The following is a 57,671-nucleotide window of genomic DNA, read 5'->3' on the forward strand; positions in this document are numbered from 1 at the left end:
GTTCCTCCTTGGTTAAACTTAAGCAACAATCGCAAAATTTACCAATCAAACCAGACAATAGTTGCAACACTTCGTTGAAGCACATAATTTTATCTTAGCTGAAAAGGGCAATGAGTAGCGCTAGCAACGCTGAGTTGCAGATACAAAAATGCCGCTAAAAAAGCGGCATTGCGATATTTAATTAGTGATGATGGCCATGCTCACCTTTTAGCTGATTACCTTGCGCATCATAAAATCCGCTTGCACCATGCTCAACAAACCCTAAGTTGATCATTTTAGCTAAAAACGGGTCGCTTTCATTATCACCGATATCTGCGTAATCGGTCGTTTGATAGTTATCCCATTTCGCAAATTCTACCTGCACTTTTTGCTGATTGTGATGGCTGGCTGTTAAAACAATTTCACGGCTATAGCTGGGTGTTGAAATACGAATTGCTTTGAGTAACTTTTGATTGGCAAGCCAGCTTAACTCTATTTTGCTATCACCCTGCTGTTGTGTGTAATATTCTGTTAGCTCACAGCCTTCACCCGTACTTTTCTGGTGCGTCATTGAAGCTAAAAACTTATCGCTTACTAGCTGATATTTGCTACTCCAATCTTGTTCACCTTGCACTTCCGATGGTTGATACTCAATACCACGCTGGGCATGCTGAAAATAACGAATTGGGCGAATTTGTTGATTGCGCAACTGTTGCCATAGCTCAATAAACTGTGAATTCTGCTTAGCCACCTGATGAGGCGTACGCCAAAGGGTAAAGGTGTTTTCAGTATGCTGCTTATTAGCAACTATATCTGTTGTGACTTTATAGTCTGCTTGCGTAAAACCGGTGTTCATATCGCATTGCCCTGCAACAGCAAGCGGGCTAAGTAATGAGGCAAGTAAGATGGCTGCTTTCACGGGATTCTCTTTTTATCTTGGTTTACTTTATAACTAATTGAGTAAGGGAGGCTTAGAGCCTCCCAAGCACTCATTATTGTGCTAATTTAGCATCGGCTTGTTTAACAAGGTCAGCGGCATAATCCATAACATGGAAAATAAGGCTTTGCTCATTAGTACCTGTTACTAAATGTGCACCTGGGCCTACTGCATACACACCAACATCTTCTGCTGCGTGTGTTTCTGAGCCTAGTGGTACAACAGCTTCTTGATGGAAGCCTGGTGTTGTTGTGTCAACATCAGTTAAATCAACACGCCCTGTTACTGGCGCAAAGTTATAACCTGCATCAGCATCAGTCTCATCGCCTAAATCTCGGAAGCCGCCACCATTGGTATAACCAACCGTTGTGTATGGCATATTGTCTGCTGCAAGTGATGGCTCATCACTACCCACTGGTACTACTTTACCTAAAATTGGGTTACCACGTTTTGGATAGCCTGCAATGGTAAATACGTGGCTGTGGTCAGCAGTTACGATGATTAGTGTGTCTTCAATGCTAGTCTTATCAAGGGCAACTTGTACAGCTTTTGACAACTCAACAGTGTCGCTCAATGCGTTATAGGCATTACCTGCGTGGTGGGCATGATCAATACGTCCCGCTTCAACTGTTAACATAAAGCCATTTGCATTGTTATCTAAAATATCAATTGCCTTTGCGGTCATTTCAGAAAGTGACGGCTCACCCGCTACGTCATTCGAGCGGTCTGCTTCGTATTGCATGTGTGATTCATTGAATAAACCAAATACACGCTCAGTTGTATCTGCATCGATTGCATCAAAACCAGCTTGGTCCATCACATATTGACCTGCAGGGTATTTGGCTTTCCACTCCGCAGTTAAGTCACGACCATCTGTACGGTCACCTTCTACTGAGCTCACAGCATCAGCAGAATTAAAAGCTGCGTCTTTCGGTAAGAAATGACGACGACCGCCGCCCATGACAACTTCTAAACCATCAACATCTAGCCCTTCGTAGCGTGCTTCTAGGTTCGCTTCAAAGTTAATTAATTGCGATGCAATATCTTCACAGCCAGCGGTGACTGCAGCTTCAGGCATATCTGATACGTCTTCCCAGTTACGGTCAGCCGATTTAGCATATGTTGCTGCAGGCGTTGCGTGAGTGATCCGCGCTGTAGAAACAATACCTGTCGACTTACCTGCAATCTCAGCAAGCTCAGTGGCTGTTACTAGCTCATTACCTGCAACCGTTGCACAGTTACCGCGCTCGATGTCTTCATCAACACCGATAACGCCAGCATCCGTTTTTACGCCCGATGCCATTGCTGTCATCGTACCCGCTGAATCAGGTGTTTGCGCATCTACGTTATAAGTTTTAGCAAAACCTGAGAATGGTAGTGTTTCAAAGCTAAGCTGATGCTCTTCACCTAGCTTACCTTCTAGCTGACCCGCCATGATACGTGCAGCAGTGACCGTTGAAATACCCATGCCGTCACCCACGAATAGGATCACGTTTTTCGCTTTACCTGACTCTTTTACAACTGCAGCAATGTTTTCTTCGCTGTTAGCGACTTTAACTTGTGCTGACTTAAACCACTCATTATCAGTCAACGGCGCTAATTGCGATGCTGTTAACGACGTTGCCGGTGCATTACATACAACGCTTGTATCCGTTACTTCTGCTGAGTCTAGCTCACCATTATCATTGCTATCTGCACCTGTTAGGGTTGCTGTACCACCGTTTACGCACTGCTCAGAACCAACAGCTAATGTATTTTCAACGGTTAATGTTTTTGGTGAGTTGTCATTGTCATCAGAACAACCCGATAATGCCACTACTACAGCAAGAGAAATTAAATTTAGTTTTTTCATCGTCGTCGCCATTATTCTTCAATTAGTTCTAGAGCTTGGTTAATGATGTGGAAAATTACGTTTTGCTCCACAACGCCTTGTGCTAATTGCGCACCTGGACCTTTTGCATGAAGTGAAATATCTTCACCCGCATGAGTTTCAGAACCTAATGGCACAGTGGCTTCTTGGTGATAACCAGGTGTCGTTGTATCAACCCCCGTTAAATCAACACGACCAGCCAATGCTGCTTCGTTATAAGATACATCTGCATCTGTCTCATCGCCTAAATCACGGAAACCTAAACCATTTGCATAACCCACTGTAGTGTAAGGCATACCATCAGCAGCAAGGCTTGGCTCTTCGCTACCTATTGCAACTACTTGGCCTAAGATAGGGTTACCGCGCTTTGGATAACCTGCGATAGTAAATACATGACTGTGGTCAGCGGTAACAAGGATAAGAGTTTCTTCTGGATTGGTATTCTCTACTGCTGTTTGCACTGCTTTGGCAAATTCAACGGTATCGTTTAACGCGTTATAAGCATTACCCGCATGGTGAGCATGATCAATACGCCCAGATTCAACGGTTAAGAAAAAGCCTTTTTCATTGCTCTTTAAGATATCAATCGCTTTACCCGTCATTTCAGATAATGACGGCTCACCCGCTACATCGTTAGCGCGGTCAGCTTCATATTGCATGTGTGACTCATTGAACAATGCGAATACACGTTTTGTATCGGCATTAAGCGTATCAAAGCCTGCTTGGTCCATCACGTACTTGCCATCAGGGTACATTTCTTGCCATTCAGCAGTTAGATCACGCTCATCCGTACGGTCACCTTCCACTTCACTGACTGCATCAGCTGAGTTGAATGCTGCGTCTTTCGGTAAAAAGTGACGACGACCACCGCCCATCACCACCTCAAGACCATCAACGTCGGTTCCTACGAAGCGTGCTTCAAGGTTCTTCTCGAAATTAACGAGTTGCGATGCAATGTCTTCACAGCCAGCTTCTACGGCATCAGCTGGCATGTCTGATACATCTTCCCAGTTACGATCGGCTGATTTTGCATACGTTGCTGCAGGTGTTGCGTGTGTAATGCGCGCTGTTGAAATAACGCCTGTTGCTAGACCTTTGATTTCCGCAAGCTCTGTAGCAGTAATTAATTCGTTACCCGCAACTGTTGCACACTTGCCACGCTCGATGTTTTCGTTTACACCAATTACACCAACATCAGTTTTAACGCCTGAAATAATTGCTGTCATTGTGCCTGCTGAGTCAGGTGTTTGCGCATCAACGTTATACGTTTTGATTTGCGCAGAGTAAGGAAACTCCTCAAAGCTTAATAAGCCTTCTTCGCCCGACTTACCTTCCATTTGACCCGCCATGATACGCGATGCAGTAAGCGTTGAAATACCCATACCATCACCAACAAATAGAATGACATTTTTAGCTTTAAACGTTTGCTCAACCTGGGCCGCCGCTTCTTTTTCTGTTAATTTTATTTCAGCAGCACTATACCAATCATTTTGTTTTTGACTGTCTGGTAACACACCTGCATTGGCCGTGGCTGACAATGCCAACGTTAAACCAATTGCAGTAGCAATTTTATTAATTTTCATCGTTACGTTCCGTTAGTACATTATTTTAAGAATTTGAGTGCTAACTAAGCTGCACTTGGATAATTAGCGCAGTAATACTAAGAACGCATTGTTACTAAAAAAGTGACTTTTCATGACGAAATGGTGAAACAGCACAAGCAATGCAAGAAGGTAAGTATTTAGTTTTAGGGGAAATAATAGGGCTAGTTGCTAGGTGTGAGTTAGCGAGGTTCTAGGTCAGCCTAATCTTGGGAGTGATTTATGGTGATTCGGGTTTATCAGAGAACAGGTTTACATGGATTGTGTTGGGCTTCGCTCCACTCAAACCAACCTGCCCTAAGAATGAACAGGGCAAATGCCGAGTGAGACACCACACTAAACAACCCTCTCAATCTAATCTGACGTCTGAAAGCTGACAGCTGATAGCTTTTCTACAGATATTAAAAAAGGCCGCCTAGGCGACCTTTTTATAAGCTGTGAAGCTCTATCTGTTGATATTACTCAACGATAGTTGCAACAACACCAGCACCAACTGTACGGCCACCTTCACGGATAGCGAAGCGTAAACCTTCGTCCATCGCGATTGGGCAGATTAGTTCTACAGTCATCTTGATGTTATCACCAGGCATTACCATTTCAACGCCGTCTGGTAACTGTACGTCACCTGTTACGTCAGTTGTACGGAAGTAGAACTGTGGACGGTAACCTTTGAAGAATGGAGTGTGACGACCACCTTCATCTTTAGAAAGTACGTATACTTCTGAAGTGAACTTCGTGTGTGGAGTGATTGAACCAGGCTTAGCTAGTACTTGACCACGTTCAACGTCTTCACGCTTAGTACCACGTAGAAGTGCACCGATGTTCTCACCCGCACGACCTTCGTCTAGAAGCTTACGGAACATCTCAACACCTGTACAAGTTGTCTTCGTAGTTTCTTTGATACCTACGATTTCAACTTCGTCATTCACGTTGATGATACCAGCTTCAACACGGCCAGTTACAACAGTACCACGACCTTGGATTGAGAATACGTCTTCGATAGGCATGATGAATGGCTTATCGATGTCACGCTCTGGCTCTGGGATGTAAGAATCTAGTGCTTCTGCAAGCTCAACGATTTTGTCTTCCCACTCTTTCTCGCCTTCTAACGCTTTAAGCGCTGAACCTTGGATTAGTGGTAAGTCATCACCTGGGAAGTCGTACTCTGAAAGAAGTTCACGAACTTCCATCTCAACTAGCTCAAGTAGCTCTTCGTCGTCAACCATGTCACATTTGTTCATGAATACGATGATGTAAGGTACACCAACCTGACGAGAAAGTAGGATGTGCTCACGAGTTTGTGGCATAGGACCGTCAGTCGCAGCAACTACTAGGATTGCGCCGTCCATTTGAGCAGCACCAGTGATCATGTTTTTAACATAATCGGCGTGTCCTGGACAGTCTACGTGTGCGTAGTGACGAGTAGGAGTATCGTACTCAACGTGTGAAGTTGAGATTGTGATACCACGCTCACGCTCTTCTGGAGCGTTATCGATTGATGCGAAGTCTTTAGCTACACCACCGTATACTTTTGCAAGTACGTTTGTGATTGCTGCTGTTAGAGTTGTTTTACCGTGGTCAACGTGGCCGATTGTACCAACGTTTACGTGCGGTTTTACGCGTTCAAACTTTTCTTTTGCCATCTTAAAAAATTCCTATAAAGAAATTAACGCCTGACCCACTATTGGGCCAGACAAGCTAAATCATATAACAGCGCGAGCTGCAATTATTGCATCTGCAACATTCTTAGAGGCTTCTGCATACTTCAAAAACTCCATAGAGTATGATGCACGGCCTTGTGTTGCAGATCGCAGATCAGTTGCATAACCAAACATTTCAGAAAGTGGTACTTGCGCATTAATTTGCTTAAGACCACCGAATGCTTCTTCCATGCCTTCGATCATGCCGCGGCGACGGTTTAAGTCACCAACTACATCACCCATGTTTTCTTCAGGAGTGATAACTTCAACCTTCATTACTGGTTCTAGAAGAGCTGGGTTTGCTTCAAGCGCACCTTTCTTCATCGCCATTGAACCTGCAATCTTAAATGCCATTTCATTCGAATCTACATCATGGAATGAACCATCAAACAGAGTCGCTTTAACGCCAAGTAATGGGTAGCCTGCCAGTACACCTTGAGTCATTTGCTCTTGGATACCTTTGTCTACCGCAGGGATGTATTCTTTAGGAACAGAACCACCAACGATTTCGTTAACGAACTCATAAATTGGCGCATCATCTTCCGAAATATCCATCGGTTCAAGTTTAAGCCAGACGTGACCATATTGACCACGACCACCTGATTGACGTACGAACTTCCCTTCAACTTCAACAGCTGAACGGATAGCTTCACGGTATGCTACCTGTGGCTTACCAACGTTACATTCAACACTGAATTCACGCTTCATACGGTCGACAATGATATCAAGGTGAAGTTCACCCATGCCAGAAATAATAGTCTGGCCTGATTCTTCGTCAGTTTGTACTCGGAAAGATGGATCTTCTGCCGCTAGTTTACCTAGCGCGATTCCCATCTTATCTTGGTCAGCTACTGTGCGAGGCTCTACCGCAACAGAGATAACTGGCTCAGGGAACTCCATACGCTCAAGCGTAATGACTGAGTTCGGATCACACAGTGTCTCACCTGTTGTTACGTCTTTAAGACCAATAGCCGCTGCGATGTCGCCTGCGTAGACTACTTTGATCTCTTCACGTGAGTTTGAATGCATCTGAACGATACGACCAAGTCGCTCACGCTTACTTTTAACTGGGTTGTATACCGCGTCACCCTGTTTAACAGTACCAGAGTAAACACGGAAGAAGGTCAAGGTGCCAACGAACGGGTCTGTCGCAATCTTAAAAGCAAGTGCGGCAAACGGTGCGTTGTCATCAGCAGGACGTTCTTCCTCAGTACCATCTTCAACGATACCTTGGATTTGTTTCACTTGTGTTGGAGCAGGCATATATTCGATAACAGCATCAAGCACAGCTTGAACGCCCTTATTTTTAAATGCACTACCACACGTCATTGGAACAATTTCGTTAGCTAATGTGCGCTGACGTAAAGCTGCTTTAATTTCAGCTTCAGTCAGGTCTTCACCTTCTAGATATTTGTCCATTAGTTCTTCTGATGCTTCAGCAGCGCTCTCAACCATGTGAGAACGCCATTCTTCTGCAAGTTCCAGAAGCTCTGCCGGAATGGCCTCATAAGAGAAAGTCATGCCTTGATCTTCGGCATTCCAGTTAATGGCTTTCATCTTAATAAGGTCAATAACACCTTTAAAGTCGTCTTCAGCACCAATTGGTAGCTGAATTGGAACAGGCGTTGCTCCAAGACGAGATTTCACCTGGTCCACAACAGTTAAGAAGTCAGCGCCAGTGCGATCCATTTTATTTACGAAGATCATGCGAGGAACTTCGTATTTGTTCGCTTGACGCCAAACTGTCTCAGTTTGCGGCTGTACACCAGATGAAGCACAAAGAACAACTACCGCACCATCTAGTACGCGTAAAGAACGCTCTACTTCGATAGTGAAATCTACGTGTCCTGGAGTATCAATGATATTGATGCGATGGTCGTCAAATTGAGCGTCCATCCCTTTCCAGAAACACGTTGTTGCAGCAGAAGTGATTGTGATACCACGCTCTTGTTCCTGCTCCATCCAATCCATAGTTGCAGCACCATCATGTACTTCACCGATCTTATGAGAAAGACCTGTGTAGAACAGAACACGTTCTGTTGTGGTGGTTTTACCTGCATCTACGTGAGCGCAAATACCGATATTGCGATAGCGCTCAAGTGGAGTTGTACGTGCCATATGATCCTCTTAAAGGTTAAGGGCAGATTACCAACGGTAATGAGCGAATGCTTTATTCGCTTCAGCCATACGGTGAACGTCTTCACGTTTCTTAACCGCAGTGCCTTTGTTGTCAGCAGCGTCAACGATTTCTTGAGCTAAACGTAAGCCCATAGATTTTTCGCCACGCTTACGTGCAGCGTCTACTAACCAACGCATACCTAATGCGTTGCGACGTACTGGACGTACTTCAACTGGTACTTGGTACGTTGAACCACCAACACGGCGAGATTTAACCTCTACCTGTGGGCGAACGTTTTCAAGTGCAGCTTCAAAGATTTCAAGGTGCGACTTGCCTGATTTCTCAGCAGCCACGTCTAACGCACCATAAACGATTTTTTCAGCAGTAGATTTCTTGCCGTCTAACATTACTACGTTAACGAATTTAGCAAGAAGTTCCGATCCGAACTTAGGATCTGGAAGAATTTTACGTTGACCTATTACGCGTCTTCTAGGCATTTTGTATCTCCGGTATCTTCAGGTTTGCTCTTTTAGAGTCAATACCCAAAACAATTAATTTAAAAATTTAGTGCTTGGCCTTACTAACGGAGAACCATTAGCCCTTAGGGCGTTTAGCACCGTATTTAGAACGAGCTTGACGACGGTCGCTAACGCCTGCACAGTCAAGTGCACCACGTACAGTGTGGAAACGCACACCTGGTAAGTCTTTAACACGACCACCACGGATAAGGATTACACTGTGCTCTTGTAAGTTGTGGCCTTCACCACCGATGTAAGATGTTACTTCGAAACCGTTAGTTAAACGAACACGCGCTACTTTACGTAATGCAGAGTTTGGTTTCTTAGGTGTAGTTGTATATACACGAGTACATACACCACGCTTTTGCGGACAAGCTTTAAGTGCAGCTGAGTTACTTTTAGTAACTTTGCTACGACGTGGCTTACGCACTAGCTGGTTAATAGTTGCCATTTAAATAGCTCCTGAAATTAAAATTACTACTGAAAAAATAAAAAAATCCGCCCTGTTTACATGCTCGTTACAAAACGTGCAGGCAAATGGGTGGCGGAATTTTAATGAGCAAAGTTTAACCTGTCAACCTTAACTCATCGTAAGGCAGAAGATAACTGCCTTACGATTTCTTAATCTATTGATTAAGCTGAGATTATTGGTTTCCAGAGATATCTGCGTTAAGTGCGTCAGTTAGTGCTTGAGTCGCCTCTTCAGCACTTACTGTTTGCTCTTCAACGATTTCACCTTGCTTGCGACGATTCAAACGGTCTTGGTGATACGCAAAGCCTGTACCAGCTGGGATCAGACGACCCACGATTACGTTCTCTTTCAGACCACGAAGTTCATCGCTCTTACCATTTACAGCTGCTTCAGTTAGGACACGAGTTGTCTCCTGGAATGATGCTGCAGAAATGAAAGATTCTGTTGCAAGTGACGCTTTAGTGATACCCATTAACTGGATTTCAAACTTCGCTGGGATCTTACCTTGTTTCTCAAGTTCACGGTTCGCGATGTTAACGCGTGCCACTTCAACTTGTTCACCGGCTAAGAACTCAGTGTCACCGCCGTCAAGGATGATACATTTACGTAGCATCTGACGAATAATTGTCTCAATGTGCTTGTCATTGATCTTAACGCCCTGCAAGCGGTAAACCTCTTGCACTTCGTTAACGATGTAGTTAGCTACATGAGTTACACCACGTAAGCGTAAGATGTCATGTGGTGACTCTGGACCATCGGCGATAACCTCACCTTTAGACACTTGCTCACCTTCGAACACGTTAAGTTGACGCCATTTAGGAATCATCTCTTCGTATGCGTCACCCTCAGCTGGAGTGATTACAAGACGCTTCTTACCTTTTGTTTCTTTACCGAAGCTGATAGTACCTGTGATTTCTGCAAGGATTGCAGGATCTTTCGGTTTACGTGCTTCGAATAAGTCAGCTACGCGAGGTAGACCACCCGTGATATCACGAGTCTTCGAACCTTCTTGCGGAATACGTGCAAGTACGTCACCTGGGTTTGCAGTTGCACCGTCGGTTACTTCAATCGTTGTGAATGAAGGTAGACGTGTTTCTTGCAGACCACGCTCATCGCTTTCGATGATTAGTTTAGGTTCTTTCGCATTTGCTTTACCTAAGTCTTTAACAACCACACGAGTTAAACCAGTTAACTCATCTGTTTGTGCTTCGGTATTTGAGTCATCAATGTCGCTGAACGAGATTTTTGACTTATGCTCAAGAACGATTGGGTGACTATGCGGATCCCAAGTTGCAACGATATCGTTACCTTGAACTTCTGCATTATCTTGTACAGATAACACCGCACCGTAAGGTACTTTATAACGCTCTTTCTCACGACCAAAGCTATCGATGATAGTGATCTCTGTTGAACGAGACGTGATAACAATCTTACCGTCTGTGTTTAATACGTACTTCGCGTTGTGTAACTTCAATGTACCGTTAGTTTTAACTTGTACACTGTTTTCAGCAGACGCTCGAGATGCTGCACCACCGATGTGGAAGGTACGCATCGTAAGCTGTGTACCCGGCTCACCGATTGATTGCGCCGCGATAACACCTACTGACTCACCTGGATTAATGATGTGGCCACGTGCAAGGTCACGACCGTAACACTTAGCACATACACCAAAGTCATTATCACAAGTGATTACTGAACGAACGCGTACTTCATCTACTGAATGCTCTTCTAGAAGGTCACACAGTTTTTCGTCAAGCATGATATTACGCTCAACAAGTACTTCGTTAGTATTTGGAATTAATACATCTTCAGCAACAACACGACCAAGAACACGTTCGCGAAGCGCTTCTACAACGTCACCACCCTCGATAAGCGGTTTCATTGTTAAGCCATCTTCTGTGCCACAATCGTCTTCATTGATTACTAAATCTTGTGCAACGTCTACTAGACGACGCGTTAAGTAACCCGAGTTTGCTGTTTTAAGTGCTGTATCGGCAAGACCTTTACGCGCACCGTGCGTTGAGATGAAGTACTGTAGTACGTTTAGACCTTCACGGAAGTTCGCCGTGATTGGTGTCTCGATGATTGAACCATCTGGACGTGCCATTAGACCACGCATACCCGCTAACTGACGGATCTGAGCGGCGCTACCACGTGCACCTGAGTCTGCCATCATAAACACTGAGTTGAATGAAGATTGCTCTTCTTCTTCGCCTTTAGCGTTGATTACAGTGTCTTTTGATAAGTTCGCCATCATCTCACGTGATAAGTTTTCATTTACACGTGACCAGATATCGATAACTTTATTGTACTTTTCACCAGCCGTTACAAGACCTGATTGGAATTGTTGGTTGATTTCAGTTACTTCAGCTTCCGCTGATTCAATGATTTCTGCTTTAACCGGTGGGATAACTAAGTCATCGATACCGATTGAAACACCTGACTTCATTGCGTAGTGGAAACCGGTGTACATTACTTGGTCAGCAAAGATAACTGTATCTTTAAGACCTAGACGACGGTAACACTCGTTTAATAAGCCAGAAATTTGTTTCTTACCTAGGGCTTGGTTGATTAACTCAAACGGCATGCCTTTAGGTAGGATTAGTGAAAGGATCGCACGACCTACTGTTGTTTCAACAATAGATACTTGCTCAACTGTTTCACCATCTTCATTACTGATTGTCTCGCTGATACGTACTTTTACGCGTGCATGTAACTCAGCGTTACCGCTGCGGTATGCTTTTTCAGCTTCTTTAGGATCTTTAAATACAATACCTTCGCCTTTCGCATTGATGCGATCACGAGTCATGTAGTAAAGACCTAATACAACGTCCTGTGAAGGAACGATGATTGGCTCACCATTCGCTGGAGATAGGATGTTGTTAGTAGACATCATTAGAGCACGTGCTTCTAATTGTGCTTCAAGCGTTAACGGTACGTGTACCGCCATTTGGTCACCATCGAAGTCAGCGTTGTATGCCGCACAAACTAATGGGTGTAAATGAATCGCTTTACCTTCGATAAGCACAGGTTCGAACGCTTGGATACCCAAACGGTGAAGTGTTGGTGCACGGTTCAGTAATACTGGATGCTCACGAATTACTTCGTCTAATACATCCCATACTTCTGCTACTTCACGCTCAACCATCTTCTTAGCAGCTTTGATAGTCGTAGCCATGCCACGACGCTCTAATTTACCGTAGATAAATGGTTTGAATAGCTCAAGTGCCATCTTCTTAGGAAGACCACACTGGTGTAGTTTAAGCGTAGGACCTACTGTGATTACAGAACGGCCAGAGTAATCTACACGTTTACCAAGTAAGTTCTGACGGAAACGACCTTGCTTACCTTTGATCATATCAGCAAGCGATTTCAGAGGACGTTTGTTAGAACCTGTAATCGCACGACCGCGACGACCGTTATCAAGTAGCGCATCTACCGCTTCTTGTAACATACGTTTTTCGTTGCGTACGATAATGTCTGGTGCTGCTAGATCTAATAGACGTTTAAGACGGTTATTACGGTTAATAACACGACGGTAAAGGTCATTCAGATCAGAAGTCGCAAAACGACCACCGTCTAGTGGTACTAATGGACGTAGATCAGGCGGAAGTACTGGAAGTACTGTCATGATCATCCACTCAGGGTTGTTACCTGATTGGTGGAAAGATTCCATTAATTTAAGACGTTTAGTGATCTTCTTACGCTTAGTTTCAGAGTTAATTGTTGGTAACTCTTCACGCATTTCAGCAATTAATTGGCCAAGATCAAGTTCACGAAGCAAGTCTAATACTGCTTCAGCACCCATCTTCGCTTCAAACTCATCACCGTGCTCTTCAAGTGCATCTAAGTACTCTTCTTCACCTAAAAGCTGACCACGCTCAAGCGTTGTCATACCAGGCTCAGTTACTACGAATGATTCGAAGTAAAGTACGCGCTCGATGTCACGAAGTGTCATGTCTAGCATTAAGCCGATACGTGACGGTAATGATTTTAAGAACCAAATGTGCGCAACTGGGCTCGCAAGCTCAATATGACCCATACGGTCACGACGCACTTTAGTTAGCGTTACTTCAACGCCACACTTTTCACAAATAACACCACGGTGCTTAAGGCGCTTATATTTACCACATAAACACTCATAATCTTTCACTGGGCCGAAAATACGGGCACAGAATAAGCCGTCGCGCTCAGGCTTGAAAGTACGGTAGTTGATTGTCTCAGGTTTCTTTACTTCACCGTATGACCATGAACGAACCATATCTGGCGAAGCAAGACCAATGCGAATTGCATCGAATTCTTCGGTCTTATTTTGTTGCTTCAGAAACTTAAGTAAGTCTTTCACCTTAGCTCTCCTGTCGGAGGTTAATCTTGAGGGCGAAACAATCGCCCCTACATTCTATTCGGCCTAACAGGTGCGGCTTACGCCGCACCTAAATGGCTTAATTTTCTTCCAACTCGATGTTGATACCCAGTGAGCGGATTTCTTTCAACAATACGTTGAACGATTCTGGCATACCTGGTTCCATCTTATGGTTACCATCTACGATGTTCTTATACATCTTAGTACGACCATTCACGTCATCCGATTTCACTGTTAGCATTTCTTGTAGAGTATATGCAGCACCGTAAGCTTCTAGTGCCCACACCTCCATCTCACCGAAACGCTGGCCACCGAACTGAGCTTTACCACCCAGCGGCTGCTGAGTAACAAGGCTGTAAGAACCAGTTGAACGTGCGTGCATCTTGTCATCAACCAAGTGGTTAAGTTTCAACATGTACATGTAACCAACAGTTACTTGACGTTCGAACTGATCGCCAGTACGGCCATCATAAAGTGTAACTTGACCGCTTCTTGGATAACCACCAAGCTCAAGTAAGTCTTTGATTTCGCTTTCACGAGCACCATCAAAGGCTGGAGTTGCGATCGGTAAACCACCTTTCAAGTTTTCAGCTAAGCGACGAACTTCATCATCAGAGAACGAGTCGATATCGACTTTCTGACGACAATCACCTAATTCGTAAACTTTCTTAACGAAGCTACGGATTTCGTGCAGTTCACGCTGCTCTTTCATCATTTCTTCTAAGCGCTCACCCACACCACGTGCAGCAAGACCCATATGAGTTTCTAGGATCTGACCGATGTTCATACGTGATGGTACACCTAGCGGGTTCAGAACGATGTCTACCGTACGACCTTTGTCATCGTATGGCATATCTTCTACTGGTACGATAGTCGAGATAACACCTTTGTTACCGTGACGACCCGCCATCTTATCACCCGGTTGGATACGACGTTTAACAGCTAGGTATACTTTAACAATCTTAAGTACGCCTGGTGCTAAGTCGTCACCTTGAGTGATCTTACGACGTTTGTTTTCAAACTTCTTATCGTATTCAGCTTTAAGCTCATCGTACTGAGCGGCTAGCTGCTCAAGTTCAGCTTGCTTATCTTCTTCAGCAAGGCTTTGAGTAAGCAGCTTTTCAGCATTTAGTGATGCAATTGAATCTGCGTTCAGACCAGCGTCAACAAGTAACTTACGAGCACGCTCTAATACGCCTGCTTCTAAGATACGGAACTCTTCGTTGAAGTCTTTCTTCGCTTCGCGAAGCTGCATGTCTTCAACTTCTAACGCACGCTTATCTTTTTCAACACCGTCACGGGTGAAAACTTGTACGTCGATTACAGTACCAGTTACAGAGTTTGGTACGCGTAAAGAGCTGTCTTTAACGTCTGACGCTTTCTCACCGAAGATAGCACGTAGTAGCTTTTCTTCTGGTGTTAATTGCGTTTCGCCTTTCGGAGTCACTTTACCTACTAGGATATCGCCGCCTTTAACTTCAGCACCGATATAAACAACGCCTGACTCATCAAGCTTGCCTAGTGCAGATTCACCTACGTTAGGAATATCTGCTGTGATCTCTTCTGGACCTAATTTAGTATCACGTGCGATACATTGTAGTTCTTGAATGTGGATAGTCGTTAGACGATCTTCTTGAACTACGCGCTCTGATAGTAGGATTGAATCCTCGAAGTTATAACCGTTCCATGGCATGAATGCCACGCGAAGGTTTTGACCAAGTGCTAAGTCACCAAGGTCAGTCGAAGGACCATCTGCTAATACGTCACCACGTGTTACCGGCTCACCAACCATACAAGTTGGTTTTTGGTTAATACATGTATTTTGGTTTGAGCGAGTGTATTTAGTAAGGTTGTAAATATCGATGCCCGCTTCACCAGGAACACGCTCATCTTCATGTACATTTACAACGATGCGGCTTGCATCCGCATACATTACTTCACCACCACGCTTAGCAACGATAGTTACACCAGAGTCTTTCGCTAGTGTAAGCTCGATACCTGTACCTACCAGCGGTTTGTCCGCGATAAGAGTTGGTACGGCTTGACGTTGCATGTTTGAACCCATCAATGCACGGTTAGCATCATCGTGTTCTAGGAACGGGATAAGTGCTGCCGCTACAGAGATCACCTGTTGTGGTGATACGTCCATATATTGTTGGTCCATTTTGCCCATAAAGGTTGATTCACCTTTGTGACGACATGGAATTAGTTCATCAACAAACTCATTGTTTTCGTTCAAGTTTGAGTTCGCCTGAGCGATAACAAACTGACCTTCTTCAATGGCTGATAAGTAATCTACTTCATCAGTAACTACACCGTTTACCACTTTACGGTAAGGTGTTTCTAAGAAACCATAGTCATTAGTACGTGCGTACGTAGACAGTGAGTTAATTAGACCGATGTTTGGACCCTCAGGCGTTTCGATTGGACATACACGACCATAGTGAGTTACGTGAACGTCTCGAACTTCGAAGCCAGCGCGTTCACGTGTTAAACCACCCGGACCTAATGCAGAAATACGACGCTTATGCGTTACTTCTGAAAGCGGGTTATTTTGGTCCATGAACTGTGATAACTGAGATGAACCAAAGAACTCTTTAACCGCTGCCGAAATAGGCTTAGCGTTAATAAGATCTTGTGGCATTACAGCGTCAAGGTCACCTAAGCTTAAACGCTCACGTACAGCACGCTCAACACGTACTAGACCAACGCGGAATTGGTTCTCAGCCATTTCGCCAACACTACGGATACGACGGTTGCCTAAGTGGTCGATATCATCAACATCGCCAACACCGTTACGAATAGCGATAAGCACTTTCATAACAGCTACGATGTCTTCTTTCGATAATGTGCCAGGGCCAGTATCTGAGTCATAACCTACACGGCTATTGAACTTCATACGACCAACTGTTGATAAATCGTAACGCTCGTCAGAGAAGAACAAGTTATCAAATAAGGCTTCAGCCGCGTCTTTCGTCGGTGGCTCGCCTGGGCGCATCATGCGATAAATTTCTACTAATGCTTCTAAACGGTTGCTTGTTGTGTCGATACGTAATGTATCTGACATGTAGGCGCCGCTGTCAACTTCGTTGATATATAGAGTATCAATCTTAGTGTGACCTGCTTTAACCAATTCAGCCATTAGCTCAAGTGATAGCTCGTCATTCGCGTTTGCGATGATCTCACCTGTTGACTCATCAACATAGTTTTTAGCTATAACACGACCAATGATGTACTCATGCGGTACTTCTAATTGGTTAATACCTTTTTTCTCGATGTTCTTGATGTGACGCGCAGTAATACGACGACCCGCTTCAACAAGGACTTCACCGTCTTCGCCTTTGATATCAAAAGCGGCAGTTTCACCACGTAAGCGCGAAGGAACAAGTTCCATAAGAACTTTACCGTCAGCAACTTCAAACGTAGTTGTATCGAAGAATATCTCTAGGATTTCATCCGTTGAGTACTCTAGTGCACGTAAGATGATTGACGCCGGTAATTTACGACGACGGTCAATACGTACATAAAGGTTATCTTTTGCATCAAACTCGAAGTCTAACCATGAACCACGGTAAGGAATTACACGCGCGTTATAAAGCACTTTACCTGACGAGTGAGTTTTACCGCGGTCGTTATCAAAGAATACACCAGGGCTACGGTGTAGCTGAGAAACGATAACACGCTCTGTACCATTGATAACAAAGGTACCGGTATCAGTCATGAGCGGAATTTCGCCCATGTAAACTTCTTGCTCTTTAATGTCTTTAACTGTGCCTGGTGCTTCTTTGTCCATCACCACAAGACGCAATTTTACGCGAAGTGGAGCAGAATAAGTCACACCGCGAATTTGACATTCTTTTACATCGAATACTGGCTCACCAATACGATAACTTACGTATTGAAGCTCAGAATTTCCCGAGTAGCTTTTGATAGGAAACACAGAACGGAATGCAGCTTCCAAACCGTGATCGCCATCAGCGTCAGGGACTAAGAATTTTTTAAACGATTCTAACTGCGTCGACAGTAAGAAAGGTATATCCAAAACTTGTGGACGTTTACCAAAATCCTTACGGATACGTTTCTTTTCAGAATAAGAGTAAGCCATGGGGTTCCTCAGCTTGCTGATCTTTGACCCGACCTGTTCTTGTAAGAACAGACTTAACTGGCATCTATGCCAAGATGTACAACATTAAATTGTTGTTCTATTTTGCTCTGCCACTTTCAACACCGATTAAGGTAACAACTTGAAAGTAAAGAGAAAATTAGATTTTATTTGCGTTACAGGATTGCATCGCTCCATAGCGCAAAAAGGCCGGTGATTAAATAATCACCAGCCCTTGCCTGATTACTCAGGCAGCGAACCTAGCGTAAGCTAGATTACTTAACCTCAACTTCAGCACCAGCTTCAGTAAGGTCTTTTGCAAGTGCTTCAGCTTCTTCTTTAGATACACCTTCTTTGATAGGTGCAGGAGCTGCTTCAACAAGTGCTTTAGCTTCTTTAAGGCCAAGACCAGTAGCACCACGTACAGCTTTGATAGCTGCAACCTTGTTAGCGCCAGCGCCAGTAAGGATTACGTCGAACTCAGTCTTTTCTTCAGCTGCTTCAGCAGCAGGACCAGCAACAACAGCAGCTGCTGCAGTTACGCCGAATTTTTCTTCCATTGCTTCAACTAGAGCAACAACGTCCATTACTGACATTTCAGCAATAGCATCAAGGATTTGGTCTTTAGTTACAGACATTACAAATTTCCTAATTATTACGGACTAAATATAGCCCAAAAAAAATATTACACCGAAAGTGAACAAAAAAACAGCTTAAAATTAAGCAGCTTGCTCTTCTTTCTGTACACGTACTGCTTCAATTGTTTTACACAATTTACCTGCAGACGCTTCTTTCATAGCGCTCATTAAGCGTGCAACAGCTTCGTCGTAAGTAGGTAGAGTTGCTAGCATAGCTGCGTCTACTACGTTACCTTCAAATGCAGCCGTCTTAACTTCGAATTTCTCGTTCTTCTTCGCGAAATCTTTGAAGATACGCGCAGCAGCACCTGGGTGCTCTGAAGAGAAAGCGATTAAGCTTGGACCAACAAGTGAGTCAGAAAGGCACTCAAAATCTGTACCTTCAATAGCACGTTTAGCTAAAGTGTTACGAACAACTTTCATCCATACACCAGCTTCACGAGCTTCTTTACGAAGGGCAGTGATAGCACCAACTGTTACACCACGAGAATCTGCAACAACTGCAGAAAGAGCACCAGTGGCTGCTTCGTTGACTTCAGCAACAATTGCTTTTTTGCCTTGAAGATTTAAAGCCATGGGTGTTACTCCTGGTTTAATGGGTTGCCGAAATTGGCTTCCCTGTTCTACTCTTCCCCATCTAAGATGGAGATGCTTTTTACGGCGAGAGCCAGAAGATTAGGAAAAATCTATCTGGGGATTCACACCGTCTACGTAGGTAAAATATTAAGGCAGAAGCCGCCTACGGTCTTGGACGGAAGCCCAATTTATCGTTTTTACCCGAGAGCATTACGAAATTATGGACTTCAACCCGAATTCTTTACTTGTTTTGAAATTAACTTTCTCAACAAAATGGCGCAAAATTATAGTTCAAATTTCGCGCCATGTAAACTCTTAATTAAGCAACAACTGTGCTTAGAGAGTTTTGGTCAACAGCAACACCTGCGCCCATTGTTGTAGAGATAGTTACTTTCTTCACGTAAGTACCTTTTGCTTGAGAAGGTTTAGCCTTCTTAAGCGCAACAATAAGAGCTTCAAGGTTTTGTTGAAGTTGCTCAGCAGTGAAATCAACCTTACCGATAGTAGTATGGATGATACCGTTCTTGTCGTTACGGTAACGAACTTGACCTGCTTTCGCATTTTTAACTGCTTCTGCAACGTTAGGCGTTACAGTACCAGTTTTAGGGTTTGGCATTAGACCACGTGGACCTAAGATTTGACCTAGTTGACCAACAACACGCATAGCGTCTGGAGATGCAACAACAACGTCAAAGTTCATCTCGCCTTTCTTAACTTGTTCAGCAAGATCTTCCATGCCCACTAATTCAGCACCAGCTTCTTTCGCAGCATCTGCGTTAGCGCCTTGTGTGAATACAGCAACACGAACTTCACGACCAGTACCGTTAGGTAGTACAGTTGCACCACGTACGTTTTGGTCAGATTTACGAGCATCGATACCAAGGTTAACAGCAACGTCAACACTTTCTACGAATTTAGCTGTCGCTAACTCTTTTAAAAGAGCAACTGCTTCGTTGATTTCGTAATCTTTAGTCGCATCCACTTTTTCGCGGATTGTACGCATACGTTTAGTTAATTTTGCCATTATCTTAGTCCTCTACGTTCAAGCCCATCGCACGCGCAGAACCTGCGATAGTGCGAACTGCAGCGTCCATATCAGCCGCTGTAAGGTCAGGTCGTTTTGTCTCAACGATTTCTTCAAGTTGAGCACGAGTTACTGTACCCACTTTTTCAGTGTTAGGACGGCCAGAACCTGATTTGATACCTGCAGCTTTCTTAAGTAAGTAAGCAGCCGGTGGAGTTTTCATGTCGAACGTGAAAGAACGGTCACCGTAAACAGAGATCACTACAGGAACTGGAGCGCCTTTTTCGATAGACTCTGTACGTGCGTTGAACGCTTTACAGAATTCCATGATGTTTACACCGTGTTGACCTAGTGCTGGACCTACTGGAGGACTAGGGTTAGCCATACCAGCGGCAACTTGTAGCTTGATAATAGCTTCAACTTTTTTAGCCATAATAAATACCTCATTTGGTGGGTCATAGCCTTGTGCGCGCGAGGACGCGTACTCTAACGGCTTCCCAGTTTAAAAATTGGTTCTCACTTTTTAGTGATAAAACAAGTTATAACTTGCCCTAACACAAAAAGGCCGCTGATTATAAGTTAATCAGCGGCCTTTTTCAAGCTTATTGCCAAAATATTAAACAATTTTGGCAGCTTTAATTTCTTACTTACTTGTCTTGCTCAACTTGACCGAATTCAAGGTCAACAGGTGTCGAACGACCGAAGATAAGAACAGACACTTTTACGCGGCTCTTCTCGTAATCAACTTCTTCCACAACACCGCTGAAGTCAGCAAATGGGCCATCGATAACACGAACAACTTCACCTGGTTCAAATAATGTTGCAGGCTTAGGCGCTTCAGAGTTCTCTTGCAGACGGTTCAAGATGCGATCAGCTTCTTTTTGGCTGATTGGAGCTGGACGATCAGACGTACCACCAATGAAGCCCATAACACGTGCTGTGCTGTTCACTAAGTGCCAGCTTGCATCGTTCATGTCCATTTGAACTAGTACATAACCTGGGAAGAATTTGCGCTCAGATTTACGCTTTTGACCAGCGCGCATCTCAACAACTTCTTCAGTTGGTACTAATACTTCACCAAAACTATCTTCCAAACCTTCAATCTTGATGTGCTCAAGAATAGTTTGTGCTACACGCTTCTCGTAACCAGAGAAAGCTTGCACTACGTACCAACGTAGTTTCTTTTCGTTCTTCTCATCCGACATGGGATTAGATCTCCAATCCAGTTAAAAAGCCTACTGCGCGGAACAAAATGCCATCTAATCCCCAAAGGATAAGTGCCATAATCACAGTTGCAACCATTACAATTAATGTCGTATGTGTTGTTTCTTGGCGAGTTGGCCACACAACTTTACGTACTTCGATACGTGACTCTTTTGCAAACGCAAGAAAAGTACGACCTTTTTCAGTTAGTGAGGCAATGCCTAAACCAGCTGCAACAGCAACCACTACACCAATAGCACGTAATAATACAGATTGGTCTGCAAACATGTGGTTACCAACGACTGCGCCTGCTAGTAGCGCAATTGCTACAATCCACTTTACTGAATCCATCGCACTTGATGGTGTTTCTACATTCGTGCTCATAATATTTTTACCTTAACTACAGACACAACAACCCTGCGCTCTGGCAGGGTTAATCCATTAAAATCTAAACTTAAAAACTGACTTGTTTAAACCGATTTTTAAATTCAGACTCAACACACATTGTTTAAAAAGTGGCAGGGGCGGAGAGATTCGAACTCCCAACCGTCGGTTTTGGAGACCGCTGTTCTACCAATTGGAACTACGCCCCTGCAAAGTGGATGCCTATTATACTTACGCAATTCATTAACACAAGAGTAAAAGATACCCATTAGTTAAAATCTCATCAGTTCGTTTAAAAATCAATATTAACATTGATTAAAAAGCAGTTTATTATAAACCCGATATAGGAACTAAAAAACTACATGGATCAGTGTGCTGCCATTTAAACTCTCTTTTAATATTGTACTGTTATGCCTCGTCACCTTGATATGTAAGCAGGCTAATGCTCGCTCGTTACACCTAGCTACTTTTAATAGCCAACAAGGTCTAAGTCAAAACTCTATCACTTGCAGCATAACTGATCAGCAAGGCTTTTTATGGTTTGCCACACAGGGAGGTTTGAACCGCTTTGATGGTTATGAATTTAAACGCTTCAAAGCTAACAGCAATAATAAAAGTATTTCTGGAAATTGGATCACAGGCTGTGCCAAGGACAGTAATAATCAGCTGTGGTTTTCGACCGCCAGCAAAGGACTCAATAAACTCAATCCTGAGACTGGCCAATTTGAGGTTTATTCGACTTCTAATGAGGCAGGACTAAGTGAAGATAAAATTTGGTCAATGGTACTGGCTAAAGGTGATGTTCTTTGGCTAGGTCACGAACATGGTAAGTTAACTCGTTTTGATATATCAAACCAAAAATTTGAACATTTCCAATACAAAAAAGATCAACAGTTGCCGCTTGTACGTGACATTGTTATTACCGATGAACTCATTTGGCTTGCCACTGATATGGGACTTATTTCATTTAACCCAAGCACAGAGCAATTTACTCAACATACTCAAATCACTTCACCGCTCTGGCATCTAAAATTGTTGAATCATGAAAAACTGCTTATTGGTGCAAAGCAAGGCTTATATACACTTGATTTACTTACGCAAACCAGTGAGCAAATCGAACAGTTAAATGGTGTCTGGATCACTGACAGCCTTATTGACCAACAGCAAAACCTTTGGCTTACAAGCTACGGGCGAGGTCTATACTTTTTACCTGCAGGTGCTGACTTACAAGACCAATACATTCGATACGACCATGACAAGCAAAACCCCAATGGCTTGACTAGCGACTTTCTCCTATCTCTTTATCAAGATTCACAAGGCATTATTTGGTTGGGCACCGATGGTTATGGTGTGCATCGCTATGATCCTAAGCAACAGCAGTTTTCTCATCAGTTACAAACCTCACAGCCAAATTCACTAAGTCATAATTTTGTTCGCTCAATAATAAAAAGAGCCAATGGCGAGGTATGGATTGGCACCCGTGACGGACTCAACCGTCAAACAGCGTTTGGTTACCAACATTATAAAAATGCCCTGCCAAATAATAATATATTTGCCCTTCATGAAGATGCTAACAAGCAGTTATGGATAGGTACTTACGGTGGTGGCTTAATTAAGTATCTAGATAGTCGTGATGAATTTAAAGCCTTCACTATGCAAAGCCACCAGCTAGCCAGTGACCGTGTATACGCAATAACTAGCGACAAAGTTGGTGCTCTTTGGCTTGGGAGTAACCAAGGGTTAACTCGCTTTGAGCCAAAATCAGGCAAAGTTACTCACTATAAACATAGTGATTCTCAAAACAGTCTTGCCAATAACACCGTATTTACTCTTGCTTACGATAGTGAAGAGCACTCACTTTGGGTCGGCACTCGAGCAGGGCTCAATAAACTGGATATCACTACGAAGCAATTTAGTTTATTAGATGATCAAGGCTCTAACGGAGCTGGGCTCAGCCATAACATGGTCACCTCTTTATTATTGAATGGCGATAGTGTTTGGGTTGGCACCATGCAAGGCTTGAATCAAGTTAATAAGCATAACTTCAGGGTGAAACAAATTACTGAGCAACAAGGTTTGGCGAACGATAACATTTTTGACATTCTCGCCGATAAGCAAGGTATGCTTTGGCTAGCAACCAATGGCGGACTCACTCGCTATAACCCCACCACAGAGCAAATGCAGCAGTTTTTGCCAGAAGATGGCATTCAGCACCAATCTTTTATACTGGGTGCGAGCTTTCAAGCAGACGATGGCGAGTTATTTTTTGGTGGCATCAATGGTTATAATCATTTTTATCCTGAGCAACTAAAGTTATCGCACTCTCCCCCTACCCCTGTTTTAACCGAATTATTATTAAACAACAGAGTCATTAAGAGTAATCACTTCGATAAGCAAGCAAATACCCTTGCGAGTGCAACTCAGACATTTGCGTTTGCAAAATCTGCTGGCGTTATCGGCTTTAAATTTAGTGCATTAAAAAACGGATCGACACCAAAGCACTACCAATTCGGCTACATGCTTGCTGGCTTTGATGAACAATTTTTATATACAGATGCATCCCTTAGACAAATTAATTACCCTCAGCTCCCTGCTGGGAACTACAAATTATTAATAAAAGCGAAAGATCAATATGGGCAATGGAGTGACAGCAAAAAGCTACTAACATTAACTGTTGTGCCTCCTTGGTGGCAAAGTAAATTAGCCTATGCTATTTACTTTATTTGTGCTTTAACACTGACCTGGCTTCTTTTAAATTCCTTGTACAAACGCAAACTCGCAGAGCAAGAAAAACAAACCGAGATTGAGCTAAACAAATTAAAAGATCAATTTTTAGATAACATTAGCCATGAGCTAAAAACACCATTGAGTTTAATACTTGCCCCGATCAGCCAGTTACAGCGAAGTAATACAGACCCCCAAGCTCAAAATCAACTGGCTAGTATTAAACGTAACTGCCAACGCTTACTTGAACTGATCAATCAACTTTTACAATTGAGTCAACGCCCTAGTACAGCTATTTACACAGTTAGCCCTTATTCCATTACAACCTTTTTAACAGACTTAGTGGCAGATTTCAGTGCTCTGTTTGAGCAAAAACAACTGCAATTTAGCTTTGATGATACTACCTCAACAACATGTAAGATTAACCTTGCTCCCGAACATGCTCATTCTATTTTCAGTAACCTGATAAGTAATGCGCTTAAGTACACGCCTAACGGCGGTAAAGTCGATATTCAACTTGATGAAGTGCAGCAACAACTGATTTTTAAAATTACTGATACAGGTGTGGGTATTGCCAGTGAACATCAACAGTCGATTTTTCAGCGCTTTACCCGCGTAGCATCATCAGAGCCTGGCAGTGGTATTGGCCTGAGCTTAGTAAAGCAGCTTGTAGAACAATACGGTGGGTCTATCAGCGTAAGCAGTAAAATTGCTGAGGGAAGTTGCTTTACTGTGTCATTGCCTATGGTTGAGTGTGCTGAAAATCAGGTTAATAGCATTACGCAACTACGCAACTCACAACAGACATTACTGATTGTTGAAGATAATAAGGAAATGGCTGAACTACTACTTGCTTTGTTTAATGCAGAATTTAACTGCATCTGTGCAGCTGATGGTCAGCAAGCGCTTGATTTATGCCAATCAGACCTACCAGAGCTCATTATCAGTGATGTAATGATGCCGAATATGAATGGCTATCAACTGTTAGCAGCACTCAGAGCAAACCCGGCCACCAGCCATATTCCGGTGTTATTACTTTCAGCTAAAGCAGATACCCACAGCCGCTTGAAAGGACTTGATTTATTAGCCGATGACTTTTTGAGCAAACCTTTTGAGCCCACTTTACTAGTAAGCAGAGTAAAAGGATTGCTTAATCTTAGACAAATTTTAAACCAGCATCTAACAGCCCAACTGGCAGCTCCTCTGAATAGTGATACAGGCGCATTGACAGTACAAAATAAAGATTATTCCTTCACTGAAAAACTCAAGCAAGTAGTACAAGCCCATTATCAAGATGAAAACTTTTCGGTTGAGCAATTAGCCTCAGCCTTATGTTTAAGCTCCCGTGCTCTGCAACTAAAAATGAAAGCCTTGTATTCACAAACTCCCTCTGACTATTTACGCAATACTCGCTTAGAGTTTGCAAAGAAACAGCTAGTCGATGGCCATTTAGCGATTGGTAAAGTAGCAGAGCAAGCGGGCTTTAGTTCGCAAAGCTATTTTGCGCGAAGCTTTAAGAGCTATGTTGGCTTATCACCAAAACAGTACCGAGAAAAATATCAAAAACGCGTTGAATTTCGCATCAGTGAATAAACTTTTCGTCTGAGTGCTATCAATAAAACACTGATTTTTATAGCTTATCCATATAAACATTAATAACAACAAAGCCCATATTGCGGCGTTATTTACTGCATGAGATATAAGTTAAGGAAAGTCATATGCTCACCAAAACACACAAAGCGATTTCGATTACGTTACTTGCTGCGGCACTGACTGCATGCCAAAGTACTTCGACCACCACAAGCAATAACAATAGCCCAGATATAAACGAAGTGGCACAGCAGCAATACAATGGCCCAAAAGCTCGGATCGCTGTTGCCCGCTTTACTGACAAATCAAACGATTCACGTTGGTGGCGTAAAGAAATTGGTGAAGGTATGGCTGATCAACTAACAACCGCATTAGTTAGCACCAATCGCTTTATTGTCTTAGAACGACAAGCACTTGATGCCGTATTATCAGAACAAGACCTTGCTGTATCAGGCCGTGTGAGTGCAGCTTCAGGTGCTGCTTATGGTGAAATTGAAGGTGCCGAAATTGTCGTAGTTGCCGCTGTTACTGAATTCGATGATGACAATTCGGGCACCCGCGTAGGCAGTGGTGGCTTTATCGGTGACGTATTTAGCTCAGTGTCGGCGGGTTTTTCAAGTTCGCACATGGCGATAGATTTGCGCTTGATCGACACGCGAACTTCACGTATTTTAGCCGCTACCAGTGTTGAGGGTGGCAGTAAAGATTTTGACTTTACATCAGCTGCTACCAACTTTGGTGGTGCACTCGTTGGTGGTAACTTAAGTAGCTGGTCAAACACGCCAAAAGAAAAAGCACTGCGTGAAGTCATCGTCAAAGCCGTTGAGTTTTTGGAATCAAAAGTACCAACAACTTATTATCGCTATAATAGCGATAACACCATTGCAGCAGGCCATACCGCACCTGCACCACTAAAAGTAACCGCAGCTGCAGCACCAGCTAAAGCGCCAGTTGCATCGGTTAATGTTCCAACTCACAGAATGCCTTACTACGAAAAAACAGACTTAGCCATGTCACGACTGAACTTGGTTTGTTTAGGTTATTTAAAAAGGCAGCCTCACTACGAAGAATATGAAGTAGAAGACGTAGAGTACGATGAAGCAACGGTGATTGCACTCACTGAGTATCAGCAAGAAAATAAGCTGAAAGTGACAGGCCTTGCGGATGAGACGACTAAAAAATCTCTTGATGATTCAGGGTGTATTGCCAAAACGAACAAATCAAGTTTAGAAAGCCTTGGCAGTATGTTTAAATTTAATTAAGCAAACTAACAGCCAGTACCAGCACTGGCTGTTTAAAACCTTAGTTATAAAATTTGTAATAGCTCACCACGATAAAAATCACATAACAACCAAATTTGTTGAAATGGATGGTGCTTAGGCACATCAAGGTGAGTAAGTACTGACTTAAAATCATCAAGATGCCATATAGTACTGGCATTTCGAATTAATAACCAAGGCTGCGTAGATTCGTAATGTTTCTTGGCTTTTTGTGCCAACAACCGATGCAAAGCACAGTGCAGACGCTCGTTACTTGGAGCTAAAGCCATTTCAGCAAGATCTCGTTGCATTGAGATAGACAGCGGCCTACCTAACACCGCCATTGCTTCTGTTTCACTGGCATATAAATGGGCGACTTCAATATCGAGCCGCTCATCACCTTTATAACAACTCACGTCTGGCTTACTCGGTGTGTTATGCCAAATATTTCGCATGCTTACACCAAACTGCTTTTCGTAGCAGCGCAAAAACAACTTTGCTGCACCATGCTCAAGTGCTATTTTCTCTCGTTCACTTTCACGATTCATTTAATGTTGCATACACATCTTTTAATAACCCAGAAGCGCCAAAACGAAATAGCTCGGGTTGTAAGTACGCTTCACCCATAATTGATTCAGCGAGGGCTAAATACTCAGCAGCATCGGTGACTGTTCTGACTCCGCCCGCAGCCTTAAAACCAATTTTTTTACCACTCGCTTTTATGGTGTTTAACATGGTATCTGTTGCAGCTAGAGTTGCATTAACAGCCACTTTACCGGTACTGGTTTTAACGAAATCAGCACCGCCCTCAATTGCTAGTTTAGTGGCCGTTGAGATGAGATCATCGCTTAATTCGCCACTTTCTATAATCACTTTGAGTTGCGCTTTATTGCTACATGCCTCTTTTGACGCTTTAACATACTCTGAAACTTTGCGCTCATCACCGGCGATTAGTGCTTTATAGGGGATCACTAAATCAATTTCATCAGCTCCGCGCTCAATAGCAAACAGCGTTTCATTTATCACTTGTTCTAACGATTGCTCCCCACTAGGAAAGTTAGTAACTGTAGCTACTTTGACTTGCTGTAGTTCACGCTCAGCGAGTGCAAGCTTTGCGTCGCTTACAAACGGGCTATATACACAGACCGCAGCAGGAATACCTAACTTTGGCTCAATACTGGCAACCAAGTTATTAATGGTTTCTGTTGTGTCGCTGTCGTTCAGAGTTGTTAAGTCCATCAGTGCCACCGCTTGGGCAGCGCTTGTTTGCATTTTAGTCATAGCTCTTATATTTGTGTTGCCATATTAGTGACCTATAGTAGCAAATTTTTATCATTCGGCTATAAATCATAACTAATCACCATAAGGCTACTTATTTACTTGTAACTCGTCGCAATCCCTTGTTAACTAAGTCTTAAGCCAAAACAAACCACCGGGTATAACTTTTAGTTATATAAACTTGGTTTTAATTATTTTTTACTTTTTTTAGAGCACTATATTCTGCTTGCCTGCAATAAGCAGTTTCGTTGATGTGTTTTAGGGGTGAGAACAAAGTGCAATATTTACCAATCTTTACCAAATTAGACGACAAACCAGTACTGGTAGTCGGCGGTGGAGATGTCGCATTACGCAAATGCCGTGCGTTTTTAAAAGCACGTGCCAATGTGACACTAGTCGCCCCTGAGTTTTGCGATGAGCTGCTCGCTCTTGCTAAGCAAGGTGAAGTAAACCTGATTTCTGATACTTTTAAAGAGCAGTATCTGGATCAGCAAATGCTGGTAATCGCCGCAACTGATATAGACAGTGTTAACAAAGATGTTTTCGAACTTGCGAATGCGCGCAATATTTTCGTTAACGTGGTGGATGACCAACCTAAGTGCAGCTTTATTTTTCCATCAATTGTTGACCGTGATCCAATCACAATTGCGATTTCAAGTGCAGGCACAGCACCAGTTTTAGCACGTCGTTTACGTGAAAAACTAGAAACACTTATTCCACAACATATTGGTCCTCTCGCTACATTAGTAGGTAGCTTCCGTAATAAAGTAAAACAGCGCTTTAAACACTTTGCTGATCGTCGCCAGTTTTGGGAGGGCGTATTTGATTCATCAGTGGTAAGCAAAGTACAAGCGGGTAATACCGAAGCTGCTTCAGCGCAATTAGAGCAACTATTAGATGCTAAGCCAGAGCCTGAAGGCGAAGTATATGTTGTTGGTGCAGGCCCAGGTGACCCAGAGTTATTAACACTAAAAGCACTGCAATTAATGCAACAAGCCGACGTCGTTGTTTATGACTACTTGGTTTCTGATGAAATTATGGATTTAGTACGCCGTGATGCCGACTTAGTTTGCGTAGGTAAACGTTTAGGCGATCATAGTGTTGCACAAGAAGATACTAATCAGATGCTGGTCGATTTTGCCAAACAAGGCAAAAAAGTATGCCGTATTAAAGGTGGCGACCCGTTTATTTATGGTCGTGGTGGTGAGGAAGTGCAAGTGCTAGCCGCTAATCAAGTACGTTACCAAATTGTACCGGGTATTACTGCTGCTGCAGGTTGTAGTGCATATGCTGGTATTCCACTTACCCACAGAGATCATGCGCAAGCCATTCAGTTTGTAACAGGTCACTGTAAAAAAGATGGTCAAGAATTAGATTGGCAGTCACTCGCAAAGCCAAATCAGACATTAGCAATTTATATGGGAGTGATTAAATCACCGCATATTCAAGCACAATTATTGAAACACGGCCGCGGTGCAGACACCCCCGTTGCCATAATCGAAAACGGCACACGTAAAGAACAACGAGTGGTTACAGGGCAATTAGGTGAGCTGGCCGATTTGATTTCGCGCCATAGCATTATTTCACCAGCCTTATTAATTATTGGCGAAGTTGCATCATTGCACCATCAGCTTGCATGGTTTGGTAAAACCGAGCAAACCAGCAGCTTTGCCCAGCCAATCACTGGCGTAGCTTAATTTAACTTTTAATCATTTTAGTAGGACGACTAACAATGGCTTTAACACACCTTCAGCAATTAGAAGCTGAAAGTATCAAAATCATGCGCGAAGTAGCTGCTGAGTTTGAAAACCCGGTGATGCTTTACTCAATCGGTAAAGATTCATCAGTGTTATTACACTTAGCACGTAAAGCGTTTTATCCAGCAAAAATTCCATTTCCACTTTTACACGTTGATACCAACTGGAAATTTAAGGAAATGATTGAGTTTCGTGACCGTCTAGCTAAAGAGTATGGTTTTGATTTAATCGTCCACAAAAACCCTGAAGGGTTAGAGATTGATATTAATCCGTTTGTACACGGCTCAGCAAAGCACACCGATATCATGAAAACGCAAGGCTTAAAGCAAGCGTTAGACAAATACGGCTTCGATGCTGCATTTGGTGGTGCACGTCGTGACGAAGAGAAATCTCGTGCTAAAGAACGTGTTTACTCATTCCGTGATAAGCACCACAGATGGGATCCAAAAAACCAACGTCCAGAGCTTTGGAATACGTACAACAGCCAAGTTAACCCGGGTGAAAGCATTCGTGTATTTCCATTATCTAACTGGACTGAACTTGATATTTGGCAGTATATCTACCAAGAAAACATTGAAATGGTTCCACTTTACCTTGCTAAAGAACGCCCTGTTGTAGAGCGTAACGGCACGCTAATCATGGTTGATGACGAGCGCATGCCATTGGAAGAAGGTGAAGTACCACAAATGAAATCTGTCCGTTTTCGTACCCTTGGTTGTTACCCGCTAACAGGTGCAGTGGAATCAACGGCAGGAACCTTAACTGAAATTATTGAAGAGATGCTGCTTTCAACCTCTTCTGAGCGTGAAGGCCGCGTGATTGATCACGACTCTGCGGGTTCAATGGAAAAGAAAAAACGTGAGGGCTATTTCTAATGTCTAAAACAAACGACACAATTAATGAAGTAAGAGAGTTAGGCATCGACGCCTACCTTGCGCGTCAGCAAGACAAAAGCCTTTTACGCATGCTTACCTGTGGTAGTGTAGATGACGGTAAGTCGACCCTGATTGGCCGCCTTTTACATGACAGCCATCAAATTTATGAAGACCAACTTGCTGCACTACATAAAGACAATGAAAAAGTCGGTAATGCGGGTGAAGAGCTTGATTTAGCACTACTTGTAGATGGCCTTCAAGCTGAGCGTGAGCAAGGTATTACGATTGACGTTGCTTATCGTTACTTTTCAACAGCAAAACGTAAGTTCATCATTGCTGATACGCCAGGACATGAGCAGTACACGCGCAACATGGTTACCGGCGCATCAACCAGCGATGTGGCGATTATCTTAGTCGACGCTCGTTACGGTGTACAAGTGCAGACTAAACGTCATAGCTTTATCTGCGATTCGCTCGGCATTAAGCAGTTTGTTGTTGCAATCAACAAGATGGATATCGTCGATTTCGATGAAACCGTGTATGAGAAAATCAAAGCGGATTATCTAAAATTTGCAGAGCAGCTAAATGTTACTAATATCAAGTTTGTACCTATGTCAGCGCTCAAGGGTGACAACGTAGTAACACGCTCTCTACACACACCTTACTACACAGATAAACCACTGCTTGAGTTACTTGAAGACTCACCAGCGGCTGAAATTGATAGCGGTTTTGAAGCACGTCTTCCTGTGCAATATGTTGTGCGCCCTAACTTAGATTTTCGTGGCTTCCAAGGCACTTTAACGTCTGGCAAGTTCAGTGTTGGTGATGCAGTAAAAGTTTTACCATCTGGTAAAAGCTCAAGCATTAAAGAAATTGTGACTTTCGATGGTAACCTAGATACGGCTGAAGCAGGTCAAGCAATCACTTTAACGTTAAATGATGAAATTGATATCAGTCGTGGTGATGTTATTGTGCCAGCAGCTTCAAAAGCGGCTGTTACTAACCGTATTCAAGCTAAATTAGTATGGATGCATGAAGCACCGTTAGTATTAGGTAAAAGCTACAACTTTAAGTTAGGCAGCAAAAACACCTCAGCAGTGGTTAGAAAGATCGATCACACCATTGATGTAAATACCCTTGAGCATGGTCAAGCTGACTCATTACAACTTAACGAAATTGCTATTGTAACCTTAGAGCTTACTGAAACAATTCTGGCCGATGAGTACCACAACAACCATGAAACAGGTGCGTTTATTTTAATTGATCGCCTATCAAACTTAACCGTTGCGGCAGGTATGATTGAGCAATTACTTAGCACTGAAGAGCAGCAAAGTAGCTTTAGCGACTTTGAAGTTGAATTTAATGCTTTAGTACGCAAGCACTTCCCTCATTGGCAAGCGCTTGATATAACTAAGCTTAAGTAATCATTATTCGCCTGTTATAGGAAGTAAAAAGCATGTATCAACAGCTGGTATTAACAGGCATTATGCTGGTATTAGTGGGGTGTCTTTTTGGCACTCGACTAAAACCAGCATGGTTATTTGTCGGCGCTATTGGTATTAGTTATTTAGCAGGGCTGATCAGTCTTGAAGATATGCTAATTAACTATGCAAACCCTTCTTTAATTACGCTTATTCTACTTGTACTCGTTTCGATAGCTGTAGAAAAAACCACGCTAGTGCAAAAGCTTGCTCAGTCTCTTTCGAAAGGCAGCCTGACAAGTTCGGTGACAAAACTAGGTTTATCAACTGCCTTTTTATCATCATTTACTAATAATACTGCGGTAGTGGCATCACTGATTAGTGCAATAAAAGAAAGCCCGACCCATTCACCATCTAAGCTTTTATTACCTTTATCGTATACCGCCATTTTAGGTGGCACAATTACGCTGATTGGCACTTCAACCAATTTAATTGTTAATGGCTTTGCCGTTGAAGCAGGAATGGAGCCCCTTGGTTTTTTTGATTTTACCTTGATTGGTTTAGGCGCATTGAGCGTCGGACTTATCACTATTTTGGTGATGCTCAAGTATTTACCAGATAACGGTAAAAACGACCAAGAAGTGGTGCCCTTTTACCTTGAAGGTAAAGTAGAAACAGGTTCGAAATTAATTGGTAAAAGTGTTGAAGAGAATGGCCTTCGTGAATTAAAAGACTTGTTCTTAGCCGAAATAATCCGTGGTGATAAACGAATTTGCGCGGTTACACCAAAACAAGTTATCAAAGAAGGTGACGTACTGCTGTTTGTAGGTGACATAAAGTCAGTGCCTCTGCTTACCCAATTTGATGGCTTAAAAGTTGTGCACGACAAACATGAGAAAGACGTTGAGCACCTAGTTGAAGTTGTTGTTAGCCATTCTTCAAAATACATTGGTAAAACAATTAAAGAAGTTCGCTTTCGTGAGCAGTTTCATGCAGCCGTTATTGCTATTCGTCGCGGCCATGACCGTTTACAAGGCGGCTTAGGTAAAGTTCAATTGCAAGCGGGTGACTCATTGATCCTTGCGCCTGGCAAAGAGTTTTACTCGCTACCCAATTTAAAGCGCGAGTTTGTTTATATTTCAGGTCTTGATTTACAAACCCATTTAAAACCTAAGCAATCAAATATTGTGTTAGCGAGTTTTGCAACCGTATTGGGGTTAAGTATTATTGGCCTTGTTCCCTTAGTGAAAGGCCTACTCGTTCTTCTTATCGGTTTAATGCTAACGGGCACAATCAAGCTAAGTGAAGTAAAACGTCGTTTTCCGATTGAGTTACTCGCAGTAGTGGGTAGTGCTATTGGCCTTGCCAAACTCATGATAGGCACAGGGCTTGCCGGTGAAATTTCATCAGCCATGTTATACGTTTTAGGTGACTTTGGGCCCTACGGGGCATTTATCGCAATATTTTTAATGACGGTTTTGTTTACCGAACTCATTACCAACAATGCCGCTGCTGCGCTTTCGTTTCCGGTAGCGTATGCACTAGCCGTTGGTTTTGATGTATCACCGTTGCCTTTTATTATGGCTGTCGCATTTGGTGCATCGGCTAGCTTCATTTCGCCATTTGGTTATCAAACTAACTTGATGGTTTACAGCGCGGGAAACTACCGCCTTAAAGATTATATTGCCATGGGCTTACCTTTATCGATTATATACTCGATTACGGTTTTAACACTCATACCACTGGTATTCCCATTTCAATAACGAGAGTAAAGACAATGGATGAAAATATCGTTTGGCATAATTACGCCATTAGCAAATCACAGCGTAGTGAGCAAAAAAAGCATAAGCCAACCATTCTATGGTTCACTGGTTTTTCAGGCTCAGGTAAAAGCACTGTTGCAAACGCACTAGAAAGCGCATTAAACCAATTAGGCGTTCACACCTACCTACTCGATGGCGACAATGTGCGTCATGGCTTGTGTAAAGATCTTGGCTTTACTGATGAAGACCGCGTTGAAAACATTCGTCGCGTAGGCGAAACCGCAAAGTTGATGGTCGATGCCGGTCTTGTGGTATTGACCGCATTTATTTCGCCGTTCCAAAGCGAACGCGATATGGTAAGAAACTTAGTAGAGGATGGTGAGTTTATTGAGGTATTTTTAGATACCCCGCTTGAAGTGTGTGAAACCCGCGACCCTAAAGGGCTTTATAAAAAAGCCCGTGCAGGTGAAATTAAGCACTTCACCGGTATAGACTCAGACTACCAAATCCCTGCATCGCCAGAAATTAAAATCGATACCAGCAAAAACACCCTAGACCAATCGGTGCAAGAACTGGTAGCGTATTTAAAACAACAGCAAATTATAGGTTAAGTCATGAATCAAACGGAACTGCTAGAAGAAATATTACTCCTCGCACGCCAAGCAGGTAGTGCAATAATGGGGATTTACGAAAAGGACTTTAATGTTGAGTACAAAGCTGATGAAAGCCCAGTTACCGACGCCGACCTAGCAGCTCACAAAGTGATTGTGAATGGCTTACAACACCTCACCCCTGATGTACCAATTCTAAGCGAAGAAAGCGCTGATATTAGCTGGGATATCCGTCAAACTTGGCAACGCTACTGGTTAGTAGACCCAATTGATGGCACCAAAGAGTTCATTAAAAAGAATGGCGAGTTCACCGTGAATATTGCCTTGATTGAAAAAGGTAAACCAGTATTGGCAGTTGTCGATGCACCGGCATTAGGTGTGTCGTATATTGCTGCTGAAGCAATTGGTGCCTTTAAAGATAAAGGTGATGAGCGTATCGAACTTAAGGTAACCCGTAAGCCAAATAAAGGGCTGATCCGTGTTGTCGGAAGCCGCTCGCACCCTTCTCCTGATTTAGCAGAATTCGTAAAACAGTTTGAAGATGTAGAAATGGTTTCAAAAGGCAGCTCGTTAAAACTTTGTCTTGTTGCCGAAGGTAGTGCTGATATATACCCACGCCTTGGCCCAACCTGTGAGTGGGATACGGGAGCAGGTCATGCGATTGCCGAAATAGCCGGCGCAACGGTTAGCAAACTCGATGGCAGCCCACTACTGTATAACAGTAAAGAAGAGTATCTGAATCCGTTTTTTGTCGTATCAGCATTACAGAACTAAAAAGATTTCCGTTAAATATCGTAGGCTGGGTAGAGCGCAGCGAAACCCAGCATTGAGCCATAAACTTTAATATTCCCTACTTTATAGGCACTTCTATCTAGCCAATAAGTCCTTGTTCCTATAGTATTTTGCTATCTTATCTATTAAAGGAATAACCATGACGACTGTTGAAAAAGCAATTGAAGCCGGCTATGAGGCACAAATTAGCGCACTTTATAAAGCGCTTTCACAAGGGGTGCTTGCCGCTAATGGCGATGAAAGCGAAATCACAGCAGCTGAGGCACGTTTTAAGAAAGGTTTAGCATTCGCCGCAGACATTAAAGCTCGCGCACTTGCAGCAGCAGAATAAATACCACAACTGGGCTTTTCTAAATGAGCTCAGTTCTCTTCCTTTGTAAGTCTCTCCTTACAGCATAGTTATCTAAACACAACGCTAAAACATGCATTCTTAGTCGCTTTTCTATATGCTGCGCGACAATTATTATTCTAATAGTGGAGTGCTAATGAACACACATCAAGATGCTATGTCGTATGATGCATCGACAACAAGTAGTAACTCAAAATGGAATCTTCATGACACCCAATGGGTGTTAAGTTTATTTGGCACCGCAGTCGGTGCTGGGATTTTATTCTTACCAATTAATATCGGCATCGGCGGATTTTGGCCATTGATTATCATGGCATGCCTTGCTTTTCCGATGACCTACTTAGCCCACAGAGGCTTAGCCCGATTTGTTTTATCATCAAAAAAGCCTGAAGCTGACTTTACTGATGTAGTAGAAGAGCACTTTGGCATAAATGCCGGGTGCTTGATCTCTTTACTGTATTTTCTCTCTATCTTCCCTATCTTACTTATTTATGGTGTTGGCCTAACAAATACCGTTGATAGCTTTATCGTTAATCAGTTAGGCATGGAGTCGCCACCACGCGTGTTGTTATCTGGCGTACTCGTTGGCGGTATGATCAGCTTAATGCTGGGTGGCGAAGCATTGATGTTACGTGCTTTTTCGATACTTGTTTATCCACTTGTCGCTATTTTGTTTTTCTTATCGATTTATTTAATCCCAAGCTGGCAAATGCCAGATGTATCTGTACCTGAGTTTTCGGGCTTCATGAAAACACTTTGGTTATCAATACCTATCATTGTATTTTCATTTAGCCATGCAGCTGCAATATCAAGCTTTGTGCATGTACAGCGTGCTCACTACGGCAACAATGCTAAAATGAAGTCAGAAGCAATTCTGAAGCGTACCAGCCTACTATTAATTGTGTTTGTTTTACTGTTTGTATTCTCGTGTGTGCTGTCACTATCTACTGAACAAATGGTACAAGCAAAAGCTGATAACGTGTCTATCTTGTCATTCCTTGCCAATATCACTGATAACTCATTTATTGCGACCTTAGGACCATTAGTTGCCTTTATTGCGATTACGTCTTCATTCTTAGGTCACTTCTTAGGTGCCCGTGAAAGCTTCAACGGTCTTGTTAGTAAGCAAGCACATATGAACCCTAAACTCGTTGATAAGATTGGCACTGTTATCATGTTCTTCGCTATTTGGTATTGCTCAGTGATCAACCCAAGTATTTTAGACATGATGGATCAGTTATCAGGCCCAATCATTGCCATGATCCTTTTCATCATGCCAATGATTGCCGTGTATAAGGTACCTAGCTTACACAAATACAGAAACCGCTTGAGCACACTGTTCGTATTAACAGTTGGCTCTCTTGCTGTATTTGCGCTTATTTACAGCATGATTCAATAGTCAACAACTGCTTATACATTAAGAAGCCCAGCAGGGAAGCCTGCTGGGCTTTTTTAGTTCGCGAGTTTCGAGAGTAAAGTTAAAAAGGGTAACGTTTTAAGGTCTGGTAGATTGGGTAGAGCGAAGTGAAACCCAACACAGAGCTATCAGCGTTCAGCCGCTCGGTGGAGGTGTTTTGGTCAGAGTCCCCCCTAAGCAATAAGATCCCGCCGGAGGCACTAAGAATTGCTAGGTTCTAGGTTCTAGGAAGAGTGTCGTTGTAGGAATGGCTTTAGCCATGAATGTGTTTGTTAAGGTCTAGATACGGCACTGACGTGCCTCCTACAGGGTTTTGTTGCTGAGGGAGACTCTGCACAAAACACCCCCACCGCTCAGCTGACATTTATTATCTGACGTCTGATGTCTCTGTGTTTCAGCTGACGTCTGACGGCTGAAAGCTGACAGCTCCCAGACGCAAAAAAGCCCGACTCTTTCGAATCGGGCTTTCTTTAATTTGGAGCCTGGCAATGTCCTACTTTCACATGGCAAATGCCACACTATCATCGGCGCTGTTTCGTTTCACTACTGAGTTCGGCATGGGGTCAGGTGGGTCCAAAACGCTATTGTCACCAAGCAAATTTGGGTCGTTAATCGCCTTGGCAATCAACTAAAATTCGGAATTCTGATATCAAGTAAATGTCTACTTTAGTTTCTTAACTTCTGTCTGTTACGCTGTCATAAAACGCGTTTGGCGTTGTATGGTTAAGCCTCACGGGTAATTAGTACAGGTTAGCTTAATGGCTCGCACCACTTCCACATCCTGCCTATCAACGTTGTAGTCTTCAACGGCCCTTCAGAGACTTTAAAAGTCTAGTGAGAACTCATCTCGAGGCCTGCTTCGCGCTTAGATGCTTTCAGCGCTTATCAGTTCCGAACGTAGCTACCGGGCAGTGCCATTGGCATGACAACCCGAACACCAGCGGTTCGTTCACTCCGGTCCTCTCGTACTAGGAGCAACCCCTCTCAATTCTCAAACGCCCACGGCAGATAGGGACCGAACTGTCTCACGACGTTCTAAACCCAGCTCGCGTACCACTTTAAATGGCGAACAGCCATACCCTTGGGACCGACTTCAGCCCCAGGATGTGATGAGCCGACATCGAGGTGCCAAACACCGCCGTCGATATGAACTCTTGGGCGGTATCAGCCTGTTATCCCCGGAGTACCTTTTATCCGTTGAGCGATGGCCCTTCCATTCAGAACCACCGGATCACTATGACCTACTTTCGTACCTGCTCGACGTGTCTGTCTCGCAGTTAAGCTGGCTTCTACCATTACACTAACCGTACGATGTCCGACCGTACTTAGCCAACCTTCGTGCTCCTCCGTTACTCTTTGGGAGGAGACCGCCCCAGTCAAACTACCCACCAGGCACTGTCCGTAACCCCGATTAGGGGCCAACGTTAGAACATCAAAACTACAAGGGTGGTATTTCAAGGACGGCTCCACAAAGACTAGCGTCTCTGCTTCAAAGCCTCCCACCTATCCTACACATGTAGGTTCAATGTTCAGTGCCAAGCTGTAGTAAAGGTTCACGGGGTCTTTCCGTCTAGCCGCGGGTACACAGCATCTTCACTGCGATTTCAATTTCACTGAGTCTCGGGTGGAGACAGCGTGGCCATGGTTACACCATTCGTGCAGGTCGGAACTTACCCGACAAGGAATTTCGCTACCTTAGGACCGTTATAGTTACGGCCGCCGTTTACCGGGGCTTCGATCAAGAGCTTCGTCCGAAAACTAACCCCATCAATTAACCTTCCGGCACCGGGCAGGTGTCACACCGTATACGTCATCTTGCGATTTTGCACAGTGCTGTGTTTTTAATAAACAGTCCCAGCCACCTGGTCACTGCGGCTCCCGTCCGCTTAGAGAGCAAGTCTCATCACAGATAGGAGCGTACCTTCTCCCGAAGTTACGGTACGATTTTGCCTAGTTCCTTCACCCGAGTTCTCTCAAGCGCCTTAGTATTCTCTACCTGACCACCTGTGTCGGTTTGGGGTACGATTCGGTATAATCTGAAGCTTAGAGGCTTTTCCTGGAAGTATGGCATCAACAACTTCACACCCTTGGGTGCTCGTCTCGTGTCTCAGTCTTAAGAGTCCGGATTTTCCTAAACTCTCAACCTACTCACTTTCACATGGACAACCAACGCCATGCTTGTTTAGCCTGCTCCGTCCCCCCATCGCAATTATACCAAGTACGGGAATATTAACCCGTTTCCCATCGACTACGCCTTTCGGCCTCGCCTTAGGGGTCGACTTACCCTACCCTGATTAACATGGGATAGGAACCCTTGGTCTTCCGGCGTGCGGGTTTTTCACCCGCATTATCGTTACTCATGTCAGCATTCGCACTTCTGATACCTCCAGCATACCTCCCGGTACACCTTCAACGGCTTACAGAACGCTCCCCTACCACTCAAACAAAGTTTGAATCCGCAGCTTCGGTGCATAGTTTAGCCCCGTTACATCTTCCGCGCAGACCGACTCGACCAGTGAGCTATTACGCTTTCTTTAAAGGATGGCTGCTTCTAAGCCAACCTCCTGGCTGTCTGGGCCTTTCCACATCGTTTCCCACTTAACTATGACTTTGGGACCTTAGCTGGCGGTCTGGGTTGTTTCCCTCTTCACGACGGACGTTAGCACCCGCCGTGTGTCTCCCGGATAGTACTTTACGGTATTCGGAGTTTGCAAAGGGTTGGTAAGTCGGGATGACCCCCTAGCCTTAACAGTGCTCTACCCCCGTAAGTATTCGTCCGAGGCTCTACCTAAATAGATTTCGGGGAGAACCAGCTATCTCCCGGTTTGATTAGCCTTTCACTCCTAGCCACAGGTCATCCCCTAACTTTTCAACGTTAGTGGGTTCGGTCCTCCAGTTGATGTTACTCAACCTTCAACCTGCCCATGGCTAGATCACCGGGTTTCGGGTCTATACCTTGCAACTAAACGCGCAGTTAACGCTCGCTTTCACTACGGCTACCCTAATCGGTTAACCTCGCTACAAAATATAAGTCGCTGACCCATTATACAAAAGGTACGCAGTCACCCTCGAAGGGCTCCTACTGCTTGTACGTACACGGTTTCAGGTTCTATTTCACTCCCCTCACAGGGGTTCTTTTCGCCTTTCCCTCACGGTACTGGTTCACTATCGGTCAGTTGGGAGTATTTAGCCTTAGATGATGGTCCACCTATATTCAGTCAAAGTTTCACGTGCTCCGACCTACTCGATTTCACTTAAGATGCATTTTCGTGTACGGGACTATCACCCTGTATCGTCAAACTTTCCAGAATGTTTCACTAACACATAATAAGCTTAAGGGCTGGTCCGGTTTCGCTCGCCGCTACTTCCGGAATCTCGGTTGATTTCTGTTCCTACGGGTACTTAGATGTTTCAGTTCTCCGCGTTCGCCTCGTTAACCTATGTATTCAGTTAACGATACCTGCAAGCAGGTGGGTTTCCCCATTCGGAAATCCTAGTCTCAAGCGCTTTTTACTAGCTTGACTAGGCTTATCGCAAGTTAATACGTCCTTCATCGCCTCCAACTGCCAAGGCATCCACCGTGTACGCTTAGTCACTTAACCATACAACCCAAACGGGTCTTTGTTAGTGACAGCTGTTAACTTCGCCAGAAGTTAATTCATCAAATAATGATGAGAATACTAAAGTAGATACCAATTAACCTTTCGATTAATGGCATATTTTTTACTTTTGAAAACTCTTTATAGATACAAGTATCTATAAGAATTTTAATATCAGCTTTCCAAATTTTTAAAGAGCAAGAGAATAAACTTCTCAAAATTAAACACACTCTATTCTCAAGCAGTTTATTACCTGATTAAGAATGTTTATTTTTAAGGAGTAAAAGTGGTGGAGCTAAGCAGGATCGAACTGCTGACCTCCTGCGTGCAAGGCAGGCGCTCTCCCAGCTGAGCTATAGCCCCACATATGCTGGTACTTACTGTTTAGTTTCCACTTCAAAGAAGTGGTGGGTCTGAGTAGATTTGAACTACCGACCTCACCCTTATCAGGGGTGCGCTCTAACCAACTGAGCTACAGACCCAAACAATAAGTGTTGTTCTCTTTACAATCAACAATCATCTGTGTGGACACTACGAACAAATAAGTTCTAAATCGTATAAGGAGGTGATCCAGCCCCAGGTTCCCCTAGGGCTACCTTGTTACGACTTCACCCCAGTCATGAATCACTCCGTGGTGAACGTCCTCCCGAAGGTTAGACTATCCACTTCTGGAGCAACCCACTCCCATGGTGTGACGGGCGGTGTGTACAAGGCCCGGGAACGTATTCACCGCATCATTCTGATATGCGATTACTAGCGATTCCGACTTCATGGAGTCGAGTTGCAGACTCCAATCCGGACTACGACGCACTTTAAGTGATTCGCTTACCCTCGCAGGTTCGCAGCACTCTGTATGCGCCATTGTAGCACGTGTGTAGCCCTACACGTAAGGGCCATGATGACTTGACGTCGTCCCCACCTTCCTCCGGTTTATCACCGGCAGTCTCCTTAGAGTTCCCGACCGAATCGCTGGCAACTAAGGATAGGGGTTGCGCTCGTTGCGGGACTTAACCCAACATCTCACAACACGAGCTGACGACAGCCATGCAGCACCTGTATCAGAGTTCCCGAAGGCACCAAACCATCTCTGGTAAGTTCTCTGTATGTCAAGTGTAGGTAAGGTTCTTCGCGTTGCATCGAATTAAACCACATGCTCCACCGCTTGTGCGGGCCCCCGTCAATTCATTTGAGTTTTAACCTTGCGGCCGTACTCCCCAGGCGGTCTACTTAATGCGTTAGCTTTGAAAAACAAGTCCGAAGACCCGAGCTTCTAGTAGACATCGTTTACGGCGTGGACTACCAGGGTATCTAATCCTGTTTGCTCCCCACGCTTTCGTACATGAGCGTCAGTGTTGACCCAGGTGGCTGCCTTCGCCATCGGTATTCCTTCAGATCTCTACGCATTTCACCGCTACACCTGAAATTCTACCACCCTCTATCACACTCTAGTTTGCCAGTTCGAAATGCAGTTCCCAGGTTGAGCCCGGGGCTTTCACATCTCGCTTAACAAACCGCCTGCGTACGCTTTACGCCCAGTAATTCCGATTAACGCTCGCACCCTCCGTATTACCGCGGCTGCTGGCACGGAGTTAGCCGGTGCTTCTTCTGTAAGTAACGTCACAGCTAAGTGCTATTAACACTTAACCTTTCCTCCTTACTGAAAGTGCTTTACAACCCGAAGGCCTTCTTCACACACGCGGCATGGCTGCATCAGGCTTGCGCCCATTGTGCAATATTCCCCACTGCTGCCTCCCGTAGGAGTCTGGGCCGTGTCTCAGTCCCAGTGTGGCTGATCATCCTCTCAAACCAGCTAGGGATCGTCGCCTTGGTGAGCCATTACCTCACCAACTAGCTAATCCCACTTGGGCTAATCTTATGGCGTGAGGCCCGAAGGTCCCCCACTTTGGTCCGTAGACATCATGCGGTATTAGCAGTCGTTTCCAACTGTTGTCCCCCACCATAAGGCATATTCCCAAGCATTACTCACCCGTCCGCCGCTCGACGCCAGAGGTGCAAGCACCTCTTCGTTTCCGCTCGACTTGCATGTGTTAGGCCTGCCGCCAGCGTTCAATCTGAGCCATGATCAAACTCTTCAATTAAAAGTTTTTTCTGTCCCGAAGGACATGCTCAATGAATTCTGAATTTTGATTCTTTCGAATCGAATTGACTGTGCTGAAACAAGTAAACTTGTTTCCGTTGGTCACTCAGTTCAATTGAGACTCTAAATTTGTTTGCGTCATCTAGCGAACTAGAATCGGCTGTTAGAACTCAATCTGTACGAGTGCCCACACAGATGATTGCTTTATATTGTTAAAGAACGTTGCGACGTTGTCGCTAGGGATGCGTATAATACATCCTTAATTTTTCGAGTCAACACTTAATTTCAAACTTTCTTTCGATAATTTGAAACCGAAGTTTCACTTAACTCTCTGCTACGTTGTTCAGCGTCTTTCGTTGCTGCCCGCCGTGTCAGTGGGGTCGCATTATAGGGAGATCCAAAAACAGATCAACACTTTTTTTCGATCTTTTTACTGTTCGCTCAAAAAGCGAACTAAAATTACCGAAAATAGCAAAAACGGTCGCTATTATGGCTGTTTTTTATGCCAATATTCATAATTTCATGCAAATTTCATTGCTATGTTCATTTAACTCGTTAAGATAGCAAGTTCACAATGTTAAATTAATGTTTATTTCTTGTTTATTGGTAGATCAAAATGAAATTACCCGATCAAAAATCTTTTCTTTTCTCCGTTATTCTTGCTGTTTTGGGGTTTGTAGTTGTTAAGTTTGCATTTGCAAGCTTAGCGTTAGACCCAGCATTGCTATTTGGTGCAGGCTTATTAATTGGTGCTTTAGTTATTGCTGCGCTTTCATCAACGTCAAGTGAGGAGGCCGAAGTAAAAACAAAAACTCTTTATGTTGGCAACCTACCTTATCGTGCTAATGAAGGTGTTGTTCGTGCTTTATTTGAAGAACAAGGCAAAGTTTTCAACGTACGCTTACTAAAAGATAAAAACACAGGTAAACGTCGTGGCTTTGGATTTGTGGAAATGGCTGAAGCAGATGCTGAAAACGCAATCAATCAATTAAATGATAGCGAATTCCAACAGCGTACTTTAAAAGTACGTGAAGCAAAACAAAAACAAGAGAACGAGACTAATAGCTTCCGTGAGGGATCTGATCAGTCAGCGTAATCAGCTCAACGTTTAATTGCGAGTGACAAATAGGAGCCGTTGCATAAAAGTGCAGCGGCTTTTTTTTATCTCCGGTTACAGTGTATCCCCGAAGTTCAATTAAACTTTTAACGCGATTAGCAATCGCTTTGCCTGAATCTATAAGTAAGATCCGTTGTTTATAATAGTCATTAATCGCATTTGCTAATAATGGAAAGTGTGTACAGCCAAGTACCAATACATCTATATCTTCTGCGATAGCTAGACCACACAATTCTTTTTCAAGTTTTTCTTTATTGAGTGTCTGCGTATGAAACAGTGTTTCTGCTATTTCCACCAGCTCAGTTGAACCATATAAACTGACTTGAGTGCCTTGGCTATAAGTACTAATTAAGTTTGCAGTATAGTGGCTCTTGGTCGTCGATGGCGTTGCCAACAAACCAATATGTTTGCTATTGCTTAAAGCGCTTGCTGGCTTTATCGCAGGCACAACACCAACTACTTCTATATTTGTATACGGGCGAATAGTTTCTAATGCAGATGTAGAGGCGGTGTTACACGCAATTACTAGAATATCTACGTGTAATTTTTCTATTTCGATAAACTGTAGTAGCGCAAAAAGGCGGGTTATAATCGTTTGCTGGCTTTGCGCGCCATATGGCAATAAAGCATTATCCATAAAATAGCTATAATCAGCATCTGGGATCAGTGCTTGGATCTGCTCAAGTACGGTTGTCCCACCTATACCAGAATCAAACACCATTATATGAACTGACAAACTGCTTACCTCGGATCATCAAAGGCCAGCAGTTTGCCATGCAGCTATATAAAAATAAAGAAAGGGTTAAGCTTCTTCAGTTGCCGAACGTAGTTTATTCATTTGTTCAAACATTGCTTTAGTATAATCCACCAGCTTGCTTACTTCTTCTTTATCTTGGTTTAACCATTGTAAGATACCAGCAAGTTCATTTTGCAAACCTAACTCACCCGCTTTATTGAACGCTTGTTTCAAATCGTCATTAAATGGCGCTATTTTATCAGCGACTTCTTTTTCAGGGGATGGTTTATATTCTTCATACCCTTTTATAGCAGCAACTGTTTTTGTTTGTTTCAGATCCATGGTAAAGCCAACGAGTTGCTCGTTACCTAAGTTCAACTCTTTAGCTTGTTCAAAGGCATCTTCTAATGAACCAGAGAAGAATGTTTCGCTAACACTCTGCAAGTCTTCCATCAATTCATTGATAGCTTGCTGCTCTTGCTCATTTAAATCACCATTGACTGTCATCGAGAATGATAAGTCACGTGATTGAGAAGATTCACTGACAAACGCTTCGTTATCGCCATTTTTGCTATAGCCGCTTGCTGACTTACTTTCGTATGCATCAGCAAAGCTAATACTCACTTCATCACCTTCAGCAGTAGTGAAAGTGTATTCTGCATTATTACTTAAACTAACGTATTGGGCCTGGCTTACTGAAACCGAATTTGGTTTAGGATTGAACAAGTCTTCTTCTAATTCATCAATACCTTTATAGATACCTTCTTTAGACTTTTCGATACCCTCTTCGATGTCATCATTAAGAATACCTGACCCTTTTAGCTCATCATAAGCATCGTCGATGCCCATTTGTACACCTTTTCGTGCATCACCAAGCATACCTTTGAGCTTTTCATCATCAGCACCATCTGCTTTTGCTTTGCGAAGCGCACCGCCAACAAAGTCGAGAACGTTTTTAACGATCTCTTCAAAGTCGAACAGTGGTTTATCTTTTTTCTCTTCGGCTTTAGGTAAACCTAGTGCCTCAGCAAGTTTATCATCAAGAACTTTAGCAGCCAGCTCTCGGCCTCGTTGCTGGTAACTATCTTGACGATTTTGAATAGTAGGCTGCTGCAATGCCTGTTTGCCATTGTATTTATTCACATTTGTATTAGGCATATAGCCTAGGTTGCCAATTTTCATGATCCGACTCCATGTTATGGTTAACTCATTATCGGCCAAAAACCACAGAACTTAAGTTTTTTGTATAAAAAAACGACACTAAAATAAATAACAAAACTAGACAAATCCTCAGCGCTCCCTACAATAGCGCCGTTATAGAGCTAAGAGATAAAAGGTAATCAGCCATGGCGGTTATAAAAATTGATACAACTCAATATGATGCACAATTGAGTGAGAAAGAGCAGCGCATCACCTCACAGTTTAGACGTTTTGGGGTCGAAAAATTAGAAGTGTTTGGCTCTGACCCTATTCATTACCGCCAACGTGCAGAGTTTCGTGTCTGGCATGAAGGTGAAGACCTTTTTCACATCATGTTTGATCAACAAACTAAAGAAAAGATCCGTGTTGACGAGTTTGACCCTGCAGCGCCTTTAGTGGGTGAAGTCATGCAAGCCATGATCGAAAACTTAAAAGACAATGAAGTTCTGCGTCGCAAGCTGTTTCAAATCGATTATCTTTCAAGCTTAAGTGGCGAGATTCTAGTTAGTTTGTTATACCACAAACAATTAGATGAGCAGTGGCTACAAGCTATTAAAGAGCTTAAAGCAAAACTTAGCACACAGTTTAAAATTGATTTTATTGGCCGTGCTCGCAAGCAAAAAGAAGTGATTGGTAATGATTTCGTTATTGAGCGTTTAAACGTAAACGGTAAAGAGCTTATCTATCAACAAGTCGAAAATAGCTTTACTCAACCTAATGCGAAAGTGAACATCAAGATGCTAGAGTGGGCACAAGCGCTTTGCCAACCACTTAGCAATGACTTACTGGAGTTATATTGCGGGAATGGTAATTTCTCCATTGCTCTTGCAGATTCATTCGACCGCGTATTAGCGACTGAGATTTCAAAATCATCGGTTTACTCTGCACAATACAATATCGCGCAGAACAAGGTTGAAAACTTAGATATCATTCGTATGTCGAGTGAAGAGTTCACTCAAGCAATGAAAGGCGAGCGCACTTTCTCTCGTTTGGATGGCATTGATCTGAAAAGCTATAACTGCCAAACAATCTTGGTGGACCCACCACGTGCTGGCATGGACACACTGACTTGTGACCTAGTTGCGAACTACGACAATATTATTTATATCTCGTGTAATCCAGATACCCTAGAGCGTGACCTTGACCACTTATGCAAAACCCATGCAGTAAAGCGTTTTGCTATTTTCGATCAATTCCCTTACACCCACCACATCGAATCAGGTGTGTTTTTACAGCGTAAATAAAATTAGTCTGCCAGCGCTTTAAATAGTGCTGGCAACTGCTGCTCACTAAACACTTCTATATTGTTGTCAGTTAACAGCTTTGCAGTTAACCCCATCCCTGAAATTTTCCTTCCAGAATGACTACCATCGTAAATCGTATTGCGACCACATGACGGGCTTGATTCTTTTAACAAGGCATAACGAATACCTTGCTTTTGGCAAAGTTTAAGAGCTTGTTCTGCACCATAAGCAAATTGCACTGTGACATCTTGCGCATCTTTGGTGAGTACTCTTCCCAATTTAATTTCTGCTGGCGGCCTTGGTGTAGGTAAGCCACCAGCTACTTCAGGGCAGAATGCAATAAGCCTTCCCTGCTGTTTTAGAGTTTCTAAGCCAGGATGAAGTAAGTTTTGCGATTGCCCGTCATAACGAACAGGGTTTCCTAACAAACAGCTTGAAACTAGTATTTTTTGCATTTGCTTTACCAATAAAAAAGCTCCGCGTGCGGAGCTTTAATTTTAATTAAACTAAACTTATTTATCAGCTAGGTAATTAATTAAGTCTGCCATGCTCTTTGCATCGCTAATACCTGAATCCGCACCTATAATCACGCGATATTTACCATTAACAATAAAAGTTGGAACGCCTTTTAAAGCACCTTTTTGTTGGTAGTATTCTTGGTCGCGTTTCATTTTAGACGCCATAGTACGTACAGAGAAGCTGTTGTAGTACTTATCAAAATCTTCAGCCGATACACCTTGTGAAACGAAGATGTCTTTCATGTCTGCTAGTTCGTTAATACGTGCACGCTTACCGTGAATATGATTAAACACAGCGGCTACTAACGCGTCTTTCTGTGGTAACACATTAGCCGTCGCATAACCTTGCGCTAAGATGGTTTGAATCTCTGGGTCACGAGGACCTGAAAAATCAACATGACTCTTTTTGAACTTTACGCCCTCTTTAAGAAGTGTTTTAAGCTCTTTCACTACTGGCTCGAAGTTATTACAGTGTGGGCAGTAGAATGAGAAGAACTCTTTTACTTCAGGCTTTTTAGAAGCGCGTGCATCAATCGTTTCATAATGCTTACCTTCTTCATATTGAGCAGCTGAGGCATTTGCCGCTAAACCTAGCGTGGCAGCCATTAATACAGCTTTTACTAACTTGATCATTACTTCTTTACTCCAAAATTATTGTTTTAATAAGAATTCGACTAACTCATCAAGCATCTGCTGGCTTTTGATGGTATTTAAATTGATTTTATATTTATCATTTACGATAAAAGTAGGCACACCTGTTAACGCACCCATGTCAGAATATTTTTGCTGTTTATCTTGCATCGCTTTTTCAGCACTAATCACTGGCATGCTTGCAATTTCAGCATCAAACACATCGTTGCTAATACCATTGGTCGCAAGTAATGCTTTAACGTCTTTCATGTCTTTAAGTAAAGCGCGTTGTCTGTGGATGCTATTAAAAATTTGGTCAGCAACTTGCTCTGCTTTGCCATGCTGCTTAGCAATTAAGTAGGCATAGCTTAAATTACTTTGTGTTTGCTTAGATACACCACCTAAAAAGTTAACATGGCTTTTTACAAACTCGGTACCTTCAGGAAGACTTGCAGTTAATGCTTTTGCTACAGGCTCAAACTGAAAACAGTGTGGGCAATAAAACGAAAAGAACTCGGTTACTTGAGGTGTTGCACTTTTCTCAACTTTTAAAACTTCATATTGATTACCTGCTTCAAAATCAGCAGCAAGGGCTGCAAAAGGTAAACATAAAATGAGTAGACTTAACTTTAATTTTTTAAACATTATTTTCTCGTCTTTATTAGCTTTTAAAAATTTATGGTAATAATTTTAATGGTGCTTCCTGTAGCGCTGCAAGCTGTTCTTTTAACGCTAGTATTTGCTGTTCCCAGTATTTGTCTTCAGCAAACCATGAAAAGTTCCGTGGGAATGCTGGATCATCCCATCTTTTTGCCAACCACCCCATGTAATGCACCATTCTCATCGCTCTGAGTGGTTCTATCAGTTTTAATTGGCTGTGATCGAAGTCACAAAATTCTTCATAGGCAGCCACTAAAGTGTCTAACTGTAACAGTTGGTTGTTACGATCGCCACTGAGCATCATCCAAAGGTCCTGAATGGCAGGTCCTTGTCGGCTGTCATCCAAATCAACGAACATCAATGCATCACCAGACCACAATATATTACCAGCATGGCAGTCACCGTGCAGGCGGATAGTTTCAACATTTTTATACTGTTGTGTGGTTTCTTTGATTACCAAATCTAAAATTGTATAGAAGGCGTTCTCTAATGTCATTGGCACCAAGTTACTTGCCTGTAACTGAACTTTAGCTGTCTGAAGATATTCTTCGCAACTGATCACAGGCCTATGTTCAAATGGCTTTGCTTTTGCTACCTGGTGCATTCGACCAATTAAACGGCCAAGCACATCGAGTTGATCTAAATTATCAACTTCAAAAATGCGGCCACCCACACTAGGGAATAACGTAAACAAATAGCCATTATGCTCAAACAAGCTTTGCCCTTCGATAATAACAGGCGCAACAACCGGCACTTCGGCCTCAGCAAGTTCAAATGCAAACGCATGCTCTTCTAAAATTTGCGCCTTACTCCAGCGTTCTGGTCGGTAAAACTTAACAACATATCGTTGGCCATCTTCTGCTTTAAATTGATAAACACGGTTCTCGTAGCTATTTAATGCCAGCAGTCCTGATTCAGCATAGACACCGATACTTTCAACTGCATCTAAAATTGAATCGGGTGTAAGGTCAACAAAACTAAATTTACTCATAATGTCTCATCATATAAAAAAAGCGGGAAAATCCCGCTTTTTATTCATTTACTCAGTGTACTTAATTATCGTGCCTTAAAGAAGTTACTCGGCTGTGAAATCTGCACATCAGGCTCACCATCGACAGAAAGTATAAACTCAAACTTTGTCATTGGCTTTTTCAAATCATAAGGGTCAACAACCAATGACAGTGGTACATTGTATGATTCACCAGAAGGCACAGTAAATGTTTGTTTGCCTATGTACTCAAAGTTATCAAGCCCTTCGACACGAATATTAAATGTCTGCTCATGTTGCGCTTTATTGATAACCTTTAATGTATAGGTATTTTCAACTAAACCATTAAAGTCAACACGGTATAACTGATTACGGTCACGAATAATATCTAAGTCCATAGGTTTACGCATTGCAATGTTCGCCACCAGCGCCCCAGTTAGCAGCACTAAGATGACGAGATAGCCAATTAACTTAGGACGAAGTGCATGGGTTTTGTTATCTGGTGTTTCTAAATTACGCTCTGTGGTATAGGAAATAAGTCCGCGAGGGTAATTCATTTTATCCATCACCCCATCACATGCATCGATACACGCACCACAATTTATACATTCGTATTGTAAACCATTACGAATATCGATCCCCGTCGGGCAAACCTGAACACACAAGTTACAGTCAATACAGTCACCTAAACCAAGTTCTTTTGGATCTTGTTTGCGTGAACGTGGACCACGGCTCTCACCACGCGCTTCATCATAGCTTACTGTGAAGGTATCTTTATCGAACATAGCTGATTGAAAGCGAGAGTATGGGCAAATGTGTAAACACATAATTTCGCGCATCCAACCCGCGTTACCATAGGTACACACCGCAAATACGGCTAAGCAAATATATGAATATGCTGTTGCATCAAGAGTAAACAGATCAGGTAATAGTTGGCGGATAGGCGTAAAATAACCAACAAAGGTAAATGCGGTATAAAGTGAGAATAACCACCAACTTCCGTGTTTAGCACTTTTTCGCCAAAACTTATCAAAATCCATCGGGCGTTGATCAAGTTTCTTACGCTGATTAGCGCTACCTTCAAACTTTTCTTCAAACCAAATGAAAATAAAGGTCCAAACGGTTTGTGGACAGGTATAACCGCACCAAACCCGACCATAGAAAGTAGTTACCAAGAAAAGAGCAAAAGCCGCCAACATTAAAATAAAGGCAAGGATTGTCAGGTCTTGTGGCCAAAGCGTTAAGCCAAAAATGTTAAACTTTTGCCCTACCAAATCGAACAATACAGCTTGTTGGCCGTGGAAATTAATCCAAGGTAGTAACATAAACGCAAGCATACCGACAAAACCAATTCGCTGTCTGAGCAATTGATGTAAGCCAGTTACAGCTCGAACATAAATACGGTTGCGTGGATTAAATCTATCATCGAGGGAAGCATTTTCCGGTTTCTGGATTTTCACTTCCGTTGGGATATTTTTAACCTTAATCTGTTTATCCATTAAAATTCCTCAACGCCACTAGGAAATAACATTCAAACATATGTTTATAGCAGATGGTTCTCTAAGCTCTTAGGCAAATCAGAATACATCTCATTACGTTCAAAGATTTCTGAAACTTCAAATCTATAAAGCATTATACTCAATCTATAAAAAATTTCAGGGATTGATCGAAAATACGACATTTTAATTATTTAATCGTATCTGCTTGCTTTTAAAACGACCATTTTATTAAACTTGCACCTATACCGTATTTATTTAGATCAAAGATTATTGTGCTATGAAAAAATTTCTTATTTTAGTGCTTATTATTTTAGCACTTTTCACGATTGATCACCCTTTGATCAAAGAGCCTAGGGAAAGGTTACTAGGAGATGGCGTATCATTACTATCTGATGCGAGTAAAATTAATCGTAGTCCCGCGGCGAATATGGCAAAAAATAATATTAAGTCACAACTCAATTTATCTAATTCAGAGCTTGAATATATTGAGGACACATTTACAACAGACGATAAGCTGCAAATTTTTCACTTACACTACTGCCGTGAAAAAGACATTAACTTGTATTTTTATGGTGACCGCTTAAACCGAGTATGTAGTATTGTCTCGAATGCGCTTGAGGAAAGGCTAAACAAGTAATGGACTTTTCTGCTTTAAACAAAAAAACCAGCGATTCGTTCGCAAAACAGCGCAATATTTTAAAAAAGCTGGGTAAAGGGCAAACCTTATACTGTGAAGTGTGTAAAGGCGCCCTTACCTTAGACTTAAAAACTGATCAGCCAGGTAAAGGCGTTGTACGCTGTAGCAAAGGTTGCACAGACATCCTATTAGAGCTGGGTTAGTTCCAGCCCTCATCGTTATAAAGTTGGCTATTTACAGCAACAACTTCAATAAGTTCTGCAAAGCCAGCGGCAAACTCATTCATCACTTCATACTGCTGCTGACATAATTGCCCTTCAGATAAACCATGCTCAGTTGCGAGGGCTGCAATTTCACTACTTTCAAGAGTAAAAAAGCCTAAGCTTTGCAGCGCGGTAGCCAACGCTTCTTTAAGTTCATCAGCTAAATGTGGAGCACTTAGTAGCTTATTAACGTAGCCTTGTGCACCATGCATAAAACCTTGGCTCCAATGCTGGCATTCTTGAATATCTAGGTATTGTTGCCCTTGAGAGCTCAGCTGTAGGCTCACAGGTAATGCAAAACCCGTTTCAAATACTTGCTCGCTGATCTGCTGATACAAGGCCATAAATGCAAACAGTACTTGCTCATCCATTTGCCCATCAGAGCCTGGTGCAACCTCTTCTAACCACTGGTGAACATCAAGCGGCTCAGGAGCACAAATCACGGCAAACAAGTAACCTTGGGTTTGCGCCAAAGTAAGCGCATCTGGATGCTGCGCTAAAAACTGACTTAGAAGCTCGCTTTGCTGCTTTGAAAACTCAGGTAATTGCATACTATTCAATTAATCCAATTTAAAAGTTAAGCGGATAACGGCCTTCGTTATCAGGACGACCAAGGAACTTAGCTGCATCATGCACTTCTTTTGGTAAGCTTGCTTCAGGTTTAATATAGCCAGCTACTTTAAAGTCTAGATTCGCTTTTAATACTGCATCAGCTTCAAGTCCTAAACGGTTTTCTGGGTCTACCAGTACTGCTACATCACCCGATTTACAACTTAAACGGCCGCTCAGAGGACCAATACTAAACCAGTTGTTCATTCCTTTGACATCAATGTTAGGGCTCGCGATTTCACCGCTTAAACTCTCACAATAAGGCTGACCTGAGCTGTACTCGTCTAAATCAACTATTACGCGGCCTTGTGCACTAATCGGTAAAGGGAGTTGTAAACGCTCCATGGCACGTTCAACCGTTAAGCGTAAAGTAGTCTTTTTCACAGTGACTGTTTGGTTAAAGAGACCATATGTAAAATCACCATGACCAGATATATCCGCTTTATCACGAGGATTGCCAAAGCGCACCGTACCCACTAATTTACCTGTGAACAGTGACCAGCCTGATAACTGCCAACGCACATTATTTAATTGCTCACCATCAAAACGTACCTGCATAATGCGGCCGTCCCATAGCGTGCCACTGGCCTTACCTAATTGTAATTGCTTTGGTAAATGCGGCTTAGCTAAATCAAGTGCAACGGCAGCGGGTGTTTTTACCAGCGTAAACACCAAAAAACACATCACAAACACTGTGATTAATAAAATAACTCTTTTCATCGTTTACTTCTCTAGTACCAAACGACTTACACGCACAAAGCCTGATTTGTCATCTTTACTTAAATCTAAATTCTCGATTAGTACGCCGTGCGAATTAACCAATTCATCAAGCCATTCAACAAGGTTATTAAACTCAACAGAATCAATTGTTAAACGAAGTGAATTGTCATTCGGCTGCATTTTACTAATGATAATTTGATAACGATTACGGGTGCTATTAACGATTTGGCTTAAACTACGACTGCTCGTACTACGTGCATTACCGCTTGCTTTTAATTTAGCAATACTCTCATCAACCCAAACTAATAGCTCTTGCTGTTTTATAGTGTCTTGCTCAGCCTTTTCGATAGCCGTGTTAAGTGGACGAAAGACTCCCATAACTAGCACAAAAATAACAAACACTACACCTGCAACAATAACAAGTTGCTGTTCTTGTTCTTTTAACGAGCGCCAATAATTGATTATTTGATTTTTCATGCCGCACCTCGTAACTTAATTTCACCAACGACAAAATCACCATCATTATTCAGCGAACCCTGATCAACGGTTAAGCCACGCTGTTCTAAAATTGCTTTAACTTTACTGAATGACTGGAAATCTTTGCCGCGCGCACGAATACGTAATTCGTTACGGCCTTGATCATAACGAAGCGTTTCTGGTGTGAAGTCTTTCACTTGACTAAAAATCGAGACCAGATCGTTAGTCAAATCTAAAAAGCCTGCCGTACTACCAGCATCGATTAATGCAAGTTCATTACGAATTTGGCTGCGAATAAGTTGCGGACGCACTTTTTTGTTAGGAAAAGCACGCTGATAATTGGCAACTACTTCGGCTTTCATTGCTTCAAGTTCGCTATTTAACTTATAGAGCTCAAGTGACTTAACACCGACACTACAAACTAACGCTACACCAGCTGCAATAGCGGCCTTTTGCCAATAGCCCCACCAAATCGCTGATTTTTTCTTAAGCTGATAAACGCCTTGGCGCAGGTTAAAATTAACCTCTGGTAATTGTTTGGCAAATAAAGCTAATGGTAAATCGTATTGTTCTGTTCGAGCATTTAGGTTAACCGTATCAGGAAAACCCGTTGCTGGACTAAAGTGTGCAACATCAGGGTTACCTAATGCCGTTAAATAGCCTGCAAGCCAATTCGTCTCTACAGCGGCAATATGCCAGTTACCGTGTTTACATAGCCACTGACCATTAAGCTCAATAGCACGTAACTGAGCGTTGTCATCGACATCAGGTAACAATAAAGCATCGGGCAGTATTTTATATACTTCGATACCATGCTCATTGAACTCAGCCAGCCATTGCTCAAACCATTCACGATCGGTCATCGCGATGTTAATAGCGTGCTTCTCATCAATAAGTGTTGGTTCTGCAATCGCTATGAATAAGTCGTCAACATCACAGGCTATTTCTTCTTCTAGCATGTAAGGAAGTGCTTGCTCTAGCTTGCGGCTCCACTTGGTTGGCAAAGCAACTGTTTTTAGTTGTACTTGATCACTTGGCAATAGTACAACCACTTCCCGTGATTGCGCTCTCTCTGTAAGCTCACCAAGTTGTGTTGCATTGGCAATTTCGCCACTGGCAATTATTTCTTGTTCTGTTGGTGAGTAAATTAGCCAATTAAGGCTGTCTTTTAATGTTTGACCCGTACGGATCAACAATATCTCTGTCACTGTACGCCTCCAAATTTTCGCGCCAGTATCGTTACTGTACCATTAGTGGCATGGAGTAAGGTGGTCATCGAAAAACGCAGCTCTGCAAATTCAGCCTGCGTTTGTAGTTTAAAATATTCACTGTTGATACTGAATAAGTCTTCAACGGCTTTCACATTTTGTGCGCCTTGTTGATTAACCTCTTCAAAAAATGCTTCTAAATCATCATAACCATCTTGAGGACGTGATGATAATACCGCTTCAGCCCCTGAAAGACTTAAGCCATCAATAAGCGAGCTTAATATAATGGCACTTTCTACAGGTAGTGTATTAACGTTTATTTGTAGCAACTCACTGCCTGGAATCACACACACAAATGGTAAGACTTTTTCCATTACTAATGGATTAAAGCCTTTTACTAAACGAAGCTCTGAGGTCGAAGCAAAATAACTATTTGCAGTCATATATGGGTATTGTCGAGATAAATATTCATCTTCCTCGGCACCCGAGCGATAGGTAATACTATCAGCGTCTAACCAATCAAACACACTATCAGCCATAGCTTCTTCAGACTCATCTGATGGTAAATCTTCAATATTTTCTAATAATGCCAACAATGCCTTATGTGCTGGATTAGTTTTATTATTTGGATCCGTTTGTTGATCGGGCTTTACATGCAATGCATTTAGGTTCAAACAAGCTTGCAAGTCAGTAATAGTGCCACTCAAGGTGCCATTATCAACCGGATATGGTACCCCTCCCTGCTGCGCCCAAACTTGTTCTAAATGCGTTTTATCTGGTTCATCTTTTTTAGTTTGTTTAAGTGCCTTAATTGCAAGCTCTTCTGCAGCGAAGGCATACCACTTTGCCTGTTGATGGTTTTGAATATTGCTACTACGCTGCACTTGCACCATTAAATTAGCGCTCATCTCGACAGCTAACATAGCCGCAAGCGCCACGATGAATAAAACGATAACAAGCGCCGCACCTTTAGAGCGTTTAATCGCAGTCATGGCTAGCCACCCGTTCCGTTATTGCCATCATTTGCTTGGGCTGTTACTTTTCCTTCACCAGGCACTAAAAACACGCGACGAATTGGCTCTTGTTCGATTTTTTGAATAGTAACTGCAACAGCTTTTGGTAACGCTTTTATTTGCCACTGCTCTTGCCACTCATCTTTGTCATCTAAAAATTCAAATTTAAGGTCTTCGATATCTTCAAGAATGACTTGCGAACGAGGCTCCATGTTATCTAACTGATCGACATATACACGATATACACGCTCAAGCTTGTCATCTATAACGCGATAGCCAACTGCTTGTAATTCAGAGCGCGGCAGTAAATTAATTGGGTTAATCCAACCATCACGTACAAAGCCAATGCCATCGTATTGGCTATCAAGAACGTAGCGACCAGCTAAAACATAAGTTTCTTGAAAGTCACCCGCTTCGTTTCGAACCTGACGTTTCGTCATTTGACTAAAGTCTTGATCCATTAGACGAAACAAGGTTTGTAAGCCATTTAATTCCGCAATCGTTTCATCTGAAGCTTCTTTTGCTTTCGTTGTTGAATCAAGAATTTGATGAGTTGATAACACCACAAAAGCTAAGATCCCCATAGCGACAATCACTTCAAGTAAGGTAAAACCGCGTTGCTTCACTACTTATCACCTTTATTTAAATAAGTAGAAAGCTCATAAACTGGATATTCAAGCTTTTCATCGGCGAACACGTTAATGGTTACCTTTACAAACGTTTTATCAGCAGTAGGAACCACGTCCTGACGCCAATACCATTCAAAGCCAGCTAATGTTTCAGTGCCTTTAACACCATTTTTACCTGTCCACTTCTCGCCTTTGGCGCGCTGCTCAACCATCACGTTTTCAGCAACCCAAGAGGCATAAGTTTGCTCTTCAATCGACGAAAGATGATTAATGTGCTCTCCGGTTGCTTGCATTGCGGCAATACCAGCCATTGCACAAATAGCCAATGCAACCATCACTTCGAGTAAGGTAAAACCTGCTGACTTATTCATTATTCAGGCTCCATACGAAACTTTACCGGGGCCATGAATTCGCCTTCGATAAAATACTGCGGCTCTCGCTCATCTTTAAGCTCGTAAACCAGTTGAAACGCACTGACTTCGCCAGAAGATAAAATAAGTACTT

46 protein-coding genes, 3 tRNA genes and 3 rRNA genes (1 of these 52 cut by a window edge) are annotated in these 57,671 nt (G+C 42.9%); 14 read left to right on the top strand and 38 right to left on the bottom strand.

Annotation, left to right across the window (positions count from 1 at the left end; translation table 11 throughout):
- Positions 1 to 181: 181 nt before the first annotated feature.
- The 16 genes from EVU92_RS02560 to EVU92_RS02635 form a co-directional block, all read right to left on the bottom strand.
- Entirely contained in the window at positions 182 to 898 is a 717-nt protein-coding gene (locus tag EVU92_RS02560) for a hypothetical protein (protein WP_130049894.1), read from the bottom strand.
- Between the two features lie 73 nt (positions 899 to 971).
- Positions 972 to 2,768, bottom strand: a complete 1,797-nt coding sequence (locus EVU92_RS02565; RefSeq protein WP_130049895.1) for an alkaline phosphatase — start codon at positions 2,766 to 2,768, stop codon at positions 972 to 974.
- 11 nt (positions 2,769 to 2,779) lie between these two features.
- Positions 2,780 to 4,369 (bottom strand): alkaline phosphatase, encoded by a 1,590-nt coding sequence (locus tag EVU92_RS02570; RefSeq protein WP_130049896.1) that lies wholly within the window; start codon positions 4,367 to 4,369, stop codon positions 2,780 to 2,782.
- 476 nt (positions 4,370 to 4,845) lie between these two features.
- A complete protein-coding gene (gene tuf, locus EVU92_RS02575) occupies positions 4,846 to 6,030 on the bottom strand; it encodes an elongation factor Tu (RefSeq protein ID WP_054564107.1) in 1,185 nt (394 codons plus the stop codon).
- Positions 6,031 to 6,090: 60 nt separating this feature from the next.
- Positions 6,091 to 8,205, bottom strand: coding sequence for an elongation factor G (gene fusA, locus EVU92_RS02580; protein WP_130049897.1), 2,115 nt, complete (start codon positions 8,203 to 8,205; stop codon positions 6,091 to 6,093).
- Positions 8,206 to 8,232: 27 nt separating this feature from the next.
- Positions 8,233 to 8,703, bottom strand: coding sequence for a 30S ribosomal protein S7 (rpsG, locus tag EVU92_RS02585; protein ID WP_054554834.1), 471 nt, complete (start codon positions 8,701 to 8,703; stop codon positions 8,233 to 8,235).
- A gap of 97 nt (positions 8,704 to 8,800) precedes the next feature.
- A complete protein-coding gene (gene rpsL, locus EVU92_RS02590; protein WP_002958885.1) occupies positions 8,801 to 9,175 on the bottom strand; it encodes a 30S ribosomal protein S12 in 375 nt (124 codons plus the stop codon).
- A gap of 193 nt (positions 9,176 to 9,368) precedes the next feature.
- Positions 9,369 to 13,541, bottom strand: a complete 4,173-nt coding sequence (gene rpoC, locus EVU92_RS02595; protein ID WP_130049898.1) for a DNA-directed RNA polymerase subunit beta' — start codon at positions 13,539 to 13,541, stop codon at positions 9,369 to 9,371.
- Positions 13,542 to 13,638: 97 nt separating this feature from the next.
- Positions 13,639 to 17,664, bottom strand: a complete 4,026-nt coding sequence (rpoB, locus tag EVU92_RS02600) for a DNA-directed RNA polymerase subunit beta (protein ID WP_130049899.1) — start codon at positions 17,662 to 17,664, stop codon at positions 13,639 to 13,641.
- Between the two features lie 272 nt (positions 17,665 to 17,936).
- Positions 17,937 to 18,299, bottom strand: a complete 363-nt coding sequence (rplL, locus tag EVU92_RS02605; RefSeq protein ID WP_054554830.1) for a 50S ribosomal protein L7/L12 — start codon at positions 18,297 to 18,299, stop codon at positions 17,937 to 17,939.
- Positions 18,300 to 18,380: 81 nt separating this feature from the next.
- A complete protein-coding gene (gene rplJ / locus EVU92_RS02610; RefSeq protein WP_130049900.1) occupies positions 18,381 to 18,875 on the bottom strand; it encodes a 50S ribosomal protein L10 in 495 nt (164 codons plus the stop codon).
- A 319-nt stretch (positions 18,876 to 19,194) separates the two neighbouring features.
- Positions 19,195 to 19,899: a 50S ribosomal protein L1 gene (gene rplA / locus EVU92_RS02615; protein ID WP_062568393.1), complete on the bottom strand. Its 705-nt coding sequence runs from the start codon at positions 19,897 to 19,899 to the stop codon at positions 19,195 to 19,197.
- Positions 19,900 to 19,903: 4 nt separating this feature from the next.
- Positions 19,904 to 20,332, bottom strand: a complete 429-nt coding sequence (gene rplK / locus EVU92_RS02620) for a 50S ribosomal protein L11 (protein WP_054554827.1) — start codon at positions 20,330 to 20,332, stop codon at positions 19,904 to 19,906.
- Between the two features lie 214 nt (positions 20,333 to 20,546).
- Positions 20,547 to 21,104 (bottom strand): transcription termination/antitermination protein NusG, encoded by a 558-nt coding sequence (gene nusG / locus EVU92_RS02625; RefSeq protein ID WP_054554826.1) that lies wholly within the window; start codon positions 21,102 to 21,104, stop codon positions 20,547 to 20,549.
- A 4-nt stretch (positions 21,105 to 21,108) separates the two neighbouring features.
- The gene (secE, locus tag EVU92_RS02630; protein ID WP_130049901.1) at positions 21,109 to 21,486 is read right to left on the bottom strand and encodes a preprotein translocase subunit SecE; all 378 of its coding nucleotides are present in this window, start codon (positions 21,484 to 21,486) and stop codon (positions 21,109 to 21,111) included.
- Positions 21,487 to 21,618: 132 nt separating this feature from the next.
- Positions 21,619 to 21,695 (bottom strand) — tRNA-Trp (locus tag EVU92_RS02635).
- 163 nt (positions 21,696 to 21,858) lie between these two features.
- Between EVU92_RS02635 and EVU92_RS02640 the strand changes: the two genes are divergently transcribed.
- On the top strand, positions 21,859 to 25,803 hold the full coding sequence (locus EVU92_RS02640) for a two-component regulator propeller domain-containing protein (protein ID WP_130049902.1): 3,945 nt from the start codon (positions 21,859 to 21,861) through the stop codon (positions 25,801 to 25,803).
- Between the two features lie 125 nt (positions 25,804 to 25,928).
- On the top strand, positions 25,929 to 27,062 hold the full coding sequence (locus EVU92_RS02645) for a CsgG/HfaB family protein (RefSeq protein WP_130049903.1): 1,134 nt from the start codon (positions 25,929 to 25,931) through the stop codon (positions 27,060 to 27,062).
- A 44-nt stretch (positions 27,063 to 27,106) separates the two neighbouring features.
- Here EVU92_RS02645 and EVU92_RS02650 read toward each other — a convergent pair whose 3' ends face one another.
- Both EVU92_RS02650 and deoC read right to left on the bottom strand, forming a co-directional pair.
- Positions 27,107 to 27,607, bottom strand: a complete 501-nt coding sequence (locus EVU92_RS02650; RefSeq protein WP_130049904.1) for a hypothetical protein — start codon at positions 27,605 to 27,607, stop codon at positions 27,107 to 27,109.
- A complete protein-coding gene (gene deoC, locus EVU92_RS02655; protein WP_130049905.1) occupies positions 27,597 to 28,340 on the bottom strand; it encodes a deoxyribose-phosphate aldolase in 744 nt (247 codons plus the stop codon). Before deoC ends, EVU92_RS02650 begins: the two co-directional genes overlap by 11 nt.
- Before the next feature lie 272 nt (positions 28,341 to 28,612).
- Between deoC and cysG the strand changes: the two genes are divergently transcribed.
- The 8 genes from cysG to EVU92_RS02695 all read left to right on the top strand — a co-directional run bounded on the left by cysG (position 28,613) and on the right by EVU92_RS02695 (position 37,304).
- Positions 28,613 to 30,034, top strand: coding sequence for a siroheme synthase CysG (gene cysG, locus EVU92_RS02660; protein ID WP_130049906.1), 1,422 nt, complete (start codon positions 28,613 to 28,615; stop codon positions 30,032 to 30,034).
- 35 nt (positions 30,035 to 30,069) lie between these two features.
- The gene (gene cysD, locus EVU92_RS02665; RefSeq protein ID WP_105173930.1) at positions 30,070 to 30,969 is read left to right on the top strand and encodes a sulfate adenylyltransferase subunit CysD; all 900 of its coding nucleotides are present in this window, start codon (positions 30,070 to 30,072) and stop codon (positions 30,967 to 30,969) included.
- A complete protein-coding gene (cysN, locus tag EVU92_RS02670) occupies positions 30,969 to 32,393 on the top strand; it encodes a sulfate adenylyltransferase subunit CysN (protein WP_130049907.1) in 1,425 nt (474 codons plus the stop codon). Before cysD ends, cysN begins: the two co-directional genes overlap by 1 nt.
- Positions 32,394 to 32,425: 32 nt before the next feature.
- A complete protein-coding gene (locus tag EVU92_RS02675) occupies positions 32,426 to 34,153 on the top strand; it encodes an SLC13 family permease (protein ID WP_130049908.1) in 1,728 nt (575 codons plus the stop codon).
- Positions 34,154 to 34,167: 14 nt separating this feature from the next.
- Entirely contained in the window at positions 34,168 to 34,764 is a 597-nt protein-coding gene (gene cysC, locus EVU92_RS02680; protein ID WP_130049909.1) for an adenylyl-sulfate kinase, read from the top strand.
- Between the two features lie 3 nt (positions 34,765 to 34,767).
- Positions 34,768 to 35,538 carry a 3'(2'),5'-bisphosphate nucleotidase CysQ gene (gene cysQ / locus EVU92_RS02685; protein ID WP_130049910.1) on the top strand — a complete coding sequence of 257 codons (771 nt, stop codon included), beginning with the start codon at positions 34,768 to 34,770 and terminating at the stop codon, positions 35,536 to 35,538.
- A 157-nt stretch (positions 35,539 to 35,695) separates the two neighbouring features.
- Complete coding sequence (locus EVU92_RS02690; protein WP_055022144.1) at positions 35,696 to 35,887, top strand: hypothetical protein; 192 nt, start codon at positions 35,696 to 35,698, stop codon at positions 35,885 to 35,887.
- Positions 35,888 to 36,041: 154 nt separating this feature from the next.
- Complete coding sequence (locus EVU92_RS02695; protein WP_130049911.1) at positions 36,042 to 37,304, top strand: aromatic amino acid transport family protein; 1,263 nt, start codon at positions 36,042 to 36,044, stop codon at positions 37,302 to 37,304.
- Positions 37,305 to 37,802: 498 nt separating this feature from the next.
- Here EVU92_RS02695 and rrf read toward each other — a convergent pair.
- From rrf to EVU92_RS02720, 5 genes are all read right to left on the bottom strand, one after another.
- Positions 37,803 to 37,917 (bottom strand): 5S ribosomal RNA (gene rrf / locus EVU92_RS02700).
- Positions 37,918 to 38,041: 124 nt separating this feature from the next.
- A 23S ribosomal RNA gene (locus EVU92_RS02705) occupies positions 38,042 to 40,924 on the bottom strand.
- A gap of 284 nt (positions 40,925 to 41,208) precedes the next feature.
- Positions 41,209 to 41,284, bottom strand: a tRNA-Ala gene (locus EVU92_RS02710).
- A 42-nt stretch (positions 41,285 to 41,326) separates the two neighbouring features.
- A tRNA-Ile gene (locus EVU92_RS02715) sits at positions 41,327 to 41,403 on the bottom strand.
- Positions 41,404 to 41,479: 76 nt separating this feature from the next.
- Positions 41,480 to 43,020: ribosomal RNA gene (locus tag EVU92_RS02720) — 16S ribosomal RNA — on the bottom strand.
- The 16S, 23S and 5S rRNA genes sit together here with 2 tRNA genes alongside, the layout of an rRNA operon.
- Positions 43,021 to 43,635: 615 nt before the next feature.
- On the opposite strand from EVU92_RS02720, the gene EVU92_RS02725 reads away from it, so the two are divergent.
- Positions 43,636 to 44,115 carry an RNA-binding protein gene (locus EVU92_RS02725; RefSeq protein WP_130049912.1) on the top strand — a complete coding sequence of 160 codons (480 nt, stop codon included), beginning with the start codon at positions 43,636 to 43,638 and terminating at the stop codon, positions 44,113 to 44,115.
- On the opposite strand, the gene murI is transcribed toward EVU92_RS02725, so the two are convergent.
- Entirely contained in the window at positions 44,078 to 44,872 is a 795-nt protein-coding gene (gene murI, locus EVU92_RS02730) for a glutamate racemase (RefSeq protein WP_130049913.1), read from the bottom strand. The two genes, EVU92_RS02725 and murI, sit on opposite strands and share 38 nt — an antisense overlap.
- Positions 44,873 to 44,938: 66 nt before the next feature.
- A complete protein-coding gene (locus tag EVU92_RS02735; RefSeq protein WP_130049914.1) occupies positions 44,939 to 46,054 on the bottom strand; it encodes a DUF5610 domain-containing protein in 1,116 nt (371 codons plus the stop codon).
- Positions 46,055 to 46,218: 164 nt separating this feature from the next.
- Between EVU92_RS02735 and trmA the strand changes: the two genes are divergently transcribed.
- Positions 46,219 to 47,316 carry a tRNA (uridine(54)-C5)-methyltransferase TrmA gene (trmA, locus tag EVU92_RS02740; RefSeq protein WP_130049915.1) on the top strand — a complete coding sequence of 366 codons (1,098 nt, stop codon included), beginning with the start codon at positions 46,219 to 46,221 and terminating at the stop codon, positions 47,314 to 47,316.
- Between the two features lie 2 nt (positions 47,317 to 47,318).
- Here the strand turns inward: trmA and EVU92_RS02745 are convergent, their stop codons facing one another.
- From EVU92_RS02745 to ccoG, 5 genes are all read right to left on the bottom strand, one after another.
- A complete protein-coding gene (locus EVU92_RS02745) occupies positions 47,319 to 47,771 on the bottom strand; it encodes a DUF523 domain-containing protein (RefSeq protein ID WP_130049916.1) in 453 nt (150 codons plus the stop codon).
- 57 nt (positions 47,772 to 47,828) lie between these two features.
- Positions 47,829 to 48,467 (bottom strand): thiol:disulfide interchange protein DsbA/DsbL, encoded by a 639-nt coding sequence (locus EVU92_RS02750; RefSeq protein ID WP_130049917.1) that lies wholly within the window; start codon positions 48,465 to 48,467, stop codon positions 47,829 to 47,831.
- Between the two features lie 18 nt (positions 48,468 to 48,485).
- A complete protein-coding gene (locus EVU92_RS02755) occupies positions 48,486 to 49,109 on the bottom strand; it encodes a thiol:disulfide interchange protein DsbA/DsbL (RefSeq protein WP_130049918.1) in 624 nt (207 codons plus the stop codon).
- 31 nt (positions 49,110 to 49,140) lie between these two features.
- Entirely contained in the window at positions 49,141 to 50,115 is a 975-nt protein-coding gene (locus tag EVU92_RS02760) for a serine/threonine protein kinase (protein WP_130049919.1), read from the bottom strand.
- A gap of 65 nt (positions 50,116 to 50,180) precedes the next feature.
- A complete protein-coding gene (gene ccoG / locus EVU92_RS02765; RefSeq protein ID WP_130049920.1) occupies positions 50,181 to 51,611 on the bottom strand; it encodes a cytochrome c oxidase accessory protein CcoG in 1,431 nt (476 codons plus the stop codon).
- A 277-nt stretch (positions 51,612 to 51,888) separates the two neighbouring features.
- Between ccoG and EVU92_RS02770 the strand changes: the two genes are divergently transcribed.
- Positions 51,889 to 52,248: a hypothetical protein gene (locus EVU92_RS02770; RefSeq protein ID WP_130049921.1), complete on the top strand. Its 360-nt coding sequence runs from the start codon at positions 51,889 to 51,891 to the stop codon at positions 52,246 to 52,248.
- A complete protein-coding gene (locus tag EVU92_RS02775) occupies positions 52,248 to 52,451 on the top strand; it encodes a hypothetical protein (protein ID WP_130049922.1) in 204 nt (67 codons plus the stop codon). The genes EVU92_RS02770 and EVU92_RS02775 overlap by 1 nt, the downstream gene beginning before the upstream one ends.
- Here EVU92_RS02775 and EVU92_RS02780 read toward each other — a convergent pair.
- The 8 genes in view from EVU92_RS02780 to EVU92_RS02815 are tightly spaced (at most 19 nt apart) and all read right to left on the bottom strand, a layout consistent with a single transcriptional unit that may run on beyond the window.
- Entirely contained in the window at positions 52,448 to 53,062 is a 615-nt protein-coding gene (locus tag EVU92_RS02780) for a YecA family protein (protein WP_130049923.1), read from the bottom strand. The two genes, EVU92_RS02775 and EVU92_RS02780, sit on opposite strands and share 4 nt — an antisense overlap.
- 19 nt (positions 53,063 to 53,081) lie before the next feature.
- Positions 53,082 to 53,840, bottom strand: a complete 759-nt coding sequence (locus tag EVU92_RS02785; RefSeq protein WP_130049924.1) for a type II secretion system protein N — start codon at positions 53,838 to 53,840, stop codon at positions 53,082 to 53,084.
- 3 nt (positions 53,841 to 53,843) lie between these two features.
- Positions 53,844 to 54,317 (bottom strand): type II secretion system protein M, encoded by a 474-nt coding sequence (locus EVU92_RS02790; protein WP_130049925.1) that lies wholly within the window; start codon positions 54,315 to 54,317, stop codon positions 53,844 to 53,846.
- Entirely contained in the window at positions 54,314 to 55,525 is a 1,212-nt protein-coding gene (gene gspL / locus EVU92_RS02795) for a type II secretion system protein GspL (RefSeq protein ID WP_130049926.1), read from the bottom strand. Before gspL ends, EVU92_RS02790 begins: the two co-directional genes overlap by 4 nt.
- On the bottom strand, positions 55,522 to 56,517 hold the full coding sequence (gene gspK / locus EVU92_RS02800; protein ID WP_130049927.1) for a type II secretion system minor pseudopilin GspK: 996 nt from the start codon (positions 56,515 to 56,517) through the stop codon (positions 55,522 to 55,524). The genes gspL and gspK overlap by 4 nt, the downstream gene beginning before the upstream one ends.
- Positions 56,518 to 56,519: 2 nt before the next feature.
- The gene (gene gspJ, locus EVU92_RS02805) at positions 56,520 to 57,164 is read right to left on the bottom strand and encodes a type II secretion system minor pseudopilin GspJ (protein WP_130049928.1); all 645 of its coding nucleotides are present in this window, start codon (positions 57,162 to 57,164) and stop codon (positions 56,520 to 56,522) included.
- A complete protein-coding gene (gene gspI, locus EVU92_RS02810; RefSeq protein WP_130049929.1) occupies positions 57,164 to 57,538 on the bottom strand; it encodes a type II secretion system minor pseudopilin GspI in 375 nt (124 codons plus the stop codon). The genes gspJ and gspI overlap by 1 nt, the downstream gene beginning before the upstream one ends.
- On the bottom strand, positions 57,538 to 57,671 hold the 3' end of the coding sequence (locus EVU92_RS02815; RefSeq protein WP_130049930.1) for a prepilin-type N-terminal cleavage/methylation domain-containing protein. 466 nt of this gene lie beyond the right edge of the window; only the last 134 of its 600 coding nucleotides appear in the window; its start codon lies beyond the right edge, outside the window; its stop codon occupies positions 57,538 to 57,540. The genes gspI and EVU92_RS02815 overlap by 1 nt, the downstream gene beginning before the upstream one ends.

This window comes from Pseudoalteromonas sp. MEBiC 03485, assembly GCF_004195145.1.
In the GTDB taxonomy this organism is placed as follows: Bacteria; Pseudomonadota; Gammaproteobacteria; order Enterobacterales; family Alteromonadaceae; genus Pseudoalteromonas; species Pseudoalteromonas apostichopi.

What these genes read in the sequence shown, in the direction of transcription:
- EVU92_RS02565 (WP_130049895.1), bottom strand. Translation starts at nt 2,768, where the DNA reads ATGAAAAAACTAAATTTAATTTCTCTTGCTGTAGTAGTGGCATTATCG.
- EVU92_RS02570 (WP_130049896.1), bottom strand. Translation starts at nt 4,369, where the DNA reads ATGAAAATTAATAAAATTGCTACTGCAATTGGTTTAACGTTGGCATTG.
- tuf (WP_054564107.1), bottom strand. Translation starts at nt 6,030, where the DNA reads ATGGCAAAAGAAAAGTTTGAACGCGTAAAACCGCACGTAAACGTTGGT.
- fusA (WP_130049897.1), bottom strand. Translation starts at nt 8,205, where the DNA reads ATGGCACGTACAACTCCACTTGAGCGCTATCGCAATATCGGTATTTGC.
- rpsG (WP_054554834.1), bottom strand. Translation starts at nt 8,703, where the DNA reads ATGCCTAGAAGACGCGTAATAGGTCAACGTAAAATTCTTCCAGATCCT.
- rpsL (WP_002958885.1), bottom strand. Translation starts at nt 9,175, where the DNA reads ATGGCAACTATTAACCAGCTAGTGCGTAAGCCACGTCGTAGCAAAGTT.
- rpoB (WP_130049899.1), bottom strand. Translation starts at nt 17,664, where the DNA reads ATGGCTTACTCTTATTCTGAAAAGAAACGTATCCGTAAGGATTTTGGT.
- rplL (WP_054554830.1), bottom strand. Translation starts at nt 18,299, where the DNA reads ATGTCTGTAACTAAAGACCAAATCCTTGATGCTATTGCTGAAATGTCA.
- rplJ (WP_130049900.1), bottom strand. Translation starts at nt 18,875, where the DNA reads ATGGCTTTAAATCTTCAAGGCAAAAAAGCAATTGTTGCTGAAGTCAAC.
- rplA (WP_062568393.1), bottom strand. Translation starts at nt 19,899, where the DNA reads ATGGCAAAATTAACTAAACGTATGCGTACAATCCGCGAAAAAGTGGAT.
- rplK (WP_054554827.1), bottom strand. Translation starts at nt 20,332, where the DNA reads ATGGCTAAAAAAGTTGAAGCTATTATCAAGCTACAAGTTGCCGCTGGT.
- nusG (WP_054554826.1), bottom strand. Translation starts at nt 21,104, where the DNA reads ATGTCGGATGAGAAGAACGAAAAGAAACTACGTTGGTACGTAGTGCAA.
- secE (WP_130049901.1), bottom strand. Translation starts at nt 21,486, where the DNA reads ATGAGCACGAATGTAGAAACACCATCAAGTGCGATGGATTCAGTAAAG.
- EVU92_RS02645 (WP_130049903.1), top strand. Translation starts at nt 25,929, where the DNA reads ATGCTCACCAAAACACACAAAGCGATTTCGATTACGTTACTTGCTGCG.
- EVU92_RS02650 (WP_130049904.1), bottom strand. Translation starts at nt 27,607, where the DNA reads ATGAATCGTGAAAGTGAACGAGAGAAAATAGCACTTGAGCATGGTGCA.
- deoC (WP_130049905.1), bottom strand. Translation starts at nt 28,340, where the DNA reads ATGACTAAAATGCAAACAAGCGCTGCCCAAGCGGTGGCACTGATGGAC.
- cysD (WP_105173930.1), top strand. Translation starts at nt 30,070, where the DNA reads ATGGCTTTAACACACCTTCAGCAATTAGAAGCTGAAAGTATCAAAATC.
- cysN (WP_130049907.1), top strand. Translation starts at nt 30,969, where the DNA reads ATGTCTAAAACAAACGACACAATTAATGAAGTAAGAGAGTTAGGCATC.
- EVU92_RS02675 (WP_130049908.1), top strand. Translation starts at nt 32,426, where the DNA reads ATGTATCAACAGCTGGTATTAACAGGCATTATGCTGGTATTAGTGGGG.
- cysC (WP_130049909.1), top strand. Translation starts at nt 34,168, where the DNA reads ATGGATGAAAATATCGTTTGGCATAATTACGCCATTAGCAAATCACAG.
- cysQ (WP_130049910.1), top strand. Translation starts at nt 34,768, where the DNA reads ATGAATCAAACGGAACTGCTAGAAGAAATATTACTCCTCGCACGCCAA.
- EVU92_RS02690 (WP_055022144.1), top strand. Translation starts at nt 35,696, where the DNA reads ATGACGACTGTTGAAAAAGCAATTGAAGCCGGCTATGAGGCACAAATT.
- EVU92_RS02695 (WP_130049911.1), top strand. Translation starts at nt 36,042, where the DNA reads ATGAACACACATCAAGATGCTATGTCGTATGATGCATCGACAACAAGT.
- EVU92_RS02725 (WP_130049912.1), top strand. Translation starts at nt 43,636, where the DNA reads ATGAAATTACCCGATCAAAAATCTTTTCTTTTCTCCGTTATTCTTGCT.
- EVU92_RS02735 (WP_130049914.1), bottom strand. Translation starts at nt 46,054, where the DNA reads ATGAAAATTGGCAACCTAGGCTATATGCCTAATACAAATGTGAATAAA.
- trmA (WP_130049915.1), top strand. Translation starts at nt 46,219, where the DNA reads ATGGCGGTTATAAAAATTGATACAACTCAATATGATGCACAATTGAGT.
- EVU92_RS02745 (WP_130049916.1), bottom strand. Translation starts at nt 47,771, where the DNA reads ATGCAAAAAATACTAGTTTCAAGCTGTTTGTTAGGAAACCCTGTTCGT.
- EVU92_RS02750 (WP_130049917.1), bottom strand. Translation starts at nt 48,467, where the DNA reads ATGATCAAGTTAGTAAAAGCTGTATTAATGGCTGCCACGCTAGGTTTA.
- EVU92_RS02755 (WP_130049918.1), bottom strand. Translation starts at nt 49,109, where the DNA reads ATGTTTAAAAAATTAAAGTTAAGTCTACTCATTTTATGTTTACCTTTT.
- EVU92_RS02760 (WP_130049919.1), bottom strand. Translation starts at nt 50,115, where the DNA reads ATGAGTAAATTTAGTTTTGTTGACCTTACACCCGATTCAATTTTAGAT.
- ccoG (WP_130049920.1), bottom strand. Translation starts at nt 51,611, where the DNA reads ATGGATAAACAGATTAAGGTTAAAAATATCCCAACGGAAGTGAAAATC.
- EVU92_RS02770 (WP_130049921.1), top strand. Translation starts at nt 51,889, where the DNA reads ATGAAAAAATTTCTTATTTTAGTGCTTATTATTTTAGCACTTTTCACG.
- EVU92_RS02775 (WP_130049922.1), top strand. Translation starts at nt 52,248, where the DNA reads ATGGACTTTTCTGCTTTAAACAAAAAAACCAGCGATTCGTTCGCAAAA.
- EVU92_RS02780 (WP_130049923.1), bottom strand. Translation starts at nt 53,062, where the DNA reads ATGCAATTACCTGAGTTTTCAAAGCAGCAAAGCGAGCTTCTAAGTCAG.
- EVU92_RS02785 (WP_130049924.1), bottom strand. Translation starts at nt 53,840, where the DNA reads ATGAAAAGAGTTATTTTATTAATCACAGTGTTTGTGATGTGTTTTTTG.
- EVU92_RS02790 (WP_130049925.1), bottom strand. Translation starts at nt 54,317, where the DNA reads ATGAAAAATCAAATAATCAATTATTGGCGCTCGTTAAAAGAACAAGAA.
- gspK (WP_130049927.1), bottom strand. Translation starts at nt 56,517, where the DNA reads ATGACTGCGATTAAACGCTCTAAAGGTGCGGCGCTTGTTATCGTTTTA.
- gspI (WP_130049929.1), bottom strand. Translation starts at nt 57,538, where the DNA reads ATGAATAAGTCAGCAGGTTTTACCTTACTCGAAGTGATGGTTGCATTG.